This is a genomic window from Streptomyces sp. NPDC045026, from assembly GCF_056432625.1.
This window is the reverse complement of record NZ_JBWKIS010000016.1, coordinates 56,054-113,724: the sequence shown is the minus strand read 5'-3', so window position 1 is coordinate 113,724 and position 57,671 is coordinate 56,054. Positions and strand designations below refer to the sequence as shown.

General features: G+C 71.0%; 44 protein-coding genes (2 of these 44 running past the window's edge). 19 read left to right on the top strand and 25 right to left on the bottom strand.

All coding sequences use genetic code 11. The annotated features are described in order from the left end of the window. Window positions 1-1,100 carry the 3' portion of a DUF2254 domain-containing protein gene (locus AC07EJ_RS29255; protein ID WP_478885371.1) on the top strand. The gene continues 238 nt to the left of window position 1, outside the view, so only the last 1,100 of its 1,338 coding nucleotides appear in the window; its start codon lies off the left edge, out of view; its stop codon occupies window positions 1,098-1,100. A 61-nt stretch (window positions 1,101-1,161) separates the two neighbouring features. Here AC07EJ_RS29255 and AC07EJ_RS29250 read toward each other — a convergent pair whose 3' ends face one another. The 3 genes from AC07EJ_RS29250 to sucC form a co-directional block, all read right to left on the bottom strand. Continuing rightward, window positions 1,162-2,775, bottom strand: a complete 1,614-nt coding sequence (locus AC07EJ_RS29250) for an aldehyde dehydrogenase family protein (RefSeq protein ID WP_389484400.1) — start codon at window positions 2,773-2,775, stop codon at window positions 1,162-1,164. Between the two features lie 144 nt (window positions 2,776-2,919). Further along, a complete protein-coding gene (sucD, locus tag AC07EJ_RS29245) occupies window positions 2,920-3,798 on the bottom strand; it encodes a succinate--CoA ligase subunit alpha (RefSeq protein ID WP_326773328.1) in 879 nt (292 codons plus the stop codon). Between the two features lie 43 nt (window positions 3,799-3,841). Beyond that, window positions 3,842-4,972 carry an ADP-forming succinate--CoA ligase subunit beta gene (sucC, locus tag AC07EJ_RS29240; RefSeq protein ID WP_389484402.1) on the bottom strand — a complete coding sequence of 377 codons (1,131 nt, stop codon included), beginning with the start codon at window positions 4,970-4,972 and terminating at the stop codon, window positions 3,842-3,844. Window positions 4,973-5,117: 145 nt separating this feature from the next. Here sucC and AC07EJ_RS29235 point away from each other — a divergent pair, with 145 nt between their 5' ends. From AC07EJ_RS29235 to AC07EJ_RS29215, 5 genes are all read left to right on the top strand, one after another. Beyond that, window positions 5,118-6,800, top strand: a complete 1,683-nt coding sequence (locus AC07EJ_RS29235; RefSeq protein WP_478885370.1) for a thiamine pyrophosphate-binding protein — start codon at window positions 5,118-5,120, stop codon at window positions 6,798-6,800. An 11-nt stretch (window positions 6,801-6,811) separates the two neighbouring features. Further along, entirely contained in the window at window positions 6,812-8,044 is a 1,233-nt protein-coding gene (gene frc / locus AC07EJ_RS29230) for a formyl-CoA transferase (protein WP_478885369.1), read from the top strand. Between the two features lie 3 nt (window positions 8,045-8,047). Beyond that, complete coding sequence (locus tag AC07EJ_RS29225; RefSeq protein WP_478885368.1) at window positions 8,048-10,201, top strand: acetate--CoA ligase family protein; 2,154 nt, start codon at window positions 8,048-8,050, stop codon at window positions 10,199-10,201. Between the two features lie 122 nt (window positions 10,202-10,323). Then, window positions 10,324-11,718 carry an OFA family MFS transporter gene (locus AC07EJ_RS29220; RefSeq protein WP_478885367.1) on the top strand — a complete coding sequence of 465 codons (1,395 nt, stop codon included), beginning with the start codon at window positions 10,324-10,326 and terminating at the stop codon, window positions 11,716-11,718. A gap of 1 nt (window position 11,719) precedes the next feature. Further along, window positions 11,720-13,105, top strand: a complete 1,386-nt coding sequence (locus AC07EJ_RS29215) for an OFA family MFS transporter (RefSeq protein ID WP_478885366.1) — start codon at window positions 11,720-11,722, stop codon at window positions 13,103-13,105. Window positions 13,106-13,180: 75 nt separating this feature from the next. On the opposite strand, the gene AC07EJ_RS29210 is transcribed toward AC07EJ_RS29215, so the two are convergent. From AC07EJ_RS29210 to AC07EJ_RS29135, 16 genes are all read right to left on the bottom strand, one after another. Then, window positions 13,181-14,350 carry a sugar phosphate isomerase/epimerase family protein gene (locus AC07EJ_RS29210; protein ID WP_478885365.1) on the bottom strand — a complete coding sequence of 390 codons (1,170 nt, stop codon included), beginning with the start codon at window positions 14,348-14,350 and terminating at the stop codon, window positions 13,181-13,183. 52 nt (window positions 14,351-14,402) lie between these two features. Then, on the bottom strand, window positions 14,403-15,827 hold the full coding sequence (locus AC07EJ_RS29205; protein WP_389484416.1) for an alkaline phosphatase family protein: 1,425 nt from the start codon (window positions 15,825-15,827) through the stop codon (window positions 14,403-14,405). Then, the gene (gene eboE, locus AC07EJ_RS29200) at window positions 15,824-16,993 is read right to left on the bottom strand and encodes a metabolite traffic protein EboE (protein WP_389484419.1); all 1,170 of its coding nucleotides are present in this window, start codon (window positions 16,991-16,993) and stop codon (window positions 15,824-15,826) included. Before eboE ends, AC07EJ_RS29205 begins: the two co-directional genes overlap by 4 nt. Before the next feature lie 3 nt (window positions 16,994-16,996). Next, window positions 16,997-17,845 carry a TatD family hydrolase gene (locus AC07EJ_RS29195; RefSeq protein WP_389484421.1) on the bottom strand — a complete coding sequence of 283 codons (849 nt, stop codon included), beginning with the start codon at window positions 17,843-17,845 and terminating at the stop codon, window positions 16,997-16,999. Beyond that, on the bottom strand, window positions 17,845-18,492 hold the full coding sequence (locus AC07EJ_RS29190; RefSeq protein WP_389484423.1) for an EboA domain-containing protein: 648 nt from the start codon (window positions 18,490-18,492) through the stop codon (window positions 17,845-17,847). The genes AC07EJ_RS29195 and AC07EJ_RS29190 overlap by 1 nt, the downstream gene beginning before the upstream one ends. Continuing rightward, complete coding sequence (locus AC07EJ_RS29185) at window positions 18,489-19,340, bottom strand: sugar phosphate isomerase/epimerase family protein (RefSeq protein WP_393583369.1); 852 nt, start codon at window positions 19,338-19,340, stop codon at window positions 18,489-18,491. Before AC07EJ_RS29185 ends, AC07EJ_RS29190 begins: the two co-directional genes overlap by 4 nt. After that, window positions 19,337-20,242 carry an SCO3242 family prenyltransferase gene (locus AC07EJ_RS29180; RefSeq protein ID WP_389484425.1) on the bottom strand — a complete coding sequence of 302 codons (906 nt, stop codon included), beginning with the start codon at window positions 20,240-20,242 and terminating at the stop codon, window positions 19,337-19,339. Before AC07EJ_RS29180 ends, AC07EJ_RS29185 begins: the two co-directional genes overlap by 4 nt. Next, window positions 20,239-21,366 (bottom strand): inositol-3-phosphate synthase, encoded by a 1,128-nt coding sequence (locus tag AC07EJ_RS29175; RefSeq protein WP_393583372.1) that lies wholly within the window; start codon window positions 21,364-21,366, stop codon window positions 20,239-20,241. Before AC07EJ_RS29175 ends, AC07EJ_RS29180 begins: the two co-directional genes overlap by 4 nt. Window positions 21,367-21,461: 95 nt before the next feature. Further along, window positions 21,462-22,811: a ThuA domain-containing protein gene (locus AC07EJ_RS29170; protein WP_389482950.1), complete on the bottom strand. Its 1,350-nt coding sequence runs from the start codon at window positions 22,809-22,811 to the stop codon at window positions 21,462-21,464. A 15-nt stretch (window positions 22,812-22,826) separates the two neighbouring features. After that, entirely contained in the window at window positions 22,827-25,280 is a 2,454-nt protein-coding gene (locus AC07EJ_RS29165; RefSeq protein WP_393583374.1) for a PQQ-dependent sugar dehydrogenase, read from the bottom strand. Window positions 25,281-25,495: 215 nt separating this feature from the next. After that, window positions 25,496-26,500, bottom strand: a complete 1,005-nt coding sequence (locus AC07EJ_RS29160) for a sugar phosphate isomerase/epimerase family protein (protein ID WP_389482955.1) — start codon at window positions 26,498-26,500, stop codon at window positions 25,496-25,498. 13 nt (window positions 26,501-26,513) lie between these two features. Continuing rightward, entirely contained in the window at window positions 26,514-27,716 is a 1,203-nt protein-coding gene (locus AC07EJ_RS29155) for a Gfo/Idh/MocA family protein (RefSeq protein WP_389482957.1), read from the bottom strand. A 55-nt stretch (window positions 27,717-27,771) separates the two neighbouring features. Further along, entirely contained in the window at window positions 27,772-28,815 is a 1,044-nt protein-coding gene (locus AC07EJ_RS29150) for a substrate-binding domain-containing protein (RefSeq protein ID WP_389482958.1), read from the bottom strand. Between the two features lie 20 nt (window positions 28,816-28,835). Then, window positions 28,836-29,846 carry an ABC transporter permease gene (locus AC07EJ_RS29145; RefSeq protein ID WP_389482960.1) on the bottom strand — a complete coding sequence of 337 codons (1,011 nt, stop codon included), beginning with the start codon at window positions 29,844-29,846 and terminating at the stop codon, window positions 28,836-28,838. Between the two features lie 64 nt (window positions 29,847-29,910). After that, the gene (locus AC07EJ_RS29140) at window positions 29,911-31,422 is read right to left on the bottom strand and encodes a sugar ABC transporter ATP-binding protein (RefSeq protein ID WP_389482963.1); all 1,512 of its coding nucleotides are present in this window, start codon (window positions 31,420-31,422) and stop codon (window positions 29,911-29,913) included. Between the two features lie 98 nt (window positions 31,423-31,520). After that, window positions 31,521-32,702 carry an ROK family transcriptional regulator gene (locus AC07EJ_RS29135; protein ID WP_362901674.1) on the bottom strand — a complete coding sequence of 394 codons (1,182 nt, stop codon included), beginning with the start codon at window positions 32,700-32,702 and terminating at the stop codon, window positions 31,521-31,523. A 209-nt stretch (window positions 32,703-32,911) separates the two neighbouring features. On the opposite strand from AC07EJ_RS29135, the gene AC07EJ_RS29130 reads away from it, so the two are divergent. Further along, window positions 32,912-34,096 carry a low temperature requirement protein A gene (locus AC07EJ_RS29130; protein WP_389482966.1) on the top strand — a complete coding sequence of 395 codons (1,185 nt, stop codon included), beginning with the start codon at window positions 32,912-32,914 and terminating at the stop codon, window positions 34,094-34,096. A gap of 58 nt (window positions 34,097-34,154) precedes the next feature. On the opposite strand, the gene AC07EJ_RS29125 is transcribed toward AC07EJ_RS29130, so the two are convergent. The 4 genes from AC07EJ_RS29125 to AC07EJ_RS29110 all read right to left on the bottom strand — a co-directional run bounded on the left by AC07EJ_RS29125 (window position 34,155) and on the right by AC07EJ_RS29110 (window position 37,498). Then, window positions 34,155-34,832, bottom strand: coding sequence for a GntR family transcriptional regulator (locus AC07EJ_RS29125; RefSeq protein WP_389482968.1), 678 nt, complete (start codon window positions 34,830-34,832; stop codon window positions 34,155-34,157). Window positions 34,833-34,963: 131 nt separating this feature from the next. After that, window positions 34,964-35,911, bottom strand: coding sequence for a beta-ketoacyl-ACP synthase III (locus tag AC07EJ_RS29120; protein ID WP_478885364.1), 948 nt, complete (start codon window positions 35,909-35,911; stop codon window positions 34,964-34,966). 146 nt (window positions 35,912-36,057) lie between these two features. After that, the gene (locus AC07EJ_RS29115; protein WP_199841638.1) at window positions 36,058-36,195 is read right to left on the bottom strand and encodes an MFS transporter small subunit; all 138 of its coding nucleotides are present in this window, start codon (window positions 36,193-36,195) and stop codon (window positions 36,058-36,060) included. Further along, on the bottom strand, window positions 36,161-37,498 hold the full coding sequence (locus tag AC07EJ_RS29110) for an OFA family MFS transporter (RefSeq protein ID WP_393583386.1): 1,338 nt from the start codon (window positions 37,496-37,498) through the stop codon (window positions 36,161-36,163). The genes AC07EJ_RS29115 and AC07EJ_RS29110 overlap by 35 nt, the downstream gene beginning before the upstream one ends. A gap of 191 nt (window positions 37,499-37,689) precedes the next feature. Here AC07EJ_RS29110 and AC07EJ_RS29105 point away from each other — a divergent pair, with 191 nt between their 5' ends. From AC07EJ_RS29105 to AC07EJ_RS29075, 7 genes are all read left to right on the top strand, one after another. Next, the gene (locus AC07EJ_RS29105) at window positions 37,690-38,667 is read left to right on the top strand and encodes a 2-dehydropantoate 2-reductase (protein ID WP_393583388.1); all 978 of its coding nucleotides are present in this window, start codon (window positions 37,690-37,692) and stop codon (window positions 38,665-38,667) included. Next, entirely contained in the window at window positions 38,664-40,604 is a 1,941-nt protein-coding gene (locus tag AC07EJ_RS29100; RefSeq protein ID WP_393583390.1) for a molybdopterin oxidoreductase family protein, read from the top strand. Before AC07EJ_RS29105 ends, AC07EJ_RS29100 begins: the two co-directional genes overlap by 4 nt. 8 nt (window positions 40,605-40,612) lie before the next feature. Continuing rightward, a complete protein-coding gene (locus tag AC07EJ_RS29095) occupies window positions 40,613-42,499 on the top strand; it encodes an NAD(P)H-dependent oxidoreductase subunit E (protein ID WP_478885363.1) in 1,887 nt (628 codons plus the stop codon). After that, window positions 42,496-43,356: a 2Fe-2S iron-sulfur cluster-binding protein gene (locus AC07EJ_RS29090; protein WP_393583394.1), complete on the top strand. Its 861-nt coding sequence runs from the start codon at window positions 42,496-42,498 to the stop codon at window positions 43,354-43,356. The genes AC07EJ_RS29095 and AC07EJ_RS29090 overlap by 4 nt, the downstream gene beginning before the upstream one ends. A 7-nt stretch (window positions 43,357-43,363) precedes the next feature. Continuing rightward, entirely contained in the window at window positions 43,364-44,212 is an 849-nt protein-coding gene (gene fdhD, locus AC07EJ_RS29085) for a formate dehydrogenase accessory sulfurtransferase FdhD (RefSeq protein ID WP_478885362.1), read from the top strand. 247 nt (window positions 44,213-44,459) lie between these two features. Next, on the top strand, window positions 44,460-46,394 hold the full coding sequence (locus AC07EJ_RS29080) for an exo-alpha-sialidase (protein WP_478885361.1): 1,935 nt from the start codon (window positions 44,460-44,462) through the stop codon (window positions 46,392-46,394). Between the two features lie 9 nt (window positions 46,395-46,403). After that, entirely contained in the window at window positions 46,404-47,654 is a 1,251-nt protein-coding gene (locus tag AC07EJ_RS29075; RefSeq protein WP_478885360.1) for a hypothetical protein, read from the top strand. On the opposite strand, the gene AC07EJ_RS29070 is transcribed toward AC07EJ_RS29075, so the two are convergent. Beyond that, window positions 47,590-48,603: a bile acid:sodium symporter family protein gene (locus tag AC07EJ_RS29070; RefSeq protein WP_389483204.1), complete on the bottom strand. Its 1,014-nt coding sequence runs from the start codon at window positions 48,601-48,603 to the stop codon at window positions 47,590-47,592. The two genes, AC07EJ_RS29075 and AC07EJ_RS29070, sit on opposite strands and share 65 nt — an antisense overlap. 159 nt (window positions 48,604-48,762) lie before the next feature. On the opposite strand from AC07EJ_RS29070, the gene AC07EJ_RS29065 reads away from it, so the two are divergent. After that, window positions 48,763-49,632, top strand: a complete 870-nt coding sequence (locus AC07EJ_RS29065; RefSeq protein WP_389482992.1) for a LysR substrate-binding domain-containing protein — start codon at window positions 48,763-48,765, stop codon at window positions 49,630-49,632. An 8-nt stretch (window positions 49,633-49,640) separates the two neighbouring features. Here AC07EJ_RS29065 and AC07EJ_RS29060 read toward each other — a convergent pair whose 3' ends face one another. After that, window positions 49,641-50,615 carry an Lrp/AsnC family transcriptional regulator gene (locus tag AC07EJ_RS29060; protein WP_389482994.1) on the bottom strand — a complete coding sequence of 325 codons (975 nt, stop codon included), beginning with the start codon at window positions 50,613-50,615 and terminating at the stop codon, window positions 49,641-49,643. 123 nt (window positions 50,616-50,738) lie between these two features. Here AC07EJ_RS29060 and AC07EJ_RS29055 point away from each other — a divergent pair, with 123 nt between their 5' ends. From AC07EJ_RS29055 to AC07EJ_RS29040, 4 genes are all read left to right on the top strand, one after another. Beyond that, window positions 50,739-52,286: an MFS transporter gene (locus AC07EJ_RS29055; RefSeq protein ID WP_478885359.1), complete on the top strand. Its 1,548-nt coding sequence runs from the start codon at window positions 50,739-50,741 to the stop codon at window positions 52,284-52,286. A gap of 203 nt (window positions 52,287-52,489) precedes the next feature. Beyond that, window positions 52,490-54,316 carry an AMP-dependent synthetase/ligase gene (locus AC07EJ_RS29050; protein ID WP_389482999.1) on the top strand — a complete coding sequence of 609 codons (1,827 nt, stop codon included), beginning with the start codon at window positions 52,490-52,492 and terminating at the stop codon, window positions 54,314-54,316. Between the two features lie 155 nt (window positions 54,317-54,471). Then, entirely contained in the window at window positions 54,472-55,728 is a 1,257-nt protein-coding gene (locus tag AC07EJ_RS29045) for an ABC transporter substrate-binding protein (protein ID WP_389483002.1), read from the top strand. A 12-nt stretch (window positions 55,729-55,740) separates the two neighbouring features. Then, window positions 55,741-57,671: the 5' portion of an ABC transporter permease subunit gene (locus tag AC07EJ_RS29040; RefSeq protein WP_478885358.1), read on the top strand. 799 nt of this gene lie beyond the right edge of the window; only the first 1,931 of its 2,730 coding nucleotides appear in the window; its start codon is at window positions 55,741-55,743; its stop codon lies off the right edge, out of view.

Genomic DNA, 57,671 nt, shown 5'->3' with positions numbered 1-57,671 from the left:
CCGTCGTGAGCACCGTCAGCGCCGCGATGATGACCTTCATCGGTGTCGTCTTCAGCATCTCGCTCGTGGCGCTCCAGATGGCGAGCGGGCAGCTCAGCCCCCGAGTGGTGCGGATCTTCATCCGGAGCCGGATCACGAAGGCCACGTTCGCCGTCTTTCTCGCGACCTTCCTGCTGTCGCTGCTCGTGCTCACCTCGTACGACAGCGAGCCCGACCCGAAGCTCGTCAAGTCCGTGCCCGTCGTGCAGTCCGTGCTCACCGTCTTCATGGTCGGGCTCAGCCTGCTGCTGTTCGTGATGTACGTGAACTCGACGCTGCGGATGATGCGCGTGAGCTACGTGATCGAGCGGGTATCCGCGGAGGCGTTCCAGCTCGTGGCCCGGATGCCGGTGGAGGTCAGGGGTGCCGGTGCCATGTACGAGCTGGGGCCGGAGACCGCGCGCGTCGTTCATGAGGGGCGGGCCGGGGTGATGCGAGACGTCAATATCGCCCGGCTGCTCCGCGCCGTCCGGCACCGGCCCGGCGTCACCCTGCGGCTGCTCCCCCGCACCGGTGACTTCGTGGTGCCCGGCACGCCCGTCCTCGCCGTGCACGGCGGGCCCCCGCCCTCCGCGCGGGCCCTGCGCTACACCGTCCACGTCGGCGTCGAGCGCACCTTCCACCAGGATCTCGGGTTCGGGCTGCGGCAGCTCGCCGACATCGCGCTGCGCGCCCTCTCCCCCGCCGTGAACGATCCGACGACCGCCGTGCAGGCCATCGACCGCATCGTGCAGTTTCTGGCCGCGGTGGCGAACCGGCCGCTCGACTCGTTGCGGTATCCGGACCGGGACGGCGTGGTGCGACTGGTGCAGCCGCTGCCCGGGTGGGAGGAGCTCGTCGACCTGGGGTTCGCGGAGATCCGGGGGTGCGCGGTCGGCAGTCCCCAGGTGTCGCGGCGCATGGTGGCCGGGCTCGACGATCTGCTGCTGCTCGCGGCCGAGGAACGGCGCGGGCCGCTGCTGCGGCACCGGGAGCTGCTGACCGCGGCCGTGGAGCGGGCCGTGCCCGAGCCCGCCGACCGCGCCTTCGCGCTCCGGCCGGACCGGCAGGGCATCGGGTAGGGATCAGGGCAGCGGCACCGCCGTGACGGCGCCGTGCACCCGTCTCCCAGCCCCCGAAGGGCTACGGCATCAAGTGATACTCCGGGAAGTTGCCCGGCAGGCGTTCTCCCTCCGGGCCCCTCGTCACCGCCCGCACCAGCAGGTCCCCGCCCACGAACGCGCCGCGCCAGGATGCGCCGAAGCCGCCGAACAGCTCGTCCCGGTCGCCGCGTGAGCGCGGCTTGTCGCGGCCCGTTTTGAAGGCGCGGATCTGTGGGGCGAGGCGGTCGTACGTCGCGTCGTCGTCCGTGGAGAAGGTGGCGACCAGCGCGCCGTTGGAGGCGTTCATCGCGGCGAGCAGCTCCGCCTCGGTGTCGACCAGGACGATCGTGTCGACGGGGCCGAACGGTTCGGCGTGGTGGAGCGGGGAGGAGGGGGGTGGGCTCAGGAGCGTGACCGGGTGGACGTACGCGCTCGTGTCCTGGCCGGGCAGGAAGCGAGCGGGGTCCGGGGCGCCTCGGTGCAGCGGCACGGCGCCTCGGTCGATGGCTTCGGCGACCTGGTCCGCGAGCTCCTTCGCCTTGGCCGCGTTGACCAACGGGCCGAAGTCGAGCTGGGGGTAAGGGTCTTGGGGGTTCGCCACTGCCAGGGGGTGGCCGATGCGCAGGGTGCGTACGGCGGGCAGGTACGCGGCGAGGAAGTCGTCGAAGAGGCTGCGCTGGACGACGAAGCGCGGGTACGCGGTGCAGCGCTGCTTGCCGTAGTCGAAGAGCTTGGGGATCACCGCGGAGAGCTTGTCCCAGTCGGAGTAGTTCCAGACGCCCCAGGTGTTGAGGCCCTCCTGTTCGAGGATGTGCCGCTTGCCGAGGTCGGCGACGGCCGTGGCGACTGCGGCGCCGGTGTCCCGGCCGCCGACGAACGAGACGCAGCCGATCTCGGGTGCCCGCACCAGCGCTTCGGAGAGTTCGCCCCCGCTGCCGCTGACCAGGGTGATCGGGACGCCCTCGCGGGCGGCGAGTGCGCAGGCCAGGGTGAGGCAGGCGACGCCGCCGTCGGTGGGGGTCTTGGCGATGACCGCGTTGCCGGCGAGTGCCTGGATCAGGATCGCGTGCACGAGGACACTCATCGGGTAGTTCCAGCTGGCGATGTTCGAGACGGGGCCGTCGAGCGGGGCACGGCCCTCGACCATGGGCTCGATGCCGTCGACGTACCAGCGCACCCCGTCGATGGCGCGGTCGACGTCGGCCTGGGCGAGGCGCCAGGGCTTGCCGATCTCCCAGACGAGGAGGAGCGCGAGGAGTTCGCGGTGCTGGGTGAGGGCGTCGAGGGTGGCGCCGACGCGGGCGCGGCGCTCGTCGAGCGGGATGTGCCGCCAGGCGCGGTGCTGGTCGAGGGAGGCGCGCACGGCCTGGTGGGCGGTGGCGGCGTCGAGGCGGGGCGGCCCGGCGATGGGACTGCCGTCGACGGGCGTGGTGGCGGGCAGGGCGCGGCCGTCGGCCTGCCAGGTGCCGTTCCACAGGTTGAGTACGCGGTCGTCGCGGAACGCCTCGGGGGCGACGGCGAGGCAGCGCTGCCAGGCGTCGTGCCATGAGGTGCCGGCCTTGAGAGTGGTCGCCACGGGGGTGTCCGGGCCGGGGGTGGCTTCGGGGCCGGTGGCGTCGGGGCCGGGCGTGCGGTTCGTGGGGTTGCTTGCCATTTCGGGTTCTCCGCTCACGGTGCACAGTCGGGGCGGGGGTGCATGGCTCGTGCAGGGGGTGGTGCGAGGGTGATGCATGGCTGGTGCGGGGGGTGGAGTGGGGAGGTTGCCCGGTGGGCTCGCTCCCCACTCCCGCTGTACGCGTCAGTCCGCCAAGCGGTCGAGTACCAGGCGGGCCGTCTCCGTCGGGGTGGAGCCGACGCGGACCCCGGCCGCTTCCAGGGCCTCCTTCTTGGCCTGCGCCGTGCCCGAGGAGCCGGAGACGATCGCTCCCGCGTGGCCCATGGTCTTGCCCTCGGGGGCGGTGAACCCGGCGATGTAGGCGACGACGGGCTTGGTGACGTGGTCGCGTACGTAGGCCGCGGCGCGCTCCTCCGCGTCGCCGCCGATCTCCCCGATGAGGACGATCAGGTCGGTGTCCGGGTCGTCCTGGAAGGCGGCGAGGCAGTCGATGTGCGTCGTGCCGATGACCGGGTCGCCGCCGATGCCGACGCAGGTGGAGAAGCCGATGTCGCGTAGCTCGTACATGAGCTGGTAGGTGAGGGTGCCCGATTTGGAGACGAGGCCGATGCGGCCCGCCTTGGTGATGTCGGCGGGGATGATGCCGGCGTTGGACTGGCCGGGGGTGATCAGGCCGGGGCAGTTGGGGCCGATGATGCGGGTGCCCTTCGCGGCGGCGTACGCGTGGAAGGTCACGGCGTCGTGGACGGGGATGCCCTCCGTGATGACGACGGCCAGCGGAATGCCCGCGTCGGCGGCCTCCGTGACGGCCGCCTTGGCGAAGACGGGCGGCACGAAGACGACGGTAACGTCGGCGCCGGTGGCCGCGATGCCCTCGGCCACGGAGCCGAAGACGGGGACCGCACGGTCGTCGAAGTCGACACTGCGGCCCGCCTTGCGCGGGTTGACGCCGCCCACGACGTTCGTGCCCGCGGCGAGCATGCGCCGGGTGTGCTTCATGCCCTCGGCGCCGGTCATGCCCTGGACGAGGACCTTGCTCTCCTTGGTCAGGTAGATCGCCATGTCCCGCTCTCCTTGGTGAGGTGGATCGCCATGTCCCGGCTCCTTAGCCCGCGTTGGCGAGTTCGGCGGCCCGGCGCGCGGCGCCGTCCATGGTGGTGGCCTGTTCGACGAGGGGGTGGGCGCGGCCGTCGAGGATGGCGCGGCCCGCTGCGGCGCTGTTCCCGTCGAGGCGGACGACGAGCGGTTTGGTCAGCGTCACGGATTCCAGGGCCTGGACGATGCCGTCGGCTACGGCGTCGCAGGCGGTGATGCCGCCGAAGACGTTCACGAAGACGGACTTCACGGCCGGGTCGGAGAGGATGACGGAGAGGCCGTCGGCCATGATCTGCGCGGAGGCGCCGCCGCCGATGTCGAGGAAGTTCGCGGGGCGGGCACCGCAACCCGCGACGACGTCGAGCGTCGACATGACGAGCCCGGCGCCGTTGCCGATGATGCCGACCTCGCCGTCGAGCTTGACGTAGTTGAGGCCCTTGGCCGCGGCGGCCGCTTCGAGGGCGTCGTCGTGGGGGGACTCCTGGGTGCCCCAACGCTCCTGGCGGAAGCGGGCGTTGTCGTCGAGGGTGACCTTGCCGTCGAGGGCGAGGATCTGGCCGCCGCCCGTGCGCACGAGGGGGTTCACCTCGACGAGTACGGCGTCCTCGCGAGTGAGGACGTCCCAGAGGCGGACCAGTACGTCGACGGTCCGGTCGGGGAGGCCGGCGGCCTCGGCGATCTGTGCCGCCTTCGCCGTGGTGACACCCTCGGCCGGGTCGATCGGGATGCGGGCCACGGCCTCGGGCCGGGTCGCCGCGACCTCCTCGATGTCCATGCCGCCCTCGGCGGAGGCGATGGCGAGGAAGCGTCCGGCGGCCCGGTCCAGGACGTAGGAGACGTAGAACTCGCTCTCAATGTCGACTGGTTGGGCCAGCATCACCTTGCCGACGGTGTGGCCCTTGATGTCCATGCCGAGGATCTGGCGTGCCGTCAGTTCGGCGGCGGGCGGGTCGGCGGCGAGTTTGACGCCGCCCGCCTTGCCGCGGCCCCCGGTCTTCACCTGCGCCTTGACGACGACGCGGCCGCCCAGCCTGCGCGCGATCTCGCGGGCCTCCTTGGGCGAGTCCGTGACCTCGGCCTTCGGCACCAAGATGCCGTGTTCTTCGAAGAGTTCCCTTGCCTGGTGCTCGTACAGGTCCATTTCTGGCTCCCGTCTTAAAAGTGCCGCACGCCCCCTGGACACCACCCACCGGATGCGGGATAACAAGTTTCATACAGTATTCGTCGACTGTATGCAATGTACTGCGACAGCGCACGACTCCCCTACGAAGGGACAGGACTTCGCCATGCCCGACGACAGCCAGGAACTCATCTCCGGTGGTCATCTGGTCGCCAAGGCGCTCAAGGCAGAAGGTGTGGAGGTCATCTACACCCTGTGCGGCGGCCACATCATCGACATCTACGACGGCTGCGTCGACGAAGGCATTGAAGTCGTCGACGTCCGTCACGAGCAGGTCGCCGCCCACGCGGCGGACGGGTACGCGCGCATCACCGGCAAGCCCGGCTGCGCCGTCGTCACCGCGGGCCCGGGCACCACCGACGCCGTCACCGGTGTCGCGAACGCGTTCCGCGCGGAGTCACCCATGCTCCTCATCGGCGGCCAGGGCGCGCACACCCAGCACAAGATGGGCTCGCTCCAGGACCTGCCGCACGTCGACATGATGACGCCCATCACCAAGTTCGCCGCGACCGTGCCGGACACCGCGCGCGCCGCCGACATGGTGTCGATGGCGTTCCGCGAGTGCTACCACGGCGCCCCCGGCCCGTCGTTCCTGGAGATCCCGCGCGACGTCCTCGACGCCAAGGTGCCGGTGGACAAGGCCCGCGTACCCCGGGCGGGGCAGTACCGGGCCTCGACCCGCTCGGCCGGTGACCCCGAGGCGATCGAGAAGCTCGCCGACCTCCTCGTGCACGCCGAGAAGCCGGCGATCCTGCTCGGCAGCCAGGTGTGGACGACCCGCGCGACCGAGGACGCCATCGAACTCGTCCGCGCCCTCAACGTGCCCGCCTACATGAACGGCGCGGGCCGCGGCACCCTGCCGCCCGGCGACCCGCACCACTTCCAGCTCTCGCGCCGCTACGCCTTCTCCAACGCCGACCTCATCATCATCGTCGGCACGCCCTTCGACTTCCGCATGGGCTACGGCAAGCGCCTCTCCCCCAACGCGACCGTCGTGCAGATCGACCTCGACTACCGCACGGTCGGCAAGAACCGCGACATCGACCTCGGCATCGTCGGCGACGCGGGCCTCGTCCTGAAGTCGGTCACCGAGGCCGCCTCCGGACGGCTCAACGGCGGGGGCGCCAAGCGCAAGGAGTGGCTCGACGAGCTGCGGGCCGCCGAGCAGACCGCCATCGAGAAGCGGCTGCCGAGTCTGCGCTCCGACGCCTCTCCCATCCACCCGTACCGCCTGGTCAGCGAGATCAACGACTTCCTCACCGAGGACTCGATCTACATCGGGGACGGCGGCGACATCGTCACCTTCTCCGGGCAGGTCGTCCAGCCCAAGTCGCCGGGCCACTGGATGGACCCGGGTCCGCTGGGCACCCTCGGCGTCGGCATCCCCTTCGTCCTCGCCGCCAAGCAGGCGCGGCCCGACAAGGAGGTCGTCGCGCTCTTCGGCGACGGGGCGTTCTCGCTGACGGGCTGGGACTTCGAGACCCTCGTCCGCTACAACCTGCCCTTCGTCGGGATCGTCGGCAACAACTCGTCGATGAACCAGATCCGTTACGGCCAGAAGGCCAAGTACGGCGACGAGCGCGAGCGCGTCGGCAACACCCTCGGCGACGTCCACTACGACAAGTTCGCCCAGATGCTGGGGGGTTACGGCGAAGAGGTCCGCGACCCCGCCGACATCGCGCCCGCGCTCCGAAGGGCCCGCGAGTCCGGGAAGCCCTCGCTGATCAACGTGTGGGTCGACCCGGACGCGTACGCCCCCGGAACCATGAACCAGACCATGTACAAGTGAGGAGCCCTGCCATGACCACCAAGGCTCTTGAGGGCGTCCGTGTCCTCGACATGACCCACGTGCAGTCCGGGCCCTCCGCGACCCAGCTCCTCGCCTGGCTCGGCGCGGACGTGGTGAAGCTGGAGGCGCCGACCGGGGACATCACGCGCAAGCAGCTGCGTGACCTGCCGGACGTCGACTCGCTCTACTTCACGATGCTCAACTGCAACAAGCGGAGCATCACCCTCAACACGAAGACCGAGCGCGGCAAGGAGCTCCTCACCGAGCTGATCCGGCGCTCCGACGTCATGGTCGAGAACTTCGGCCCGGGCGCCGTCGACCGCATGGGCTTCACGTGGGAGCGCATCCAGGAGATCAACCCGCGCATCGTCTACGCCTCCATCAAGGGCTTCGGCGACGGCCCGTACACCAACTTCAAGGCGTACGAGGTCGTGGCGCAGGCCATGGGCGGCTCGATGGCGACGACCGGGTTCGAGGACGGTCCGCCGCTGGCCACCGGCGCGCAGATCGGCGACTCCGGCACCGGCGTCCACGCCGTCGCCGGCATCCTCGCGGCGCTGTTCCAGCGCGAGAACACCGGGCGCGGCCAGCGCGTGAACGTCGCGATGCAGCACGCGGTGCTCAACCTGTGCCGGGTGAAGCTGCGCGACCAACAGCGGCTGACACACGGCCCGTTGGCCGAGTACCCGAACGAGGATTTCGGTGACGAGGTGCCGCGTTCGGGCAACGCGTCCGGCGGCGGGCAGCCGGGCTGGGCGGTCAAGTGCGCGCCCGGCGGCCCGAACGACTACGTGTACGTCATCGTGCAGCCCGTCGGCTGGCAGCCGCTGAGCGAGCTGATCGGGCGGCCCGAGCTGGCCGGCGACCCCGAGTGGGCGACGCCGGAGGCGCGCCTGCCCAAGCTCAACAAGATGTTCCAGCTCATCGAGGAGTGGTCCTCGACCCTGCCCAAGTGGGAGGTGCTCGAGCGGCTCAACGCGCACAACATCCCGTGCGGGCCGATCCTGTCCACCAAGGAGATCATCGAGGACGAGTCGCTCGTCGCGAACGAGATGGTCGTCGAGGTTGCCCACCCGGAGCGCGGCACGTTCACCACGGTCGGCTCCCCCCTCAAGCTCTCCGACTCCCCCGTGGAAGTGGTCAGTTCACCCCTGCTCGGCGAGCACAACGCCGAGGTGTTCGTCGGGGAGCTGGGGCTCGGGGACGAGGAACTGCGCCTGCTCAAGTCGAACGGAGTGATCTGATTGATGGCCGAGGACCGTGAGCTCACGGTACGGGCGCTGCTCGAGTCCGTGCGCGCGGAGGGCCGCAGCGCTCTCACCGCCCCCGAGGGCAAGGTGATCGCCGACGCGTACGGGATCTCCGTGCCCGGCGAGGAGCTGGCGACGGACGTGGACGAGGCGGTCGCGTACGCGGCACGCTTCGGCGGACCCGTCGTGATGAAGATCGTCTCCCCCGACATCCTGCACAAGACGGACGCGGGCGGCGTGATCGTGGGGGTGGAGGGCGCGGCCGACGTGCGGGCCGCCTTCTGCAAGATCGTCGAGAACGCGCGGGCCTACGCGCCGGACGCCCGGATCGAGGGTGTCCAGGTGCAGGAGCTGCTGCCGACCGGGCCCTCCTCGCAGGAGGTCATCGTCGGGGCCGTCACCGATCCGACGTTCGGGAAGGTCGTCGCGTTCGGGCTCGGCGGGGTGCTGGTCGAGGTGCTCAAGGACGTGACGTTCCGGCTCGCGCCGGTCGGCGCGGACGAGGCCGTGTCCATGCTGGACTCGATCCGGGCGGCCGAGGTGCTGCGCGGGGTGCGCGGCGCGCAGCCGGTCGACCGGTGGGCGCTCGCCGAGCAGATCCGCCGGGTGTCCCAACTGGTCACCGACTTCCCGGAGATCGCCGAGGTCGACCTCAACCCCGTGATCGCGACGCCGGAGGGCGCGGTCGCCGCCGACATCCGGGTGATCCTCGCCGACGGTGCGCCGAAGCAGCGGCGCACGTACTCGCGCGAGGAGATCCTCCGGTCGATGCGCCGGCTGATGCAGCCGCGCTCGGTCGCGGTGATCGGCGCGTCCAACGAGCAGGGCAAGATCGGCAATTCGGTCATGCGCAACCTGATCGACGGGGGGTTCTCCGGGGAGATCCATCCGGTGAACCCCAAGGCCGATGACATCCTGGGCCGCAAGGCGTACAAGAGTGTCACGGACGTCCCGGGTGAGGTGGATGTGGCGGTCTTCGCGATCCCCGCCAAGTTCGTGGCCTCCGCCCTCGAAGAGGTGGGACGCAAGGGGATCCCGAACGCGGTCCTGATCCCGTCGGGGTTCGCGGAGACCGGTGAACAGGCCCTCCAGGACGAGATCGTGGCGATCGGCGAGCGGTACGGGGTACGCCTGCTCGGGCCCAACATCTACGGCTACTACTCGACGTGGCAGGACCTGTGCGCCACGTTCTGCACGCCGTACGACGTGAAGGGCGGGGTGGCGCTGACCTCGCAGTCCGGGGGCATCGGCATGGCGATCCTCGGCTTCGCGCGCACGACGAAGACCGGTGTCTCCGCGATCGTCGGGCTCGGCAACAAGTCGGACCTGGACGAGGACGACCTGCTCACGTGGTTCGGTGAGGACCCCAACACCCAGTGCATCGCCATGCACCTGGAGGACCTCAAGGACGGGCGGGCCTTCGTGGAGGCCGCGCGGGCGACGGTGCCGAAGAAGCCCGTCGTGGTCCTGAAGGCGGGGCGCACCAGCGCGGGCGCGAAGGCGGCCGGTTCGCACACGGGAGCCCTCGCGGGTGACGACGCCGTGTACGACGACATCCTCAGGCAGGCCGGCGTGATCAGGGCACCGGGGCTGAACGAGATGCTGGAGTACGCGCGGGCGCTTCCCGTGCTTCCGACGCCGAAGGGCGACAACGTCGTCATCATCACCGGCGCGGGCGGTTCGGGTGTGCTGCTCTCGGACGCCATCGTCGACAACGGCCTGTCCCTGATGGAGATCCCGGAGGATCTGGACGCCGCGTTCAAGGCGTTCATCCCGCCCTTCGGCGCCGCGGGCAACCCGATCGACATCACGGGCGGTGAGCCGCCGTCGACGTACGAGGCGACCATCAGGCTCGGCCTGGAGGACCCGCGGATCCACTCCCTCGTCCTCGGCTACTGGCACACGATCGTCACCCCGCCGATGGTCTTCGCGGAGCTGACGGCACGGGTGGTCGAGGAGTTCCGCGCGCGGGGCATCGAGAAGCCCGTGGTGGCGTCGCTCGCGGGCGACGTCGAGGTCGAGGAGGCCTGCCAGTACCTGTACGAGCGCGGGGTCGTGGCGTACCCGTACACGACCGAGAAGCCGGTGGCCGCACTCGGCGCGAAGTACCGGTGGGCCCGTGCGGCGGGCCTGTTGGGGGGCCGTTCATGAGGTGACCTGACTGGGGGCCGGCCGGCGGTGCGCGCAGGCCGGCCCCGGGACCCATGCGCACGCGAAAGGAATTTGGACAGGGGGCGCTGGCCAGATCTTTCGACGCAAGGGGTGCGACCGTCATGAAAACCACCGACGATCTACCAATACCCGTCCCCTACAGGGAGGTGACGGACCGCAACGGCCGCCTGTACCGCATCGGTGAGACCGATCGGGACATCATGGGGCGACCGCGCTGGACCATGGTGCTCTTCCCCTGGATGGGCATGCTCGGCATCAGCTCGTCCGAGTACGCGTTCACGTCCGCCGAGGACACCCTGCACGAGGCCCATCTGTGGAACAGCGGGCACATCTTCTGGCTGATGGGTGTCTGGGTGTTCTTCCAGGCGGCCGTCGCCTTCCCCGCGGGGCAGCTGCGCGAGAGCGGCAGGCTGCCCGCGCGTCACGCGATGTTCCTCGGCGCCTTGGGCACGATCCTCGGCTATCTCTCGCTCGCGTACGCACCGCACGTGATCGTCGCGTACCTCGGTTTCGGCATGTTCAGCGGCATCGGCGCCGGCCTCGTCTACGCGACCTGCGTGAACATGGTCGGCAAGTGGTACCCGGAGCGCAAGGGCGGCAAGACCGGCCTGGTCAACGGCGGTTTCGCCTACGGCTCGGTGCCCTTCGTCTTCCTGTTCACGTCGTACATGGACCTGAGCAACTACGAGGGTGTCCTGGTGATGGTCGGCGTGATCTGCTGCGCCGTCGTCGCGTTCGCCGGCTGGTTCCTCAAGGACCCGCCGAAGGGCTGGTGGCCCGCGCACGCGGATCCGCTGAAGGTGTCGGACGACCCGAAGGTGCGGCGGGCGCTGGAGAAGAACCCGCCGGCCGTGAAGCAGTACACCCCCAAGGAGGCCGCCCGTACACCCGTCCTGTGGATGATGTGGTTCTGTCTGCTCTGCACCGCCGGCATCAATATCTTCGGCATCGCCTTCCAGGTGCCGTTCGGAAAGGACATGGGATTCGCCGGCGGCATCGTGGCCACGGCGATGTCGCTCAAGGCGATCGTCAACGGAACCGGCCGCGGCGTGATCGGCTGGATCTCCGACCGCTTCGGCCGCCGCAACACACTCATCATCGTCTGCCTCGTCCTCGGGTCCGCCCAGTTCGGCGTCCTCGTCTCCGGGTCGATGGGCAGCATGCCGTTCTTCCTGTTCTGCTCGATGGTCTCCGGGTTCGGCGGCGGCGCGATCTTCCCGCTGTTCGCCGCCATGACGGCGGACTACTTCGGTGAGAACAACAACGCCTCCAACTACGGGATGGTCTACAGCTCGAAGCTGATCTCGGGCCTCGTGGGCTCCGGAATGGGCGCCGTCGTGGTCGGGGCGTGGGACTACGAGGGCGCCTTCGTCATCGCGGGCTCGATCGGGCTCGCCTCCGCGGTCCTCGCACTGTTCCTCAAGGCGCCGGGCCGGCCGAGGCCGCAGCGCCGCATCGTTCCCAACCCGCAACCGCTCGGTGAGGAGATGGCTTGATATGACGGCGGAGCCCATCGCCGCAGGCAACTCAGCGACGACCACTGGTAGCACGTACCGAGAGATCACCGACGAGAACGGCCGCGTCTATCGCGTAGGCGAGACGGACCGCGACATCCTCGGCCATTCCCGTAAGTTCATGGTGTACCTGCCATGGGTCGCGATGATGGCCATCAGCGTTTCCGAGTACGCGTACGGTTCGGCGGAGGACACGCTGTCCAGCGCGCACGGCTGGACGCAGTCGAACACCTTCTGGATCCTGAGCGTCTGGGTGTTCTTCCAGGCGGGCATCGCCTTCCCGGCCGGATGGATGCGGGAGAAGGGCATCCTGACCGCGAAGCGGGCCACCATGGTCGGCTCCTTCCTGTGCCTGTTCGGATTCCTCGCGCTGTCCCATTTCAGCAACGTGTGGCTGGCCATTCTGGGATTCGGCGTCATCGGAGGACTGGGCTCCGGCCTCGTCTACTCGACCTGTATCAACATGGTCGGCAAATGGTTCCCGGAGCGAAAAGGCGGCAGGACCGGTTTCGTCAACGGCGGGTTCGCGTATGGGTCGCTGCCGTTCATCTTCATCTTCAACTATGCGTTCGACACGTCGAATTACCACCGTGTGCTGGACATGATCGGCGTCTATGTGCTGGTGGTCGTGCTTGCCTGTGCGTTCTTCTTCCGGGACCCGCCGAAGAACTGGTGGCCGCACGAGGTCGACCCGCTCAAGAAGTCGGGAGCGGGCAAGGGCGCCAGGTCCCTCGCCAAGAACCCGCCCGCCGTGCGTCAGTTCACGCCCATGGAGGCCGTCAGGACCGGCATGCTGCCGCTCATGTGGTTCAGCCTCGTGCTGACGGCCGGTGTGTCGATCTTCGGCATCTCGTTCCAGGTGGACTTCGCCAAGGAGGTCGGCTTCGGGCCGCTGGTCGCCGCGTCGTCGATGGGTGTGATGGCGGTCATCAACGGCGTCGGCCGTGCGGTCGTCGGCTGGCTGTCGGACATCTGGGGCCGCAAGGTGAGCCTGGTGTTCGTCATCGTCGTCCTCGGTCTCGCCCAGTTCGGCGTCATCTGGGCGGGTGACATCCACAGCGAGTGGCTGTTCCTGTTCTTCGCGTTCCTGTCGGGCTTCGGCGGCGGCGCCTTCTACCCGATGTTCGCGGCGCTCACGCCGGACTACTTCGGTGAGAACTACAACGCCACCAACTACGGCCTCGTATACAGCGGGAAGCTGGTCAGCGGCCTGTTCGGCGGCGGTCTCGGCTCGATGGTGGTCGCCGCGTGGGGCTACAACGGGGCGTACGCGCTCGCCGGCGGCATATCGCTGGTGGCGGCGGCCGTGGCCCTGCTGCTGCGGCAGCCCGGGAGCGAGAAGGCGAAAAGGGTGGTGGCCACCACGTAGGGACCGCCCGCTGGAAGTGAACACAGGAGTGGGGCCCGGCCTGGTGGCCGGGCCCCACTCCTGTGTGCCCTGACGTCAGCGCTTCTTGCGCAGCCCGGCCAGGTTGTCGTAGCCGATCTTCGCGTACTTCAGGGACTGACCGAGGTCGGTGTCGCTGGGCGCGTTGTCCTGCTCGACCATCGGGTTGTGGTAGTTCATCGCCCCGACGCGGGTGAAGAACTTCTCGTAGTCGATGACTCCGGTGCCAAACGGCACCATGTCGTAGCCCATGCCGTTCGTCTCGTTGACCGTGCCGTCCTTGGCGTGGAACAGCGGGTAGCGCTTGTTGTTGCGGCTCACGAGCGCCGCCGGGTCGAAGACGTTCTCCCGCTGGGAGCCGTCGTGGGCGGTGTAGGTGTGGAACTTGTACTGGGCCACGTGCGCCCAGAAGATGTCCATCTCCAGCCAGACCGTCTTCGGGTCGGTCATCTTGAGGAAGTGCTCCAGCTTGCGGATGCCGGAGCTGCGGGTCGGCCGGCCCTGCGCGTCGAGGGGCCCGCCGTCGAGCAGGAAGCCGTACGCCGCGTCGTGGTTGTGCGTGTACAGCTTGATGCCCGCGCTGTGGGCGATCTTGCCGAGCGCGTTCCACTTGTCGGCGGCGGTGTCCCAGTCGGACCGGTATTCGCTGCCGGTGGGGTCGCCACCGGTGCCCATGTGGTCCATGCCGAGGATGTTGGCTATCTCCAGGTGCTTCTTGAACGTGTCGAGGTCGGGCTGGCTGAGCGGCCACGACCCCGGGATGAAGCCGTGGTTGCCCTGCGCGCGCAGGCCGTACTCGTCGAGCCAGGAGCGCAGCAGCTTGGCGCCCTCGACGGATTCGAGGTTGGCGCCGCCGGGCGCGTTGGCGTGCTGGCCGTAGCCGGCGAACTCGACCTGCTTGTAGCCGTGGCGGGCGAGCTCCTTGAAGACCTCGCGGAAGCCGGAGGGCAGGTTGGAGGCGAGCGGGTCTCTGCCCGTGGCGTCGCGCACGGTGTAGATGATGATGCCGCGCTTGGACTCCGGGACGAGGGCGTGGCCGTGGCCGTGGCCGCCACCCCTGCCACTGGTGTGCTCGGTCTGGGCGAAAGCGGGCGAGGCGCCGAAGACGGGTGCGGCGACGGCCGCGGCCCCCGCGGCCGTGCAGGTGCTCAGAAAGCGGCGGCGGCTGACGCCGAGAGCGCGGCGCAGGGCGTCGCCGGCTCCGGATTCATCGTTGAACGCGGTCACGGTCTCTCTCTTTCTCGGGTGGGTGCGGGGCGTGTGCGGATGAGCACCGGGCTCATGCGAGACCGGCCAGGCCGAGCAACAGCGATTTCACGTCGGTGGCCGCGACACGGCCGGCGACGGCGCGGGGGGTGGAACACAGGATGAGCGGACCGTCAGGACTGTCGTCGCTCAAGGGGAGGCGGCCGTGGCTGCCGCGGATGGGTGAGGGATCGAGGGGCACGACCGCCATGCGGTAGCGCATGCCGAGCTTCTTGCGGGCCAGGGCGCCGGCGGCCTTCACCTTGACGTAGGGGTCCTGGGGGTCCATGAACAGCTCGACGGGGTCGTAGCCGGGCTTGCGGTGGATCTCGACGAGCTGCGCGAAGTCGGGCGCGCGGTCGTCGTCGAGCCAGTAGTAGTACGTAAACCAGGCGTCGGGTTCGGCGATGGCGACGAGTTCCCCCGAGCGGGGGTGGTCGAGGTGGTGGGCCTTCTTGCCCTCGTCGTCGAGGAGCTGCTCGATGCCCGGCACGTCCTTCAGCGCCTCGCGGACCGTGTCGAGGTCCTCGGGGCGGCGTACGTAGATGTGGGCGATCTGGTGGTCGGCGACCGCGAACGCCCGGGACGTCATCGGGTCGAGATACTCCATGCCGTCCTGCGTGTGCACTTCGAGGAGTCCGGCGCGGCGCAGGGCGCGGTTGATGTCGACGGGCCGCTCGACGCGGGTGATGCCGTACTCGGAGAGGGCGACGACGGTGCGGCCCTCGGCCTTCGCGTCGTCGAGGAGCGGGGCGAGGGTGGCGTCGAGTTCGGCGGCGGCCTTGTGCGAGCGGGGGTCGTCGGGGCCGAAGCGCTGGAGGTCGTAGTCGAGGTGGGGGACGTAGGCCAGCGCCAGGTCGGGATGGCGGGTGGCGATGATGTGGCGGGTCGCGTCGACGATCCACCGGCTGGAGACGAGGTCGGCGCCGGGACCCCAGAAGTGGAAGAGGGGGAACGTGCCGAGTTTCTCGGTGAGTTCGTCGTGCAGGGCCGGTGGCCTGGTGTAGCAGTCGGGTTCCTTGCGGCCGTCGGCGTAGTAGACGGGCCGGGGTGTGACGGTGATGTCGGTGTCGGCGCCCATGGCGTACCACCAGCAGATGTTGGCGACCGTGTACCCGGGGTGGCTGCGGCGAGCCGCGTCCCAGAGCTTGTCACCGGCGACGAGTCCGTTGTGCTGGCGCCACAGCAGTACGTCGCCCAGCTCGCGGAAGTACCAGCCGTTGGCGACGATGCCGTGCTCGGACGGCATGGTTCCGGTGAGGAACGTCGACTGGGCGGCGCAGGTGACGGCGGGCAGGACCGTGCCGAGGTGGGCCTGGGACCCCGTCTGCCCCAGCGACTTGAGGTGGGGCATGTGGTCGAGGAGGCGCGGGGTGAGACCCACGACATCCAGGACCAGCAGCGGGTTCGGGCTCACGTCAGGCCGATCGACTGTGGTGTCGTTACCGGAAGTTGTCATGGGAGTTCCTTCAGGCCGAGGTCCGTCAGGAGGTCGCGGGCCAGGGTGAGCTCGGCGGCGATGCCGTCGGCGAGCTGGGTGCGGGCGCGGGGGCGCAGCTCGGGCGGGAGCGCCTGCCAGGTGTACGTCTCGACCTCCAGGTGCCGGGTGAGCGGATGCGCGCCGCCGACCAGCCGCGTGAGCGTGTCCTTGAGGACGGGGAGTGTGGAGGTGAGGGGGGCCGCGGGCGGGGCGTGCAGCGGTACGTGGAAGTGGGCGCGCCAGGGCGCGGTGTCGGGGAGCGCGCCGCCGGCGAGTGCCTCGCCCAGGTCGTCGGTGCCGCGCAGCCCTTCGGGGGTGAGGGTGCGGGTCTGGTGCAGGAAGCGGGGTTCGTCGAACGCGGCGAGCGCCTCGCGGACCTCGGGCCGTTCGGGGTGCTCGGCGTGCAGGGCCGCGGAGAGCTGGGACTTGACGACGGGGATGCCCGCGGCGGCGAGGGCGTCGAGTGCGGTCGCCGGGTCCTCGAAGGAGGTGGCGAGGTGGCAGGTGTCGACGCAGACGCCGATGCGGTCGCGGGCCACGGCCGTGAGCGGGGCGATGGTGTCGCCGGTCGTCTCGACGGTGCAGCCCGGTTCGGGTTCGAGGCCGATGCGGATGGAGCGGCCGGTGAGCTCCTCCAGGGCGTCGAGCCGCTCGGCGAGGGTGGTGAGCGCGGCGTACGCGGTGTCCCGGCGCGCCGGGTCGTAGCCGGTGCGCCAGGCGAGAGGCAGTGTCGAGATGGTGCCCTCGGTGATGTCGGAGGGCAGCAGCGCGGCGAGCAGGCGGGCCAGGTCGGCGGTGTGCGCGAGGCGCTCCGGGTCGGCCCAATCGGGCTTGTACACGCGGTACTTGACCTCTTCGGCACCGAAGCCCTCGTACGGAAAGCCGTTGAGGGTGACGACTTCGAGGCCGCGCCGGTCGAGTTCGGTGCGCAGGCCGCGCAGGGCGACGGGGTCGGTGGTGAGGGCGCGCGCGGCGTCCTTGGCGAGCCACAGGCCGATGCCGAGCCGGTCGCGGCCGAGGCGCTTGCGCACGGGTTCGCAGTGGTCGCGCAGCTGGGCGAGCACGCCGTCGAGGGTCTCGGCGGGGTGGACGTTGGTGCAGTACGCGAGGTGGACGGTGGACCCGTCGGGGTGGCGGAAGCGCATCGCTCACGCCCCGCCGCGCAGGATGGAGTTGCCCTCGTGGGTGGCGTCGGTCCCGGCGACCTCGAGGTCGAGCCGGCCGCTGAGGCCGTAGAACGCGACGGGGTTGCGCCACAGGACGCGGTCGACGTCGTCCTCGGTGAAGCCCGCCTTCAGCATCGCGTCGGCGACCTTGCGCGTCTTGAGGGGGTCGCTCTTGCCCCAGTCAGCGGCCGAGTTGACGAGGACCTGCTCGGGTCCGTACTCGGTGAGGATCGCGACCATCCGCTCCTCGTCCATCTTGGTGTCGGGATAGACGGAGAACCCGAGCCAGCAGCCCGCGCCCTTGGCCTCCTTCACCGTGGTCTCGTTGAGGTGGTCGATCAGGACCCGGTCGAGCGGCAGGTCCGACTCGCGTACGACGTCCAGGGTGCGGCGCAGTCCGGCGAGCTTGTCGCGGTGCGGAGTGTGCACGAGCGCGGGGAGTTCGTGGTCGGCGGCGAGCTGGAGCTGCGCGGCGAGCGCGGTGTCCTCGGCGGGCGTCATGGAGTCGTAGCCGATCTCGCCCACGGCGACGACGTTGTCCTTGACGAGGTAGCGCGGCAGCGCGTCGAGGACGGGTGCGCAGCGCGGGTCGTTCGCCTCTTTGGGGTTGAGGGCGAGCGTGCAGTGGTGGGCGATCCCGTACTGCGCGGCGCGGAACGGCTCCCAGCCGAGGAGGGCGTCGAAGTAGTCGAAGAACGAGGCGGGCGAGGTGCGGGGCTGGCCGAGCCAGAAGGACGGCTCGACGATCGCCCGGACGCCCGCGGCGTACATGGCCTCGTAGTCGTCGGTGGTGCGCGACGTCATGTGGATGTGCGGGTCGAAGATGCGCATCAGGACTCCTCGGCCTTGGGGGGAGGGGGCACGACCAGGGGGGTCAGGGCCAGTACGCGGTGCAGGTCGTCGGGGACGGGGCGGCCCGCGGCGGTGCGCTCGCGCGCGTAGTCGCCGAGCATGCGGGCGAGTTCGGCGTCGCCCCGGGAGCGTTCGGCGAGATCGGCGACGGCGGACACCGGGACTCCGGTGAACAGGCACTTCAGGACGGCGTGCCGCCAGTGGTGCGCGGTGAGGTGTTCGGCGGCGTAGGGGCCGACGGCGGCGGCGACGAGGCGGGTGTCGTTCGCGCGCAGCGCGTCCTCGACGAGGGGCAGCGCTTCGGGTCCCGTGACGAGGTGGGGCAGGGCCGCGAGGACGGCGCGGCGTTCGGCGGCGGCGCCCTGTTCGTAGAGGCGGGTGAGGGTGGCGGTGTCGGCGCGGGCCGCGTGCAGGAGGATGATGCGGGCGCTGTCGGCGTGCTCGGCGCCACAGCGGCGTCCTGCTTCGGCGAACCTCAACTCCCATGGGGCTGATGCTTGTTGACCGCCCGTGTCATGTGTCGCCGCCTCCGTCGTGGCCTTGTCGAGCCACGTGCGGGCGGCTTCACCGAGGGCGGCCTCGGTGCGGGCGCGGAGGGCCCCGATGCCGGGAGGTGTGTCGGTCATGGGGTGCCTCCTTCGGCGGCGGCGCGCAGGAACCGCAGGGATTCCTCCGCGAGTTGGGGTCCCGCGTGGGAGTGGCGGGGCAGTTCCACGACCGTCAGTCCTTGGTAGCCGGTGGCTTCGAGGGCTTCGAGCACCGGCGGGAAATCGATCTCGCCGTCGCCGAACGGGAGGTGTTCGTGGACGCCGCGCCGCATGTCCTCGATCTGTACGTGCTTCAGCCAGGGAGCTGCCTTGCGCACGCAGTCGGCGGGCGGCAGCGGCTCCAGGCACTGGCAGTGGCCGATGTCCAGGGTGAGGCCGAGCGCTTCGGGGCCGCCGAACTCCTCGCGGAGGTAGTGGAAGTCGGCGAGTGTGGCCAGGAGGTGGCCGGGCTCGGGCTCGATGGCGAGCGGGATGCCGGCGGCGCCGGCCGCGTCGAGGACGGGGGCGAGCGCATCAGCGAGCCGCTTCCACGCGGTGCCGTCGTCCGTGCCGTCCGGGGTGATGCCGCTGAAGCAGTGCACGGCGTGGGCGCCTAGGTCGGCGGCCACCTGCACGGCCCTGATGAGGAGCCGGGTGCGGGCGGCCCTCGCGTCGGGGTCGGGGTCGAGGAGCGAGGGGCCGTGCTTGCGGCGCGGGTCGAGGACGTAGCGGGCGCCGGTCTCGACGGTGACGGTCAGGCCGTGCCGGTCGAGGGCGCGGGCCACCTGCCGGGTGCGGGTGCGGAGGTCGGGGACCAGGGGGTCCAGGTGCATGTGGTCGAGGGTGAGGCCGACGCCGTCGTAGCCCAGGTCGGCGAGGACGGCGAGGGCGTCCTCCAGGCGGAGGTCGGTCAGGCCGTTGGTGCCGTATCCCCAGCGGATCGTCATGTGACGCTCACCTTCGGGGCGATGCGGGCCAGTTGGGACAGGGACGCGGTGGCCAGGGCGGTCAGGGGTGCTCCCGCGCGGGCCGCGAGGGCCGCCTGGAGGGGGATCATGGCGCGGATGCCTCCGCCCACCGCCCGCTGGGTCAGGGGCGGCGAGGGGTTGAGGGTGGCGTGGAAGTAGGGGCGGGCCGCGGTGGCCGCGTAGACGGCGGCCAGGGCGGCTGTGGTGGAGCCCGACAGGCCGGGGGCGGCTGCTACCCGCCGGCCTGCCGGGAGTCGTGGGGCGCGCCCGGTGAACCGGGTCAGCGCGAGGGTCGCGGCGAGCGCGCCCAGGGGGGCCTTGACGTCTCCGCCCTGGGTTTCGTTGCGGGACACCGCGGTGACGGCGAGGGTGTGGGCGGCCAGGGTCGTGGCCGCGGGCAGGGCCGCCCGATGCAGGCGGCCCGAGGTCGCCGCCGCTCCCAGCAGCACGTCGAGCCCTCGCGCCGCCGCCATCGCCACCGGTCCCGCCGGGGTCCTCTTCAGGCCCAGGTCGTACGCCCAGACCGTCGCCGCCAGGGCGCCGGCAAGGGCGGTGGCCGGGCGGCCTGCCCGGTACGCCAGTGCCAGGCCACCCGCCGTGAAGGCGCCCGCTGCCGCGAGGGCCGCTGCGGGGCGGATTCGCCCTGACGGCAGCGGGCGGTGCGGGCGGTCCACGGCGTCCTCGGCGCGGTCCGCCCAGTCGTTGAGGGCCATGCCCGCCTCGTAGAGGCACAGGGACGACCCGATGGCCAGGAACGTGCCGCGACCGGGGCGCAGGCCGGCCGCCGACGCCCCCGCGAGCGCGTCGCCGGGGACCGTGAACAGGGCGGGCAGGCGCAGGAGTTCGGCCCAGGCCCGCAGGTGCTGTGCGCGGCCGCTCACCGCAGGCGTCCCGCGAAGCCCACCAGCGTCGCGTACTGCTCGGCGAGCGCGGGGGACGCGTCGCCGTCGGGGTCCTTGAAGTAGAAGCCGAGTTCCGGCAGGGGTCCCTCGACGCCCTTCTCGTGGGCGCGCAGGAGGAGACGGGCCAGGTCGAGGACGAGGGGGGCGGCGAGCGCGGAGTCGCAGCCCTGCCAGATCGTCTGGAGGATCATGCGGGAGCCGAGGAACCCGTCGAAGGCGATGTGGTCCCAGGCGGTCTTCCAGTCCCCGAGCGCGGGCACGTCGTCGATGTGGACCTCGCCCTCGGGCGCGGCTCCGAGCGCGTCGGCGAGGACGCGTTCCTTGCCCGCGTTCTTCGCCGCGGCGGCGCCGGGGTCGGCGAGTGCGGCGCCGTCACCGCCGCCGAGGAGGTTGGTGCCGGACCAGGCCCGCACGGTCAGGGAGCGCTGGAGGAACATCGGCGCGAGCACGGAGCGCAGGAGGGTCTGGCCTGTCTTGCCGTCGCGGCCCGCGTGGGGCAGTCCGCTGGTGGCGGCGGGCTCGGCCAGCGCGGGGTGGTGCAGGCCGGTGGAGGGGGTGAAGTTGACGTACGGGCAGCCCGCGCGCAGAGCGGCCGCCGCGTAGAGGGAGCTGGCGGGCAGCCGGCTGCTGTCGGGGGCGGGTTCCGTGGACGCGACGTTCACGACGACGGCGCCCGCGAGGCCGCCGCGCTCGACGAAGTCGCTGATGTCGGCGGCGAAGTCGGCGATGAGTTCGTCGTCGGGGCGGGAGTCCCCCGGCTGGGGGCCTCCCGGGCGTATCTCCCGGTCGGCGGCGGCGAGTTCGGCGCCGACCGCGGCCGGCAGGCCGTGCGGCAGGACGCCTCCGGCGGCGAGGTGTTCGGCACGTTTGGGCAGCGGACAGTCGACGGTGTCGTGCCCGCCGAAGACGAGTGACGACAACGTTGGCAGACCGGCGCCGGCGAAGGGTTCGGTCTCGGTGACCATGCCGGTCGGGGGGTGCAGGCCCGCGCCGACGGCGGCGCAGCCCGCGACCGCGGTGGTGGCGACGGAGCCACGGGCCCCGATGAGCCACACACCGTATCGAGGAGAGCGGGCGGTGGGGGACGTGGGTTCGGCGGACATGGGCAGCCTCCTTGTCGTACGCGAACCTGGAGCCGGAGTTGCGGTGGTGGTGTGAGGCGGCGGGCGGGGGTCCGGCGTCCCCCGCCCGCCGCCGTCTAGGGGGTGTCCGGCTTCGCGGGCAGGTCCTTGACCCGGATGTCCCGGAAGGACACCTGGTCGTCGTCGCCGTGGTTCTGGATCCCGACGTACCCGTCGCGCAGGCTCCGGGCGGGGTCGGTGTTGGTGAAGTCGTTGACCTTCACGCCGTTGAGCCAGATCCGCAGGTGTTCGCCCTCGACCCGGATCTCGTACGTGTTCCACTCCCCCGGCGGGTTCAGCGCACGGTCGCGCTTCTTCACGTCGGCGGACTGGAAGCTGTAGACGGACCCGGTGGTGCGGTCGGGTGCGTCGGTCGCGTCGATCTGGACCTCGTAGCCGTTGTTCACGGCCGACCAGGGGTCGTCGGACTCCGGGAAGCCCACGAAGACACCGGAGTTGTCGTCCCCGGCCATCTTCCAGTCGAGCTTCAGGGAGTACGAGCCGAGCGGGCGGCCCGCGTACCAGAGCATTCCCATGCCGCCGGACGAGGTGAGCGTGCCGTCGTCCGAGAGCTCGAAGGAGCCGGGTCCGGCCTGCTTCCAGTCCTTGAGCGACTCGGCGGTCCCGTCGAACAGGGACGTGTAGCCGCTCTCGGGCCGGCAGTCGGCCTGCGCGGCGCCACTGGCCCAGCGGATCCCGCCGAGCAGGTGCTGCCGGAAGGCCGGGTCGGCGTAGGACTCCTTGGTGTGGCCGGCGCCGGTGTAGAAGGAGCGGCCGCCCCGGTAGTTCTGGCACCAGGAGATGGGGTGGTCGCCCGCCATGGTGCCGCCGGTGTACGACGACTCGTCGAGCGAGGCGAGGACGTGGGCGTGCTCGCGCGGGTTGGAGCGGTAGTTGTACCACTCGTCCGTGCGGTTCCACGTCGGGGCGAGGTGGGCGGTGGCCGGGTTGCCCCGGTCCTCGACCTTGACGGTGGCGGGCTGGATCGCCGGGTGATCCTGGAAGTAGGCGCCGGCGAGGCCGCCGTAGAACGGCCAGTCGTACTCGGTGTCGGCGGCCGAGTGGACGCCGACGTAACCGCCGCCCTTCGCGATGTAGTGCTCGAAGGCCTTCTGCTGACCGTCGCCGAGCACGTCACCGGTGGTGGACAGGAAGACGACGGCGTCGTAGCGGCGCAGGTTGGCGTCGGTGAAGGCGCCGGCGTCCTCGGTGGCGTCGACCGCGAAGCCGTTGGCCGCGCCCAGGTCCTGCACGGCGGCGATCCCCTCGGGGATCGAGTCGTGGCGGAAGCCCGCGGTCTTGGAGAAGACCAGGACCCGGCCCCCCGCCCCCGCGTCCCCCGGTGAGGAGGACGCGGGAGCGGAGACACAGCCGATGAGCAGGGCGGCCGCGGAGGCCGCGAGCGCGATACGGGTGGAGCTGCGCACAGTCCTGCTCCTTCCTCAGCTGGTGGTGAAGGTGAAGTCGTCCACGTCGAAGAGGGCGTCGGTGCCCGAACCCTTGAAGACCAGGAAGAGCGTCGTGGTCTTGGCGGGCGCCTTGCTGATGGTGCCGGTGACGTCCTTGTACGTCTCCCAGGACCCGGTGGGTTCGACCTTGGTGCTGCCGAGGAGGCGTCCGGTGGCGGAGCCGCTGCGGATCTCCAGCGTGCCGCCGCTGCCGGCGGACGCGACGCTCGCGCTGAACGACTTGACGTTGCTCAGGACGTACGGCTTGAAGGAGATCCAGTCGCCGTTGTTGATGTCGCCGACCGTCTTGCCGCCCTCCGCCGGGGTGTGGGCGGTGATGCTGACGCCCTTGGAGTCGCCGTAGTGCTCGGCCTGGCGGTGCTTCTGCTGGGTGACGCTCTGGTCGTGGGTGGTCAACGCCGGCTGGCCGTTGGCACCCTGGTCGGTGTACTCGGCGTCGAAGACCCCGAAGATGTTGGCGTTCGGGTCGTGCTCGCTGTCCGCGGAGGTCTTGATGGTGCCGGAGCAGCCGTTGGCCGAGGTGATCGGGTGGCCGTGGCTGTCGTGGCCGAGGATGTGCGTGACCTTGACCTTGGAGCAGTCGATCGTCCCGTCCTCGGGGTCGGTGACCTTCACCTTGAAGGGCACCTCGTCACCGAAGGTGAACAGCTGCCCGTCCGCGGGGAGTTCGAGGGTCACCTTGGGCGCGGTGTTGCCGACGACGAGGTGGGTGTCGGCGCTGCCGGTGCGGCCCGTCGCGTCCTTGGCGGTGACGGTCGCGGTGTAGGTGCCGTTCTTCTTGTACGTGTGGCTGGGGGCGGCGCCCGTGCCGGTGGTGCCGTCGCCGAAGTTCCAGGAGTACGTCAGCGCGTCGCTGTCGGCGTCGGTCGCGGTCGAGGAGAAGCGGGCCTTGAGCGGGGCCTGGCCCGAGGTCTTGTCGACCTTGGCGTCGACGACGGGCGAGTGGCCGTCGGTCGCGTTCTCGATGCGGTAGAGGCCGGAGTTCTCGTCACCGCCGAACCAGGACAGGCCGTAGTCCAGGACGTACAGGGCGCCGTCCGGTCCGAAGGCCATGTCCATCACCTGCGTGCCGGTCCACGGGAACGGGTTGATCTTGGAGACCTTGCCGTCGCCGTCCTGCTCGATCCGCTTGATCCACTGCCGGCCGAACTCACCGGCGAAGAAGTTGCCGTCGTAGGCCTCGGGGAACTTCACGGGCGAGGTGTTCGCCGCGTCGTAGCGGTAGACAGGGCCACCCATCGGGGACTCGGAGCCGGTGCCGAACTCGGGCACGGAGCCGCCGTCGTAGGGGATCCAGGCCGGCTGCGCGGGCGGCAGGTCGACGATGCCCGTGTTGTGCGGCGAGGTGTTCTTCGGCGCGGCACAGTCGAAGGCGGCGCCGGACGTCTTGGTGGCGAAGTCGTAGTCGATGTACGCGTCGTTGTTGCCGGTGCAGTACGGCCAGCCGAAGTTGCCGGCCTTGGTGATGCGGTTGAACTCGACCTGGCCCGCGGGGCCGCGCTTCGGGTCGGCGGTGCCGGCGTCGGGTCCGTAGTCACCGACGTAGACGATGCCGGTCGGCTTGTCGACGCTGATCCGGAACGGGTTGCGGAAGCCCATCGCGTAGATCTCGGGGCGTGTTTTAGCCGTGCCCGGGGCGAAGAGGTTGCCGTCGGGTATGGAGTACGTGGCGTCGTCGTTGACCTTGATGCGCAGGACCTTGCCGCGCAGGTCGTTGCTGTTGCCGGCCGAACGCCGGGCGTCGTAGGCCGGGTTGCGGGTGGCCTGCTCGTCGATCGGTGTGTAGCCGTCGGAGGAGAAGGGGTTGGAGTCGTCGCCCGTCGACAGGTAGAGGTTGCCGTCCTTGTCGAAGTCGATGTCTCCGCCCACGTGGCAGCAGATGCCGCGCGAGGTGGGGATCTCCAGGATCTTCTTCTCGCTGGCGTTGTCGAGCGTGCCGTCCGCGTTGAGCACGAAGCGCGAGAGCTGGTTGTGGCCGTCGAAGGGCTTGAAGTCCGCGGCCGTGCCGTCGTTCGGGGCGTCGCCCGCGGGGGTGTCGAGCGGCGGCGCGTAGTAGAGGTAGATGAAGTGGTTGTCGCTGAACTTCGGGTCCACGCCGACGCCTTGGAGGCCCTCTTCGTCGTGGGAGTAGACGTCGAGCTTGCCGGCGACCTTGGTGGTGCCGTTCTCGTCGGTCAGGCGCAGGACGCCGTCGCGCGAGGTGTGCAGGACCTTGCGGTCCGGCAGGACGGCGAGCGACATGGGCTCGCCGACCTCTTCGGCGCCCTTGGCGAGGGTGACCTGCTGGAAGTCTTCCGCGGCGGCCGCGGCGTCGGGGGCGGGCGCCGCGCCGGCGTGCGGGGCGCCGATCGCGAGTGAGGCTCCGGCGAGAAGTGAGCCGGTGAGGAGTGCGAGTGCCTTGCGGAATCTCGGGCGTTTCCTGTGCACGGAGTTCCTCCGGAAAAGGGCGTGCGTACGGACGGGGGCGTGTCGCGCATGCGCTCTGCGGGTGCGATCGGTACGCCGGGGTGCGCCGTCACCCCGGAACTGTGCATGTCCTGTACAACATTGGACCGTAGCCACGTTTGTCCGGGACGGAAAGCCCTTGCACAGCAAAGGAGTTGACTTTCTCCCCGTGCAGGACAAACGTGGCCGTCGGGCCGCTAGTCGGAGCCGCCGAAGGCCGCGTCGAAGGACGCGGTGGGCGGCTCGAAGTCGAACGCCTTGAGGTGCCTGAGCGCCTCGGGGGCGCCCTGGAGCCGGTCCATGCCGGCGTCCTCCCACTCGACCGAGACGGGCCCCTCGTAGTCGATGGAACGCAGCATCCGGAAGACGTCCTCCCAGGGCACGTCGCCGTGGCCCGCGGAGACGAAGTCCCAGCCGCGCCGCGGGTCGCCCCAGGGCAGATGGGAGCCTAGGCGGCCGTTGCGGCCGTCGAGGCGGCGCCGGGCCTCCTTGCAGTCGACGTGGTAGATCCGGTCACGGAAGTCCCACAGGAAGCCGACCGGGTCGAGGTCCTGCCACACGAAGTGGCTGGGGTCGAAGTTCAGGCCGAAGGCGGCCCGGTGGTCGACGGCGTCGAGGGCGCGCTGCGTGGTCCAGTAGTCGTACGCGATCTCGGACGGGTGGACCTCGTGGGCGAACAGGACGCCGTTCTCGTCGAAGACGTCGAGGATGGGGTTCCAGCGGTCGGCGAAGTCCTGGTAGCCACGCTCGATCATCGATTCGGGCGCGGGCGGGAACATGGCGACCAGGTGCCAGATGGACGAGCCGGTGAAGCCGATGACGGTGTCGACGCCGAAGGCCGCCGCGGCGCGCGCGGTGTCCTGCATCTCGGCCGCGGCCCGCCGCCGTACGCCCTCGGCCTCGCCGTCGCCCCAGATGCGGGCCGGCAGGATCGCGCGGTGGCGCTCGTCGATGATCGCGTCGCACACCGCCTGCCCTACGAGGTGGTTGGAGATCGCCCAGCACTTGAGGCCGTACTTGTCGAGCAGGGCGCGGCGCGAGTCGAGGTAGCCGGGGTCCGCGAGGGCCTTGTCGACCTCGAAGTGGTCGCCCCAGCAGGCGAGTTCGAGACCGTCGTAGCCGAAGTCGCGGGCCAGCCTGCACACCTCTTCGAGCGGCAGGTCGGCCCACTGTCCGGTGAACAGGGTGAACTGGCGTGGCATGAGCCGTGCCTCCTCAGACCGGGATGGGGGTGTAGACGGAGTTCTTGAGCGCGCTCTCCTCCACGGCGGCGAGCACGCGCTGCACGCGCAGGCCCTCGGCGAAGGACGGTTCGGGCTGGCGGCCGGCCGCGATGGCGTGGACCAGATCGCGGGCCTGGTGCACGAAGGTGTGCTCGTAGCCGAGGCCGTGGCCCGGCGGCCACCAGGCCTCCAGATAGGGGTGGTCGGGCTCGGTGACGAGGATGCGGCGGAAGCCCGCGCTGACCCCGGGTTCGGTGTGGTCGTGGAACGAAAGCTCGTTGAGCCGTTCCAGGTCGAAGGCCAACGAGCCCTTCTCGCCGTTGAGTTCGATGCGCAGCGCGTTCTTGCGGCCGGACGCGAAGCGGGTCGCCTCGAAGGAGCCGAGCGCCCCGGAGGCGAAGCGGGCCGTGAAGAGCGCCGCGTCGTCCACCGTCACCGGGCCGCGCCCGGCCCCGCTGCCGCCCGCCGCGAGTCCGGCCGACGCCCCCTCCAGGATCGGCCGTTCCCGTACGAACGTCTCGGTGAGCGCCGAGACCCCGACCAGGGACTCCCCCGCCAGGAACTGCGCGAGGTCGACGGCGTGCGCGCCCAGGTCACCGAGGGCGCCCGAGCCCGCGTACTCCTTCTTCAGCCGCCAGGTGAGCGGGAAGTCGGGGTCGACGAGCCAGTCCTGGAGGTAGGAGACGCGCACGTGGCGCAGGGTGCCGAGGCGGCCCTCCTCGACCATGCGGCGGGCGAGCGCGGTGGCGGGGACGCGTCGGTAGTTGAAGCCGGTCATCGCCAACTGGCCGCGCGCACGAGCCCGTTCGGCTGCCTCGACCATCGCCTCGGCCTCGTCCACCGTGTTGGCGAGCGGTTTCTCGCACAGGACGTGCTTGCCCGCCTCCAGGGCGGCGACGGCGATCTCCGCATGGCTGTCGCCCGGGGTGCAGATGTCGACGACGTCGACGTCGTCCCGGGCGATCAGCGCCCGCCAGTCCGTCTCGGCCGCGGCCCAGCCAAGCCGGTCGGCCGCGGCGCGCACTGCCTGCCCGTCCCGGCCGCAGACGGCCGCGAGGACCGGGCGCAGCGGCAGGTCGAAGACCCGGCCCACGGTGCGCCAGCCCTGGGAGTGGGCGGCGCCCATGAAGGCGTATCCGACCATGCCGACACCCAGGGGGCGCGGCCTTGTCCCGGGCTCCTCAGTCGTGCCCATGCAGTAGTCCTCCTCGTCGACGCCGGTCCCGCGAGATGCGCTGTGGGGGCATCCATCACTTGAAGCCGGTCGGCATGTACTGGGCGACGTTGTCCTTGTCGACGACCGCCGAGAAGAGCGTCACGTGGGCCGGGATCTCGAACTCGGCCATGCCGCTGACGCCCTTGCCCTGACCGAGGGCACGCGCGAGGTCGATCGCGGAGGCGGCCATGGTCGGCGGGTAGAGGACGGTCGCCTTGAGGACGCTGTTGCCGGCCTCGATGGCCTGCATGGCGGAGAGCGCTCCGGCGCCGCCCACCATCAGGAAGTCGTCGCGTCCGGCCTGCTTGATGGCGCGCAGGGCGCCGACACCCTGGTCGTCGTCGTGGTTCCACAGGGCGTCGAAGTTCTTCTGCGCCTGGAGGAGCTGCGACATCTTCGCCTGGCCCGACTCGACGGTGAACTCGGCGGCCTGGCGGGCGACCTTCTTGATGTTCGGGTAGTTCTTCAGGGCGTCGTCGAAGCCCTGGCTGCGCTGCTTGGTCAGCTCCAGGTTGTCGAGGCCCGCGAGCTCGACGACCTTGGCGTTCTTCTTGTCCTTGAGCTGCTCGCCGATGTAGTTGCCGGCGCTCAGGCCCATGCCGTAGTTGTCGCCTCCGATCCAGCAGCGGTACGCCTGCGGGGTGTTGAAGATCCGGTCGAGGTTGACGACGGGGATCCCGGCGCGCATCGCCTTCAGGCCGACCTGGGTGAGGGCCTTGCCGTCGGCCGGCAGGATCACCAGGACGTCGACCTTCTTGTTGATGAGCGTCTCGACCTGCCCGATCTGCGCGGCGGTGTCGTTCGAGCCCTCCGTCGCCTCCAGGGTGACGTCGGAATACTTCTTGGCGCGCTCGGTGGCGTTGTCGTTGATCGCGTTCAGCCAGCCGTGGTCGGCCTGCGGTCCCGCGAACCCGATGGTGACGTGCTTGCCCGGCTTGTCGTCCGCGGCGGGCTTGTCGTTCGCCGCGGGCTTCGCTTCCTTGGGCTCGTTGCTCGTGCAGGCGGTGAGCAGTCCGCCCGTGGTGACGGCGGCTGCCGCCCCGAAGAGCAGTCCTCTGCGGCTCGTGGTCTCTGGCATGTCGGTGGGCCCTTCCCGGGTCAAGAAGTGGTGGTGGAGGTGCGTCGCTGGACCAGGACCGCGGCGACGATGATCGCCCCCTTGGCGATCTCCTGGACGTCGCTCTGCAGATTGTTGAGCGCGAAGATGTTGGTGATCGTGGTGAAGATCAGTACGCCGAGCACGGAGCCGGTGATGGTGCCCCGGCCGCCGGTGAGCAGGGTGCCGCCGATGATCGCGGCGGCGATGGCGTCGAGTTCGTAGAGGTTGCCGTTCGTGTTCTGGCCCGAACCGGCCAGGACGATCAGGAGGAAGGCCGCGATGCCGCAGCACAGGCCCGACAGGAGGTAGAGGTAGAGGCGCTGGCGGCGCACGTCGATGCCGGCGAGCCGCGCGGCCTCGGCGTTGCCGCCGACGGCGACGGAGCGGCGGCCGAACGTCGTACGGTTCAGGACCAGCCAGCCGACGACCGTGACGGCGGCGAAGACGAGGACGAGCGGCGGGATGCCGAGGATGTAGGCGTCGCGCTCGCCGAGCTTGAGGACGCTTTCCACGGAGACGGTCTGCGTCTTGCCGTCGGTGATCTGGAGGGCGAGGCCGCGGCCCGACGCGAGCATCGCGAGGGTGGCGATGAAGGGGACCATCCCGCCGTACGCGATGAGCAGTCCGTTGACCAGGCCGCAGCCCACCCCCACGACGACGGCGGTGAACAGGATTCCGGCGAAGCCGTAGTCCTGCGTCGCGACGGTGGTGGCCCAGACGCTTGCGAGGGCGACGATCGCGCCGACCGACAGGTCGATGCCGCCGGAGATGATCACGAAGGTCATGCCCACGGTGACGACACCGATGACGGATGCCTGCGTGAGGATCAGCTGCACGTTGTTCGTGTCGAGGAACGAGTCGGGCTGGGTGATGCCGCCGATCAGGACGAGGACGGCCAGGACGCCCACCAGGGAGAGGGTCCGCATGTCCAGGCGGAAGCCTCTCGGGCGGGACCCGGCGGGCGCGGTCTTCGGGGTGGCGGGCCGGGCGGGGGATGTGGGCTGGGTCATGGTGCCGGGCTCCCTTCGTCTGCGGGTTTGTTGTGGCGGGCGTTCTGCGCAGTTCCCCGCGCCCCTATCGGCCCCCGGCGAGGACCAGGTCGAGCACTCTGTGTTCGTCGAGTTCCGTCGCCGGCGACTCGTGGACCACCGCGCCCTCTCTCAGCACCAGGACCCGGTCCGCGAGGCCGAGGACCTCCGGGACCTCGCTGGAGACCATGAGGACCGCGAGGCCGTCGTCGGCGAGGCGGCGGATGACGGCGTAGAGCTCGGCGCGGGCGCCGACGTCCACGCCGCGGGTCGGCTCGTCGAGGAGGAGGACGCGGCAGCCGCGCAGGAGCCAGCGGGCCAGGACGGCTTTTTGCTGGTTGCCCCCGGAGAGGGTGCGCACCGGCGCGGACGGGTTGTCGGGGCGCAGGGACAGCTCGCGGGTCGCGGCCCGCGCGGCGTCGAGTTCCTTGCCGCGGTCCAGCCAACCCCCGTACGAGAAGCGGGACATGGAGGAGACGGAGACGTTGTTGGTGACGGACTCCAGCATGAGGAGTGCCTGCGCCTTGCGCTCCTCGGGGGCGAGGCCGAGGCCGGCACGGACGGCGGCGCGGACGCTGCCGGGACGCAACACCTTGCCGTCGACGACGACTTGTCCGGTACTCGCCTTGCGGGCGCCGTAGATCGTCTCCAGGATCTCGGAGCGCCCCGAGCCGACGAGCCCCGCGAGGCCGACGATCTCGCCGGGCCGCAGTTCGAGGTCGAGCGGCGCGAACTCCCCTTGCCTGGACAGGCCCTTGACGGTGAGTACGGGTTCGGCGAGCGGGGGTCCCGAGGGGCGCTCGGGGAACACGTACTCGACGTTCCGGCCGGTCATGAGGGCGACCACGTCGCGGGTGGGCGTCTCCTTGGCGGGCAGTCCGCCGGCGACGGCCCGGCCGTCCTTGAGGACGGTGACGCGGTCACCGATCCGGCGGATCTCCTCCAGGCGGTGCGAGATGTAGACGACGGCGACGCCGTCGGCGGTGAGGGAGTCGACGATGCGGAAGAGGTTGTCGACCTCGTCCGGGTCGAGGGCGGCCGAGGGTTCGTCCATGACGATGAGGCGGACGTCGTGGGAGAGCGCACGGGCCATGGACACGATCTGCTGCTGGGCCGCCGAGAGGTCCCCGACGAGGGTGCCGGGGCTGATCTCGCCGTGCCCAAGTCGCTTGAGGAGTGCGGCGGTTGTGGTGCGGGCGTCGCGTCCGCGGACCACGAATCCGGCGGTGGTCGGCTCGTGCCCGAGGTAGACGTTCTCGGCGACGGACAGCCCCTGAACCAGGTCGAGCTCCTGGTAGATGGTGGCGATGCCGAGACGCATCGCGGCGATCGGCGACTTGAGCACCGTGCGCTCGCCGCGCCAGGTGATCGTGCCGTCGTCGGGCTGGTGGGCGCCGGCGAGGACCTTGATGAGGGTGGACTTCCCCGCGCCGTTCTGGCCGAGGAGGCAGTGCACCTCACCGGCCAGGACCTCCAGGTCCACGCCGTCGAGGGCGCGGACGCCGGGGAACGACTTGGTGATGCCGGACATGGTGAGCAGGGGTGGTTCCGGTGCCATGAGTGATCCCCTCGGCGGATGCGGGCCGGTGCCAGGGCAGGGCGGAGCTGAGCGCCGTACTGGTGTGGTGATCGCGTGCGGTGTTACGCAGGGCGGTGCTACGCCGGTGAGAACAGGTGGTCGCTGATCAGGCGGGCCGCGCCGATGACTCCGGCGGTGGGGCCGAGCTCGCCCAGGACGATGGGGAGGTTGCCGGTCGCCAGGGGCAGCGACTGGCGGTAGACCTGGGTGCGCAGGGCGGCGAGCAGCGTGTGGCCGAGGCCGGTCACGCCACCCCCGATCACCACGAGGCCCGGATTGAAGAAGCTGACGAGTGAGGCGATGACCTGCCCGGTGCGGTTGCCGCCCTCGCGGATGAGATCGAGTGCGGTGGCGTCACCGGCGGCGGCCGCGACGGCCACGTCGGCGGCGCTGAGCTTTCCGGCCGCCTCCAGCAGGGCTGCGAGTTCGTCGGAACGGCCCTCGCGGGCGGCCTCCTCGGCGTCGCGGGCGAGTGCCGCGCCGCTGAAGTAGGCCTCCAGGCAGCCCTTGTTGCCGCAGGCGCACTGGCGTCCGTCGGGCTCGACCTGGATGTGGCCGATGTCGCCGGCGCTGCCCGTCGTGCCGCGGTAGACCTCTCCGCCGACGACGATGCCGCAGCCGATGCCCGTGCCGATCTTGACGCAGAGGAAGTCGCGCGCGGAGCGGGCGACGCCCGCGTGCTGCTCCCCCATCGCCATCAGGTTCACGTCGTTGTCGACCATGACCGGGCAGCCGAGTTCCTGACTGAGGGCCTCGCGGACGGGGAAACCGTCCCAGCCCGGCATGATCGGCGGCGCGACCGGGACGCCCTCGGGGAACCTGACGGGTCCGGGGACGCCGATCCCGGCTCCGTCGAACCCCTCGGCGAGCCCGGAAGCCCTCAACTTGGCTGCCATCGCGAGCACTTGCTCGAAGACGGCGACCGGACCCTCGCGGACGTCCAGGGGCTGGTTGATGTGCCCGAGGACTTCCAGTTCGGCGTTGGTGACGGCGACGTCGACCGAGGTCGCGCCGATGTCGACGCCGAGGAAGCGCAGTTCGGGGGCGAGTCGGATGTTGTGGGAGCGGCGCCCGCCGCGCGAGGCGGCGAGTCCGTCGGCCACGACGAGGCCCGTCTCCAGGAGCCGGTCCACCTCGACGGCCAGCTTCGACCGCGAGAGGTCGATCTGATCGCCCAGCTGGGCACGGGAGTTGGGTCCGCCGTCGCGCAGCAGACGCAGCAGGCGCGCCTGGTGCGCGTTCGCGGGTCGAGCCGTCATGCGTCTCACGTGCCCCTCCCCGCCTCACCGGGCCGCCTGTCGTCCCGTCTTCGGGCTTTCGAGGGGAACGTAGCAGTGCTTGCCGGGAGTGGGAAGAAGTTGCGCAGCAATTACCCATGACTTTCTCCAGTGACAGGACAAAGAGCCGGGAGGGAAGATCCGCGTACCCTGTCGCTCGCACAACTGGCGGACGTCGCAAGGGGGTTGGAATGCCGGAGAGCACACGCGCGCCGGAGGAGCGGAGAGGGGAGCGGCCCGCCCCGGAACTGCGGGTCAGCACGCTGGAGCTCTTCTTCGACCTCGTCTTCGTCTTCACACTGACGCAGATCACCGTGCTGCTCGCGCACGACCTGTCGTTCGCCACGGCGGGGCGCGTCGTCCTCATCTTCGTCGTGCTGTTCTGGATGTACGGCGCCTACGCCTACCTCACCAACCAGGTGCCGCCGGACCGGCCCTCACGCAGGCTGCTGCTGATCGTCGGGATGGGCGCGTTCCTGGTGTGCGCGCTCGCCGTCCCGCGCGCGTTCACCGACGGCGGCGTGGTCTTCGGCCTCGGGTTCCTGCTGGTCGTCGTGGTGCACAGCGCGCTGTACACGCGCAGCCACGGACGGGACGTGATCTGGTACGCGGTGCCGAACGCGCTGGCCGCGCTCGCCGTGACGACGGCCGGGTTCTTCCACGGGCTCGCCGCCGACGCGTGGTGGGTGCTCGCGATCGTGCTGCAGATCGTGACGCCGTTCCTCGCGCAGGCCGGCCCCCGCGGCCGCGGCGGGCGCACGACGGACGACCTCAGGGGCCAGCTCGGCGGCCTGGATCCGGGGCACTTCGTGGAGCGCCACGGCCTGCTCCTGATCATCGCCTTCGGTGAGTCCGTCATCGCGATCGGCATCGGCATCGGCGACCAGCCGCTGACGGTGGGCCTGTTCGGCGGCGCGTTCCTGGCGCTCGCGGTCGCGGTCGCGCTGTGGTGGACGTACTTCGTACGGGACGAGGGGGCGGCCGAGGAGACGTTCCGGGCCGCAGAGCCCGCGCGCCGGTTCCGCCTCGCGATGAACGCGTACTACTACGCCTTTCTGCCGATGCTGCTCGGGGTCGCGTTCCTCGCGGCGGGCGTGAAGAAGTCGCTCGGCCATCTCGGTGAGCATCTGCACACCGGTCCCGCGCTCGCGCTCGCGGGCGGTGTCGCCCTGTTCCTCGCCGGCGATGTCGCGTTCAGGACCGCGCTGCGGCTCTCCCCGCGCGCGTTCCGGGCGGGGGCCGTGCCGGTGGTACTCGCCACGGCGCTGCTCGGGGTCCGGGTGGCCGCCGTGGCGGAACTCATCGCGCTGGTCGTGATTCTGGTGGTGATGCTGGCGGCGGAGGCACGGGGCCTGTCGGGGCGTTCTTCCGGGTGACGGGTCGGCTGTGGCCGGCCGCGAGCAAAGCCCGCGCCCCCTTCAGGGACGCGGGCCCCTACGACTGGTCGCGCCGGTGGTACGTCTCGCGTGTGTGCTCGGTGTGGGCGCGCATGACCGACGTCGCCCGCGCCTCGTCCCGCTGCGCGATCGCCGCGATCAGCTCGCGGTGCTCGATCCAGGACTGCTTGCCGCGCTGGCGGGCCACCGGCTGGTAGTACCAGCGCACCCGGCGGTCCACCTGTCCGGCGAGCTCGCCGAGGACGACGTTCCCCGCGAGTTCCATGACCTTGGCGTGGAAGGCTGCGTTCGTGGCCACGACGAGTTCCACGTCGCCGTCGGCGACGGCCTGCTCGCCCGTGGCGCACAGCTCTTCGAGTGCGGTGATCCCGGCCTTGCCGGCGTTCGCTGCGGCAAGGCGGGCCGCCTCGGCCTCCAGCAGCGTGCGGACCGTGAGGAGCTGGTCCGCCTCGTCCTCGGTCGGCTCGTGCACGAAGGCGCCCTGCGCCGGACGGAGATCGACCCAGCCCTCCGTGTTCAGCCGCTGGAGCGCCTCGCGCACGGGCTGCCTCGACACCCCGAGGTGCCCGGCGAGTTCGCTCTCGACCAGGTGCTGGCCCGGCTGAAGTGCACGCGTCGTGATCAGTTCGAGCAGCGCCTCGTAGACCCGCTCGCGCAGCGGTCCGGGGCGCTCGAGCTTGGGCACCGCCCCCTGCGGCAGTCCTGTGGACAACATCGCGGTCCCCCTCCTGGGCAACGGAGAAGCCAGTATGAATTGGCTTTCGTCTACAGTCTACCGAGCACAATGGCCAGTAGGGGCGGGAGTCGGTCTCGTCACACCCGTGAACGCCGCGAAATCACGCCTGCTCAGGGGCAGCGGACGACCTGGCCCGCGTAGGACAGGTTCCCGCCGAATCCGAAGAGCAGCACCGGCTGGCCGCTGCGGATCTCGCCGCGCTCGACGAGCTTGGAGAAGGCGAGCGGGATGCTCGCGGCGGACGTGTTGCCCGAGTCGACGACATCGCGTGCGACGACGGCGTTCACCGCGCCGATCTTCTCGGCGAGCGGCTCGATGATCCGCAGGTTCGCCTGGTGCAGGACGACGCCGGCCAGATCGGCGGGCGTGTACCCGGCCCGCTCGCACGCCGCGCGGGCCAGCGGCGGCAGCTGCTGCGTCGCCCAGCGGTAGACGCTCTGGCCCTCCTGCGCGAAGCGCGCCGGCTCGCCCTCGATGCGGACTGCGTTGCCCATCTCGGGCACGGAACCCCACAGGACCGGCCCGATGCCCGGCTCGGCGCCGGGCGGGCAGGCCTCGATCACGACGGCGCCCGCGCCGTCGCCGACGAGGACGCAGGTCGTGCGGTCCGTCCAGTCGGTGACCGCGGACATCTTGTCGGCGCCGATCACCAGGGCGCGCGTCGCGGCGCCCGCCCGTACGGCGTGGTCGGCGGTGGCGAGGGCGTGCGTGAAGCCCGCACACACCACGTTGACGTCCAGCGCGGCGGGCGAGGGCACGCCGAGGCGGTGCGCGACGCGCGCGGCCATGTTCGGCGAGCGGTCGACGGCGGTGGAGGTGGCGACCACGACGAGGTCGATGTCGCCGGCCGTCAGCCCCGCCGACGCGAGGGCCTTCGCCGCGGCGTGGGCGGCCAGCTCGTCGACCGGCTCGTCGGGACCCGCGATGTGACGGGTCCGGATGCCCACGCGGCTGCGGATCCACGCGTCGTCGGTGTCCACCATGGCCACCAGGTCGTCATTGGTGAGGACCCTGGAGGGCTGGTAGTGGCCAACGGCGGCGATGCGCGAACCGGTCATGGGTGGGTCCCCTCGCTGTTCGAGATACGGATCCACCAGTTTGGTGAGCGACTCACGGGTACGAGGACGTGTAAAGCGACAGGATTGGGGCGCCCTGGTTGGAGGGTGCCCCACATCTCCCTGCGGCGTCCGGGGTCCGCCACGCTCTACCCCGTGAAGAGCTGCCTCGCCTTCTGTACGAGTTCGTACAGGCCGTACGCCAGCGGCACCCCGACCCACAGCCAGGCGAACAGGGTGAGCGCGCGGCGGCTAGGCGGACTGCCGGCGCTCTGCGGCTGCGTCATCGGTGGCCTCCCTCGGGGCGGGGATGTGGTGGCGGGCGTGGACGGGACGGATCAGCTCGTTCGCGACGAAGCCGACGACGAGCAGGCCGATCATGATCGTGAAAGACAGGCCGTAGAGGTCCTGACCGTGCTTGCCGGCCTCTTCCTGGCTGTCGGCGACCCGGTTGACGATCAGCGGGCCGAGGACTCCGGCGGTGGACCACGCGGTGAGCAGCCGGCCGTGGATCGCGCCGACCTGGTAGGTGCCGAAGAGGTCCTTGAGGTACGCGGGGACGGTGGCGAAGCCACCGCCGTAGAAGGAGAGGATCACCAGCGCGCAGCCGATGAACAGGGGCTTGGAGGAGTCGCCGAAGCGGGCGATCAGGAGGTACATGACGGCGCCCACGCCCAGGTAGAGGCGGTAGACGTTCTTGCGGCCGATCAGGTCGGAGGCGGAGGACCAGCCGATGCGGCCCGCCATGTTCGCCGCCGACAGGAGCGCGACGAAGCCGGCGGCCGCGGAGACGCCGACGGGGGTGGCGCTGTCCTTGAAGAAGTCCGTGATCATCGGAGCGGCCTTCTCCAGGATGCCGATGCCCGCCGTCACGTTCATGCAGAGCACGAGCCACAGGCACCAGAACTGAGGGGTACGCACGGCACTGCGGGCCGAGACCTGCACCCCGTCGAGCGGCGCCGGCGCCCCCGCCTTGCGGGCCCCTTCCGTGCGGGGCACCCGCACGAGGAGCACCCCGAGTGACATGAACACGGCGTACGCGAGTCCGTGCACGAGGAACGCGAGGGCGATGCCCGAGGAGTCGGCGCCGAAGGACTCCAGCATCTGCGCGGACCACGGGGAGGCGATCAGCGCGCCGCCGCCGAAGCCCATGATCGCGATGCCGGTGGCCATGCCGGGCCGGTCGGGGAACCACTTGATCAGGGTCGACACCGGCGAGATGTAGCCGATGCCGAGGCCGATCCCGCCGACGAAGCCGTAGCCGAACACGATCAGCCAGAACTGTCCGGTGGCGGCGCCGAGCGCGGAGATCAGGAAGCCGGAGGAGAAACAGACGAGAGCGACGGTCATCGCCCAGCGCGGGCCGTTGCGCTCGACGAGCGTGCCGCCGAAGGCCGCGGAGAGGCCGAGCATCACGATGCCGAGCTGGAAGGGGAGGGCGCTCTGGGTTCCGCTGAGGTGCATGGCGGACTCGAGCGGGGGCTTGAAGACGCTCCAGGCGTAGGCCTGGCCGATGGAGAGGTGGACGGACAGAGCGGCGGGCGGAACGAGCCAGCGGCTCCAGCCGGTTGGCGCGACGGGGGGCCTCATGATCCCGAACGGTAGGGAGCCGTGCGGGAGTTGGGAAGAGCGCGCGCCGGAATCCGTACACGGTATGCGATGCGCCACCTCTTGTCGGCCCATCTTCCATACTGTAGACAATATTCCATCGACAGTCCGACGGTCCTCCGCACTCTCCTCCCGTGAGAGCAGGAGCCCTCGACCGAACGGAGCTCGCCATCGTGAAAGTCGCAGTCCTCGGCGCCGGTGCGATCGGCGCCTACGTCGGAGCCGCGCTGCATCGCGCCGGCGCCGACGTGCATCTCGTCGCCCGTGGACCGCACCTCGCGGCCATGAGGCAGCACGGCGTCCAAGTACGCAGCCCCCGCGGTGACTTCACCGCCCGTGCCCACGCGACCGACGACCCCTCGGGGATCGGCCCGGTCGACTATGTCTTCCTCGGCCTCAAGGCCAACTCGTACGCGGCGTGCGGGCCGCTCATCGAGCCACTGCTGCACAGCTCGACGGCCGTGATCGCGGCCCAGAACGGCATCCCCTGGTGGTACTTCCACCGGCACGGCGGCCCGCACGACGGGCAGCGCGTCGAGAGCGTGGATCCCGGCGGCGCGGTCAGTGCGGTGCTCGCGCCCCGGCGGGCCATCGGCTGTGTCGTCTACGCGGCGACGGAGCTCGAAGGGCCCGGCGTCGTACGCCACCTCGAGGGAACCAGGTTCTCCATCGGGGAGCCCGACCGCTCGGTGTCGGACCGGTGCCTCGCGTTCAGTCAGGCGATGCAGGCCGGCGGCCTCAAGTGCCCGGTCGAGCCCGAGCTGCGCAGCGACATCTGGATCAAGCTGCTCGGCAACATCTCGTTCAACCCGATCAGCGCGCTGTCCCGCGCGACCATGCGGCAGATGTGCCTGCACGGCGGCACGCGCCGGGTCATCGAGATCATGATGACCGAGACGCTCGCCGTCGCGGGGGCGCTGGGCTGCCGGCCGGACATCTCCGTCGAGCGGCGCCTCGCCGGCGCCGAGCGCGTCGGCGACCACCGCACCTCGACACTCCAGGACCTGGAGCGCGGCAAACCGCTCGAGCTCGACGTGCTGCTCGCGGCCGTCGTGGAACTGGCGGAGATCACCGGCGTCCCGGTCCCGACGCTCCGCACCGTCCACGCCATCTCGGATCTGCTCGCCGACCGCATGAGGAGCGCGGCATGAAGAAGCGGGACCGCACCCCGAAGACGTACACCCGCCTCACCCATCCCCTCGTCCGGGACTCCCGGGACGAGCCGCTGCGCCGCGCCACCTGGGACGAGGCGCTGGCCAGGGCCGCGGACGGGTTCCGCCGCGCCAAGGAGGCGCACGGCCCGGACGCGTTCGCGATGCTGTCCTGCGCCCGCGCCACGAACGAGATGAACTACGTGGCGCAGAAGTTCACGCGCGTCGTGATGGGCACCAACAACGTCGACTCGTGCAACCGCACGTGCCACGCCCCGAGCGTCGCGGGCCTGTCCGCGGCCTTCGGCTCGGGCGGCGGCACCTCCTCGTACGAGGAGGTCGAGCACACCGACCTCATCGTGATGTGGGGCTCCAACGCCCGCTTCGCGCACCCGATCTTCTTCCAGCACGTCCTGAAGGGGATCAGGAACGGGGCACGGATGTACGCGGTCGATCCGCGCCGCACCTCGACCGCCGAGTGGGCGGAGAGCTGGCTCGGCATCAACGTCGGCACGGACATCCCGCTCGCCCACGCCGTCGGCCGCGAGATCATCCACGCGGGCCTGCACAACAAGGCGTTCATCGAGCGGGCCACGACCGGCTTCGACGCGTACGCCGAACTGGTCGAGCCGTGGACCCTCTCCCTCGCCGAGAAGGTCACGGGCGTGCCCGCCGCCGCCATCCGCGACCTCGCGCACGCCTACGCCACCGCCGAGCGCGCCCAGCTGTGCTGGACCCTCGGCATCACGGAGCACCACAACGGCACGGACAACGTACGGGCGTTGATCAATCTGTCGCTGCTCACCGGACATGTCGGCCGCTACGGCTCCGGCGTCCAGCCCCTGCGCGGGCAGAACAACGTCCAGGGCGGCGGCGACATGGGCGCCATCCCCAACCGCCTGCCCGGCTTCCAGGACATCCTCGACAGCGCACACCGCATCAAGTTCGAGCGCGCGTGGGGCACGGCCATCCAGCCGCGGTACGGCATGACGCTCACCGACATGTTCGAGGCGATGGAGCACGGCGAGCTGCACGCCGTGTACTGCATCGGCGAGAACCCCGCCCAGTCCGAGGCCGACAGCGAGCAGGCGGTACGCCGACTCGCGGCCCTCGACCATCTGGTCGTGCAGGACATCTTCCTGACGAAGACAGCCGAGATGGCCGACGTGGTCCTGCCCGCGACCGCCGCCTGGGCGGAGACCGACGGCACAACGACCAACAGCGAGAGGCGAGTTCAGCGCGTGCGCGCCGCGCTCACCCCGCCCGGCGAGGCCCGCGAGGACATCGACATCATCTGCGAGCTCGCCGCGCGGCTCGGCCACGACTGGAAGTTCGCCGACTCCGAGGCCGTCTGGAACGAGCTGCGTGACCTGTCGCCGGACCACTTCGGCATGACGTACGACCGCCTGGAGGAGCACCAGGGCCTCCAGTGGCCGTGCCCGGACCTGGAGGTCCTGCCGTCGAGCTTCCTGCACGGGAGGCTGTGGGAGCAGGATCCGGCGCTGCGCGGCCGTGCGGCGCCCTTCGGGATCGTCGCGCACGACCCGCCGGTGGACCTGACGGACGAGTCGTTCCCGATCCGCCTGACGACGGGCCGGCGCCTCGATTCGTACAACACCGGTGTACAGAGCGGGAGTTTCGCCTCCCCGCTGCGGCGCGGCGAGTACGTCGAGCTGTGCCCGGAGGACGCGGAGCGGTACGGCGTCGTGGTGGGCGAGGAGGTCAGGGTGTCCTCGCGGCGCGGCGTGGTGGTGGCTCCCGTGTGGGTCGACCCGGCGCTGCGGCCCGGCCTCGCGTTCATGACCATGCACTTTCCCGACGAGGTGGACACCAACCAGCTGACGATCGAGGCGAACTGCCCGATCGCGGGGACGGCGGAGTTCAAGGCCTCGGCGATCCGTATCGAGAAGCTGCCCGTCGCGGCCGTGAGGAGCTGAGGCAGGACATGGATCTGCACTTCGGTGACAGCAAGCCCACCGACGAGGAACGCGAGGCGGTCGACGCGCTGCTCGGACCGCCGGGCTCGGCGTGGGAAGCGCCCTTCGGTGACTCGACGGTCCGTTCGGACGCGGATCTGCGCTGGGCGCGCGGCGGACGTGCGGCGCGGGAGCGGCGGGACCTGCTGTTGCCGGGGTTGCACGCGGTCAACGACCGGATCGGCTGGATCAGCGAGGGTGCCCTCGACTATCTGTGCCGGCGGCTGACGGTGCCGCCGGCGGAGGCGTACGGGGTGGCGACGTTCTACTCGATGTTCTCCGTGAAGCCGCGCCCGGCGACCGTGCTGCACGTGTGCACGGACGTGGCCTGCGCGGCGGCCGGCTCCGCCGAGCTCTGCGCGGCGGTGGAGGGGCGGCTCGGGCCCGGGAGCGGGGTTTCGGTCGAGCGGAGTCCTTGTCTGGGGCTGTGCGAGCGGGCTCCGGCTGCGCTGGTGGTGCGGGCGGGTTCGGGAGCGGGCGCGGGTTCGGGCGCGCCTCTTGAGCCCGGCGCCGAGAAGCCCTACGCGACCGCCGTCATAGCCCCCGCCACCCCCGAGTCCGCCGTCCTCGCCGCCTCCGCCCCGGAGGCCGCCGAGCCCGAACCGCCCGCCTCCCTCGCCGTCCCGCAGGCCGGGCAACCCGGGCTCACCCTGCTGCGCCGCATCGGCGTCGTGGACCCGTCCTCGCTGGACGACTACCGGTCCCACGGCGGATACGCCGCCCTGCGCCGGGCGTTCGCGCTCGGGCCCGCCGGGGTGATCCGGGAGGTGACCGACGCGGGCCTCGTCGGGCGCGGCGGAGCGGCCTTCCCCACCGGCGTGAAGTGGAAGGCCACCGCCTCGCAGCCGGACCGTCCGCACTACCTGGTGTGCAACGCCGACGAGTCCGAGCCCGGCACCTTCAAGGACCGGGTCCTGATGGAAGGGGACCCGTACTCGCTCATCGAGGCCATGACGATCGCCGGGTACGCGGTCGGCGCCCACCAGGGGTACCTGTATCTGCGCGGTGAATACCCGCGCGCGCTCAGGCTGCTGAGCAACGCCGTCGCGCAGGCACGCGCCCGCGGGCTGCTCGGCGACGACGTGCTCGGTCAGGGCTACGCCTTCGACATCGAGATCCGGCGGGGCGCGGGCGCGTACATCTGCGGCGAGGAGACCGCGCTCTTCAACTCCATCGAGGGCTACCGCGGCGAGCCGCGCTCCAAGCCGCCCTTCCCCGTGGAGAAGGGCCTGTTCGGGAAGCCGACGGCCGAGAACAACGTCGAGACCCTCGTGAACGTGCTGCCGATCCTGACCATGGGTGCCGAGGCGTACGCGGCGATCGGCACGGAGAAGTCGACCGGGCCGAAGCTGTTCTGCGTGTCCGGGAGCGTCGGGCGGCCCGGGATCTACGAGCTGCCGTTCGGCGCGACGCTCGGCGAACTGCTCGACCTGGCGGGGAAGCCGGAGAACCTGCGGGCCGTACTGCTCGGCGGCGCCGCGGGCGGCTTCGTGCGCGCCGACGAGATGGACATCCCGCTCACGTTCGAGGGGACGCGCGCGGCCGGCACGACGCTAGGCTCGGGCGTCGTCCTCGCCGTCGACGACACCGTGCCGCTGCCCCGCATCCTGCTGCGGATCGCCGAGTTCTTCCGCGACGAGTCGTGCGGGCAGTGCGTGCCGTGCCGGGTGGGCACGGTGCGGCAGGAGGAGGCGCTGCACCGGATCGCCGAGCGGACGGGTGCGGCGGCCGCGGGGGACATCGCGCTGCTCAGGGAGGTGGGGCGGGCCATGCGGGACGCCTCGATCTGCGGTCTGGGGCAGACCGCGTGGAACGCCGTGGAATCCGCCATCGACCGCCTGGGGGCGTACGAATGACCGCCATACCGCTGGGAGTGCCGCGCCGCCTCGTCGAGTTCACGCTGGACGGGCAGGAGGCGCGGGTGCCCGAGGGGTCGACGATCCTGGACGCCTGCCGGGCCGCCGGCAAGGACATCCCGACGCTGTGCCAGGGCGACACCCTCACCCCGAAGAACGCGTGCCGGGTGTGCGTCGTCGAGGTCGAGGGCGCCCGCACCCTCGCTCCGGCGTGCTCGCGCCGGGCCGAGGCGGGGATGGAGGTGCGCACGGACACGGAGCGCGCCCGGCACAGCCGCAAGGTCGTCCTCGAACTGCTCGCCTCGTCCGTGAACCTGTCGACAACGCCGCGCGCCGCCGAATGGATCAAGGAGTACGAGGCCGAGCCCGACCGGTTCGGCCCGGACGCGGCACGCGTGGACGAGGAGCCGCGCGTCGACAACGACCTGTACGTCCGGGACTACGACAAGTGCATCCTCTGCTACAAGTGCGTCGACGCGTGCGGCGACCAGTGGCAGAACACGTTCGCCATCTCGGTCGTGGGGCGCGGCTTCGACGCCAGGATCGCCGTCGAGCACGACGCGCCGCTGACGGACTCGGCGTGCGTGTACTGCGGCAACTGCATCGAGGTGTGCCCGACGGGCGCGCTGTCCTTCAAGTCGGAATTCGACATGCGGGCGGCGGGCACCTGGAACGAGACGGAGCAGACGGAGACGACGACCGTGTGCGCGTACTGCGGCGTGGGCTGCAACCTCACGCTCCATGTGCAGGACAATGAGATCGTCAAGGTCACCTCGCCGCACGACAACCCGGTGACCCACGGCAACCTCTGCATCAAGGGCCGCTTCGGCTATCAGCACGTACAGAACCGGGACTGATCGACACATGGGACGAGTCACGGAACGACGCAAGGTGCTCCGCATCCGGGACGGGCAGGTCTCCAGCAGGCCCGACACGCTCGTGGCGGAGGAGCCTTTGGAGATCCGGCTCAATGGCAAGCCCCTCGCCATCACGATGCGCACTCCGGGCGACGACTTCGCGCTCGCGGCGGGGTTCCTGGTCAGCGAGGGCGTCCTCGGCGCGGGGGACGAGCTGCAGAGCATCGTGTACTGCGCCGGTGCGACGGAGGACGGTTCCAACACGTACAACGTCGTCGACGTGCGCACCGCTCCCGGTCTGGTGCTGCCCGACATCACGCTCGAACGCAATGTGTACACGACGTCGTCCTGCGGCCTGTGCGGGAAGGCGAGCCTGGACGCCGTCCGTACGACGACCCGGTTCGCGATCGACGACACTCCCCCGGTCCGGATCGAGCCCTCGCTCCTGGCGAGCCTCCCCGACCGGCTGCGCGAGGCCCAGCGGGTCTTCGACCGGACCGGGGGTCTGCACGCCGCGGCGCTGTTCTCGGAAGCCGGAGAACTGCTCGACATCCGCGAGGACGTGGGCCGGCACAACGCGGTGGACAAGATCGTCGGACGCGCCCTCCAGAACGGCACGCTTCCGCTGTCCCGCGCGATCCTGCTCGTCTCGGGCCGCGCCTCCTTCGAGCTCGCGCAGAAGGCGGTGATGGCGGGCATACCGGTCCTCGCGGCCGTGTCCGCGCCGTCGTCACTCGCGGTCGACCTGGCCGCGGAGAGCGGCCTCACCCTGGTCGGCTTCCTGCGCGGGCCCAACATGAACGTGTACGCGGGCGAACACCGCATAGCCCTGCGGGCCACGGCCGCCCAGGGCTGACCGGTTTCCCCGCGGCACGGCGACGGGGCCCGGATCCGGCGGGGAGCGCCCCCTGCGCCGGCCGGGCCCCACGCGCCGGTGCCATCCCGGCCAGGTCTCACTGATCCCCTGATGCACGGTGCTTGTGGCGTGCCGAGCGTCCCAAGTAGCGTCTGTGACCCGGACATTGGACGTGGGATGTCTGGATGTCCAGACGCATGAGCCGTGACATCAGCCTTGACATGAGCCGTTGAAGGGTGGCAGCACCATGCCGTCAAGTCTCCGCGTACGTCTGAGATCCCTGGGCACATCCGTCGTCGCGCTGCTCGCCGTCGCCGCGGGAGCTGCGCTGCCCGCGCAGGCCGCCGAACCGGCTGACGCGACACAAGCGACACGAGCGACACAGGCAACCGCGGCCCAAGCGGCCCGAGCAGCCTCGACGCAACCGCCGTTCGAGCAGCAGGTCCTCTTCAAGGCTTCCCAGGATCCCGGGTATGCCTGCTACCGAATTCCGGCCGTCGTGAAGACGAAGCAGGGGACGCTGCTCGCCTTCGCCGAGGGGCGCACGAACGACTGTTCCGACGCGGGCGACGTAGACATCGTCGTCAAGCGGTCCGAGGACGGGGGCCGCACCTGGAGCCCGCTCCAGGTCGTCAACGAGGGCGCCGGTGACACGCACGGCAACCCCGCCCCGGTGGTCGACCTCAGGACGGGCCGCATCGTGCTCGCGGAGACGTACAACACCGGCCGCACGGACGGAAAGAACTGCGACATTCCCTGCGACCGCACCCCGCACCTCCAGTACAGCGACGACGACGGCCGCACCTGGTCGGCGCCGCGCGACCTGAGCGACGAGATCCTGCCGAAGGACTGGAACTCCTGGTACGCGACCGGGCCCGTGCACGGCCTGCAGCTCACCCAGGGGCGCCACCGCGGCCGGCTCGTCTTCACCGTCAACGCCGAGTCCTGGAACGGCAGTCGCGTCACCGCGAACCACGCCGCGCTCATGGTCAGCGACGACGGCGGCAGGCACTGGCGGGTCGGCGCGAAGGACGCGTGGCCGATCGCGGACGACGGCACCTTCCGGCAGAAGCCGTCCGAGATGACGGTGGCCGAACTGCCCGGCGGCACCCTGTACGTGTCGGGGCGCGAGCAGGACGGCACCGACCTCGGCCACCGCACGCACACATGGAGCCGGGACGGCGGCGACTCGTTCACGCGGCGCTTCACGGCGATCCCCGACCTCTACACCCCCCAGGTGCAGGGTTCGGTCCTGCGCACCGGGAACCGGCTGCTCCTCGCCTGCCCCGGCGACCCCGACCGACGCCGGACGATGACCATCCGTTCCTCCTACGACGGCGGGCGGACCTGGGACAGCTTCGACCGCTCGACCGTGGTGACGACCGACTGGTCCGGCTACTCGGACCTCGTGCAGGCGACCCACGACCAGGTGGGCCTCATGTACGAGGGCGGCGCGGTCGACGCGCGCGACGAGATCCGCTTCGCGCGCTTCACCCAGGACTGGCTGACGCCGCGCAGGGGCGCCGACCCGACGACGCAGGACCGGGCCCGCAACGCGCGGGACGCGTCAGTGCTGGGCGGCGCCTCCCCGACCGCCGGCCGCTTCGGCGGGGCGCTCTCCTTCGACGGGACGGACGACGCGGTACGGCTCCCGTACAGCGACCGACTGCCGCTCGGGACGAAGGACTTCACCGCGTCGCTGTGGTTCCGCTACTCCGCCACGACCGGTGAGCAGCCGCTGCTGTGGATGGGCGGGATCGGCACCACGCAGCCGCAGGTGTGGCTGCGCGCCGAGCCCGCGAGCAACCGCATCACGGGCCTGATCACCACGCGGGACGGCGCCGCGGCCCCGCGGTCCGCGTCGGTGCGCACCACGGGCGCCTACAACGACGGCCAGTGGCACCACGCCGTACTGCGACGGGGTGGCGGACAGCTGACGCTCACCGTCGACGGGACGTCGGTCAGCGCGCCCGACGTGCCGGGCTCCGTCAGCCGTAACTCGCCGTTCGGCGTGCACGTGGGCGAACGGATGGACAGTCGGGCGCACTTCACCGGCGCGATCGACGAAGTCCGGGTCCAGGACCGGGCGTTGAGCGACGAGGAGCTCAACGCCCCGGTCACCACTGTGACCCCGGACACCGTCCTGTGGCTGCCCATGGACCGGGTGCGCGGGGGCCACTAACGTCCCAGCGTGCCCGCGGACAAGGAGGCGGTGCGCCGCACGGGCCTGGGAGCGGGTCTCGGCCTGCTGCTCGCCCTGGTGTGCGCCGCCGCCCTGCTGACCGCCCTTCCGGACGACGACCGGGAGGGCGGTCGCCCGTGCGCGGCGCGCGGCGTCGCCTCGTGGTCCGCCGACCCCGGCCTCACGGGCGCGTTCGCCCGCTACGGCGACGACGCGTCGCGGGGCGACGACTGGACGGGCGGCGACGGCACGCACTCGGTGCGGCTCCCGGACGGGCGGGTCCTGTGGCTGTTCTCCGACACCTATCTGGGACAGGTGCACGCGCCGCCCAACCCGGCGGGCCAGCCCTACGCCTGGCGCGACATCTCTGCGCCGTTCGTGCGCAACTCGGCCGTGGTGATGGGCCGTTCGGGAGCCCTGGAGCGCACGCTCCCGGCGCCCCTGTTTCCTGACCCGGCGCCGCAGCAGTGGCGCTGGCCGGTCGCGGCCCGCGTCGAGCCCCGCTCCCCCGGCTCCGCCGAGCGGGTCGTCCGCGCCCTGCTGTGGACCCGTACGACGGGGACGGGCCCCTGGATCTACGGCATGCCCGCCGCCACCGAGGTCGCCACGCTCTCCCTGCCCGGCCTGCGCGTCGAGAGCGTCACCACGGTCCTCGACCAGCGCGGCGTGCCGGACCCGGCGCGGCGCGTCCTGTTCGGCACGACGGCCGTCGACCGGGGCGGATGGACGTACGTGTTCGGCGGTGACGACGGGCAGGGGGCCACGCGCCACGCCTATGTCGCCCGCGTGCCGCGCGGCCGGCTCGGCGAGCCGGGGGCGTGGCGGTACTGGGACGGCTCGCGCTGGACGCGCACCGCCCGGCCGCGTGCGGTCCTCGGCGACGGTGAACGCCGGGGAGTCGGCAGCGCGTTCACCGTGGTGCGCGACGGCGGTACGTACGTCCTGTTCACGATGGCCGCCGGGACCGCGGGCCTGACCCGCGTCACCTCTTACTGGGCGTGTGCGCCGACCGGGCCCTGGCACGGTCCCGCGAAGGGTTTCGAGGCGCCGCTGCCGCGGGACGGGGCGCTCGGGCAGGGCACGGCCGCGTACAACCCGCAGGCGCACCCCGCGCTCGGCGGCGGTGACGGGCGCCTGCTGCTCAGCTACGACGTCAACTGGCTGGACGCGGCGCCCGCGACCGCGCAGGCGCAGGTCAGCCGGAACGTGTCGCTGTACCGGCCGCGGTTCGTGGCGCTGCGGCTCGCTCGTCCGCGCTGACCTGCTCCAGGGGGTCGCGTGCCCGGCGCTTGGCGATCACCGCGCACACCATGAGCTGCATCTGGTGGAACAGCATCAGCGGCAGCACGGCGAGGGACGCGTGCGCCCCGAACAGGACGCTCGCCATGGGCAGTCCGGCCGCCAGGGACTTCTTCGATCCGGCGAACTGGATCGCGATGCTGTCCGCGCGCGCGAAGCCGAGCGCCTTGCCGCCGTACCAGGTGACCGCCAGCATCACGGCGAGCAGCACCGCCTCGACGGCGAGGAGCCCGCCCAGGCGCACGGCGCTGACCTGGTGCCAGATGCCCTGGACCATGCCCTCGCTGAACGCGGTGTAGACGACGAGCAGGATCGAGCCGCGGTCGACGTAGCTCAGGACCTTCTTGTGCCGCGTGATGAAGGAGCCGACCCAGCGGCGCAGGAACTGCCCGGCGAGGAACGGCACGAGCAGCTGGAGCACGATCTTGACGAGGGAGTCCGCGGAGAATCCGCCGCCGCTGTTGCCGAGCAGCCCGGCCGCGAGCAGCGGCGTGATGACGATGCCGGCGAGCGAGGAGAAGGAGCCCGCGCAGATCGCCGCGGGCACGTTGCCGCGGGCCATGGAGGTGAAGGCGATCGACGACTGGATCGTCGAGGGGACGAGGGTGAGGAAGAGGAGTCCGTCGTAGAGGGACGGAGTGAGGACCACGGGGACGAGGCCACGGGCCGCGAGGCCGAGGAGCGGGAAGACGACGAACGTGGCGGCGAGGACGGTCACGTGGAGCCGCCAGTGCCTGAGCCCGTCGAGGGCCTCGCGGGTCGACAGGCGCGCCCCGTAGAGGAAGAAGAGGAACGCGACGGCGGTGGTCGAGGCGCCGGACGCGACGTCGGCCGCGCCGCCGCGCGCGGGCAGGAGCGCCGCGAGGCCCACCGTCCCTATGAGCGCCAGGATGTAGGGGTCGACCGGCATCCAGGACGGCCAAGTCAGGCGTTTCACGGGTTGCATGTTCCTTGCTGTCGGTTCAGGTCGTGCCCTCTCCATCGTCCTCTTGATCACCGCAATCGGGAATCCTGCACACCGCACTGACTGTCATCACGTCTCGCGATGGGCGCGGGTAGGGTCGGGGACATGTACGACCCCTCGCAGCTGCGGACGTTCCTCGCGGTGGCCCAGACGCTCAGCTTCACGCAGGCCGCCCGCCGCCTCGGCCTGCGCCAGTCCACGGTGAGCCAGCATGTGCGGCGCCTGGAGGACGCCACGGGGCGGACGCTGTTCACGCGGGACACCCACTCCGTGGAGCTCACGGAGGACGGCGAGGCGATGCTCGGCTTCGCGCGCCGGATCCTGGAGGTGCACGAGCAGGCGTCGGCGTTCTTCGCGGGCACGCGGCTGCGCGGACGGCTGCGCTTCGGGGCGTCGGAGGACTTCGTCCTGACCCGGCTGACCGAGATCCTGGAGGCGTTCCGGCACGACCACCCCGAGGTGGACCTGGAGCTGACGGTCGAGCTGTCCGGCACGCTGCACGAGCAGCTCGACGCGGGCAAGCTCGACCTGGTCCTCGCCAAGCGGCGGCCGGAGGACCCGCGCGGCGAGTCCGTGTGGCACGACCGGCTGGTGTGGATCGGCACGGAGCGGCTGCGCCTGGACCCGGACCGTCCGGTGCCGCTCATCGTGTACCCGCCGCCGGGCATCTCGCGCGCCCTGGCCCTCGAAGCCCTGGAGCGGCACGGCCGCGCCTGGCGCGTGGCCTGCACCAGCGGCAGCCTCAACGGCCTGATCGCGGCGGCCAGGGCGGGCCTCGGCGTGATGGCGCACTCGCGCGGCCTGATCCCGCCCGGCCTGGTCCGCGTACCGGAGCGGGCGGGGCTGCCGGAGCTGGGCGAGGTGGACTTCGTGCTGCTGCACGGGCCGCGGCACGGCAGCGGGCAGGGCGACGCGGCGCAGGCGCTGGCCCAGGCGATCCTCGACGGCGGCGACCGGCTGCACCGCAACCGCTAGCAGGGGCGCTAGCGAATGGGCGGCTGGTACGTGAGCTGCTTGACCCGTCGCATGAACGGCGACGTCTCCACGTGCTGGACGCCTTCGAGCCGGCCGAGCTTGCCGCTGATGTACGCGTACAGGTCAGCGGTGTCCCGGGTCACGGCGGTGACGACCAGGTTCGAGGGGCCGGCGGTCGCGGCGGCGTAGGCGATCTCCCGGTGCTCGGCGAGTGCACGGCCCACGGTGTCGAGAGAGGCGGGGGCCGCGGTGATCCAGAGGACGGCGGCGTTGGTGTAGCCGAGGCGTGCGCTGTCGTACTCGATGTCGATGTAGAGGGACCCCGAGGCGATGAGCTGGTCGAGGCGCCGTTTCACGGCCGACTCCGAACGGCCCGTGGCGCGCTGGAGTTCGGGGTACCCGGCGCGGCCGTCGCGTTTGAGTACGGCGGTCAGGGGCGCGTCGTCGGGGGTGATGGGGACGGGGTCCCCGGTGGGCTGCGGAGGCGGGCCGAGCGCCGCGACCTGGTCCGCGGTGAGCGGCCCGTGCTTGACGAGCCAGCCGGCCGGCCCGCCGAAGAAGCGGTGCAGCATCTGCAGGGCGCGGATCTCGACGATGTGCGGGGTGCGCGGCAGCTTGCCGAGCAGCAGGTCGTCGTGGTCGCCCTGGGTGCGCGGGACGATCATGCAGACGACTTCCGTGCCGCCCGAGGTGAGGCCGATCCAGGTGGTGTCGGGCCGGCGGGCCAGGGCGGTGGCGATGGCCTCGGCACCTTCGGGGGCGCAGCGCAGGCGCAGCATCCAGTGGTCGCGGCCGAGCCGCAGGCTGTCCTGGAGTCCGACGACCCGCAGGCCGCCCTCGGCGACGAGCTTGCGGTAGCGGCGGGCAACGGTCTGGTCGGAGACGCCGAGGACGGCCGCGATCCGGCTGAAGGGGGCGCGGCCGTCGACCTCGAGGGCCTGGAGCAGTTTCAGGTCCAGATCGTCGAAGGGAGGGGATTCCATCGGTCTGTGCGCTCCTGATGTCGGATTCCTTCGATCCCAGGCCGCTGATCGCCGGGATCCGCCGTGCGCGGCCCATCGTACGAGCCTGACATCGGTAAGGCATCGGGCGAGGAGCTGTTGAGGATGCGTACATGGGGACCGCTGACCGCGGTCTGTCTGGGAACGTTCATGCTGCTGCTGGACGTGACGATCGTCGTCGTGGCGCTGCCCGACATGGCGCGCAGCCTGCACGCGTCGCTGAGCGATCTGCAGTGGGTGATGGACGGCTACGCGCTGGCTCTCGCCGCGCTGCTGCTCGGCATGGGGGCTGCCGCCGACATACTCGGGCGGCGCCGGGTGCATGTGGCGGGCGTGGCGCTGTTCGCGGTGGCGTCGCTGGGCTGCGGTCTCGCGAGCGGGCCGGGGATGCTCGTGGCGGCACGGATGGTGCAGGGGGTGGGCGCCGCGGCGATGTTCGCGACGACGCTTCCGCTGCTCGGCTCCGTCTACCAGGGCAAGCGGCGCTCGGCGGCACTCGGGGTGTGGGGAGCGGTGAGCGGCGGCGCGGCCGCGATCGGCCCCGTGCTCGGCGGGGTGATGACGGAGGGTCCCGGCTGGCGGTGGATCTTCTGGATCAATCTGCCGGTGAGCGTGGTGTCGGTGTGGCTGACGCTGCGGGTGGTGCCCGAGTCGCGGGGGCCGCGGGGGCGGCGGGTCGACTGGGCGGGCACTGCGGCGTTCGCGTGCTTCGCGGGGGCGGCGACGTACGGGGTCGTACGGGCCGGATCGCAGGGGTGGACGTCGGCCGGGACCACGGCCGCGTTCCTGGTGGCGGCGCTCGCGCTGGTCGCGTTCGTCGTGGTCGAGCGGCGCAGCGCACATCCGCTGCTCGACTTGGCCCTGCTGCGCAAGCCGGCGTTCGTCGGGGTGATGGCGGGGGCGCTCGCGTTCAACGGCGCCGCGTTCGGCGTCGTCCCCTACACCTCGATCTGGCTGCAGACCCTGCTCGGCATGAGCCCCGTCCACGGCGGCCTGGTCTTCCTGACGATGTCGGGCGCCTCGGTCGTGGTGGCGGTCATCGGCGGGCGGCTGCTGCACGGGGTGCCGGCCCGGTTCACCATCGGCGGCGGCCTCATCCTGATCGCGGCCGGGCTGTTCTGTCAGGCGGTCCTCGACCCGGGCTCGACGTGGACGGCACTCGTGCCCGGCCTCGTACTGGTCGGCGTCGGGACCGGGTTCGTCTCGCCCGGGATCGCGGGCGCCGCGCTCGCAGCGGTGGAGCCGGAGCGCGCGGGCATGGCGGGCGGCGCGGTGAACACGTTCCGGCAGCTCGGCTACGCGCTCGCGGTGGCGGTCCTCGGCACCGTTCTGACGTCGACGATGCAGCACTCCCTGTCGCACGGCGCCGCGCACACGCTCGCCGGCGGCGGGGCGCGGGCCCTGGACGGGGTGGTCCCGGAACACACGCTGCGGGTGGCCTTCGCGTCGGGACTGAACACGGCGTCCGTGGTCGCGGGCTGTGCGGCGCTCGTCGCCGGGTTGCTGGTCCTTGCGCTGGTGAGGGCGCCGCGGGCGTCCCACCGTCCGCCGGGGGCGACCGCCGTCGCGGCCACCGATGCCGGTCGTGGACCGTCCGTGGAGAAATCGGAAGCGACCAGTCCGCCCAAAAAGCCCGCAGCGGACCCCCGGTAACCGCTCCGTACAGATTCCGTGGAGATTACGCCACCGAAACTTACTGAACCGTAAGAATTCTGTCCCGCGCTTCCCCTTGTGGCCGTATTTCACCGGCTGACCAGTGCATATTCCGCGCGCTCCGGCCCATATGGACCCCTCCCGCCGGGGCGCGCGGTGGGGTACCGTCACCGGCGCTGTGCGGAGCGCCACAAGGAGCAACATTGCGCGAGTTCACCAATCCTCCTCTGGCGTCGGCGCCGCCGGTGGGCGGCCTGGCCGACGCCGTGTTCGACCATGCCCTCGAAGATCCGCTGCGCGTCGCACTCGGCCGCAAGGACGACGAGGGCCGCTGGTTCGACGTGACTGCCGCCGAGTTCCGTGACGAAGTCCTCGGGCTCGCCAAGGGGCTGCTGGCCCAGGGCGTCCGCTTCGGCGACCGCGTCGCGATCATGTCGAGGACCCGCTACGAGTGGACCCTCTTCGACTTCGCGCTGTGGACGATCGGCGCCCAGGTCGTGCCGATCTACCCCACCGCCTCCGCCGAGCAGGTCTTCTGGACCCTGCACGACGCCCAGGTGTCGGCCGCGATGGTGGAGCACGAGGACCACGCGATGACGATCGCCACCGTCATCGACCGTCTGCCCACGCTCAGCCGGATGTGGCAGCTGGACTCCGATCCCGTGCCCCGACTCATCGAGTCCGGCGCCCACATCGACGACGAGGTGGTGCACCGCCACCGGCGCGCCGTCACCCCCGACTCCGTCGCCACGATCATCTACACCTCGGGCACCACGGGCCGCCCCAAGGGCTGCGTCATCAGCCACTCGAACTTCATGTTCGAGTCGGACACGATGGTCAGCCGCTGGGAGCCGGTGTTCCACTCCAAGCGCGGCGACGAGGCCTCGACCCTGCTGTTCCTGCCGCTCGCGCACGTCTTCGGGCGCATGGTGCAGATCGCCACGATCCGCGGCGGTGTGAAGCTCGGCCACCAGCCGCAGCTCAATGCGGCGGCGCTGCTGCCCGACCTGCAGTCGTTCCGCCCGACGTTCATCCTCGCCGTGCCGTACATCTTCGAGAAGGTCTTCAACGCGGCCCGCCGCAAGGCCGAGAAGGACGGCAAGTCGGGGCCGTTCGACAAGGCCGTCGAGTGCGCCGTCAAGTACGCGGACGCACAGGAGGCCAAGGCGTTCGGCACCGGCCCCGGACCGTCCGCGTCGCTGCGCATGCAACACTCGATCTTCGACAAGCTCGTCTACTCCAAGGTCCGCGAGGCGATGGGCGGCCGCGTGCGGCACGCGATGTCGGGCGGCTCGGGGATGGACCGCCGCCTCGGCCTGTTCTTCGCGGGCGCCGGCGTCACGATCTACGAGGGCTACGGGCTCACCGAGTCCACGGCCGCGGCGACCGCGAACCCGCCGGAGCAGACCCGCTACGGCACGGTCGGCCAGGCCATCCCCGGCACGACGGTCCACATCGCCGACGACGGCGAGGTCTGGCTGTACGGCGGCAACGTGTTCCAGGGGTACCTCAACGACCCGAAGGCCACCGACGCCACCCTGCACGACGGCTGGCTGGCCACCGGCGACCTCGGCGCGCTCGACGAGGACGGCTACCTGACGATCACCGGCCGCAAGAAGGAGATCCTGGTGACCTCCGGCGGCAAGAGCGTCTCGCCGCAGCAGCTGGAGGAGCGCGTGCGCGACCACCCGCTGGTCGCGCAGTGCATCGTCGTCGGCAACGACCGCCCGTACATCGCGGCGCTCGTCACGCTGGAGGCCGAGGCCGTCGAGCACTGGCTGAACATGCGGGGCAAGCCGCCACTGAAGCCCGCCCAGCTGGTCCACGACCCGGACCTGGAGACCGAGGTGCGCAGGGCCGTCGTGGCGGCCAACACCCTGGTCTCGCAGGCCGAGTCGATCCGTACGTTCCGGATACTGGCCTACCAGTTCACGGAGGAGCACGGGCTGCTCACGCCGTCCCTGAAGCTGAAGCGGAAGGCGATCGAGACGGCGTACTCGGAGGAGGTCGAGGCGCTGTACCGGGGCTGATGCCGCGCCGGTACGTTCCCGACGGTAACCCCGCCACCAGGCCCTGACCCGGCCGCGAATCGTTTCTGACGGTTCATCAATTACCGATGCGTCAGTTATTGACGGTTCATCAGGTCGCACACAGAATCACCCTCACCCGACGGAGGGGGCCCATCGTGTCGCGAACTGTCCGCGCCATCACCGCCACTGTGGCGGCACTGCTGCTCGCCACCGCCTGCAACTCCGCGGCCACCGGCAACTCCCCCGACAGCAAGGGGAGTTCGGCACGCGGAGTAAGTGACGACGCCATCAAGGTCGGCGGCATCGTCTCCATGACGACCGCCAGCGGCTACAGCAAGAAGGACACCGACCTCGGCGCGAAGGCCCGCTTCGCGCGCGCCAACGCGGAGGGCGGGATCAACGGCAGGAAGATCGACTACCTGGGTGCGGAGGACGACGGCCAGGACCCGGCCAAGAACCTCGCCGCGGCCCGCAAACTCGTCCAGCAGGACAAGGTGTTCGCGATCTCCCCGATGAGCTCGGTCACCTTCTCCGGCGCCGACTTCCTCCAGAAGCAGAAGGTGCCCACGTTCGGCTGGGGCACACTCCCGTCCTTCTGCGGACCCACCTACATCTACGGCTTCGGCGGCTGCATGGTCCCGATGCCCGGCGGCACCATCTCGCAGACCTGGCCCGAGGGCCTCAAGCAGGTCACGCACGGCGCGAAGGGCAAGACGGTCGCCATCCTCGCCAACGACAACGACGCGGGCACCTTCGCCATCCGCACCTACAAGCAGAGCTTCGCGTCCGCCGGATACAAGGTCACCTACGCCAAGTCGTCCGTCCCCGCGACCTCGGTGCCGAGCGACTGGTCGGCTTACACGAAGGAGATCCTGCGCAGTGACGGCGGCAAGGCGCCCGACATCGTCGTCTCCGTCATGCAGACCCCGTACAACATCGGCCTGTTCACCGCCGTCAAGCGCGGCGGGTACCACGGCGTCCTCACCGACCCGACCGACTACGACCCGGGGCTGCTCGCCAAGAGCGCGACGAAGGAGGCGCTCGACGGGGTGCACATCCTGCTGACCTTCGAGCCGTTCGAGTCGCACACGGCGGCGATGAAGCAGTTCAAGGCCGACATCAAGAAGGCATCGGGCGGGAAGGAAGTGCCGCTCAACATGCACATGATGACCGGCTACATGTCCGCCGACCTGTTCCTCTCCATCGCGCAGAAGGCCGGCCGGGACCTCACCGTCGCCTCCTTCCAGAAGGCCGCGGACGGGTTCTCCGACACCGGCACCATGGTCGGCGACCGCGCCCTGCCCAAGGGGCAGCGGGAGTCCTTCGGCTGCGGTGCCCTCGTCCAGCTCAAGAACGGCGCGTACCGCGTCTCGTCACCCTTCAAGTGCTACGAGCCCATCCCGTTCAAGTAGGGGGCGCCCCGCATGTCCGACCTGCTGGCCTTCGTGCTGAGCGGGCTCGTGTCGGGTGCGCTGTACGCGCTCCTCGCCACCGGCCTCGTCCTGTCCTACTCGGCCTCCGGCCTCTTCAACTTCGCACACGGCGCCACCGCTTACCTGTGCGCGCTCACCTTCTACGAACTCCACTCCGGCCTCGGCTGGCCCGCCGTACCCACCGCGCTCCTCCTCGTCTGCGTCGCATCTCCCCTGCTGGGATGGGCACTTGACCGGCTGATGTTCCGCAAGCTGGCGCGCGTCGGCGAGACCGCACAGATCGTCGCGACCATCGGCCTGCTCGTCGCGCTGCCCGCGCTCGGCCTGTGGGTGGTGGAGCTGCTCGACGACGCGGGGGTGTCCGTGAAGCCCGCCGAGAACCAGTTCGGGCTGCCGGGCGTCGGCCCGAGCCCCGCGAGGAACTGGCAGCTGATGGACGGCGTCGGCATCGACTCCGACCAGTTGATCACGTGGGTGGCGACCGCCGTCGTCGCGCTCGGCCTGTGGATCCTGATGCGCCACACCACCCTCGGGCTGCGCCTGCGGGCCGCGGTCGACAACCGCTCACTCGTCGAACTGCGCGGCATGAGCGCCGACCGGCTCTCCACCGTGGCGTGGATGCTGTCGTCCGGCCTCGCGGGCCTCGCCGGTGTCCTCGCGACGCCGCTGCTCGGCCTGTCCGCGCACGACTTCACGCTGTTCCTGTTCGTGTCGGCGACCGCAGCGGTCCTCGGGCGCTTCGCGTCCGTACCCATCGCCTTCGCGGGCGGCCTCGGGCTCGGCGTCCTGCAGAATCTCGTCGCCGGGTACGCATCCTTCGCCGAGCGCATCACGGGCTTCCGCACCGCGGTCCCGTTCCTGATCCTCTTCGCCGGGCTGCTGCTGCTCACCCGGCGACAGCGCACGGCGGGCACGGCCGCCGCCGACGCCCCGCCCGTCGACTACCTCGCGGGCCACTCCTGGGCGCGCACATGGGGGCCGTGGGCGGCGGCCGCCGTACTGCTCGCGGCCTCCTTCTACACGGTCACGACCCCGTTCTGGAGCGGCATCCTCGCCCAGGGCCTCGCGCTCTCCCTCGTCTTCGTCTCCTTCACCGTCGTGACGGGGCTCGGCGCGATGGTGTCCCTCGCGCAGGCCACCTTCGTCACCGGCGCGGCGCTCGTGGCCGGGCTCCTGATGAGCCACGGCTGGCCGTTCGTCGCGGCGGCGCTCGTCGGCACCTGCGTCGCGGCCGTCCTCGGGGCGCTCGTCGCGCTGCCCGCGCTGCGCCTCGGCGGCCGCACCCTCGCCCTCGCCACGCTCGCCCTCGCCTTCCTCGCCGACCAAGTCCTCTTCCAGATCGGCTGGCTGAGGAACGGCGACACCGGCTGGGAGATCCCGCGCCCCGTCTTCGGACCCGTCGACCTGAGCGACGACCGGGCGATGGGGGTCGCGATGGTCGTCCTGTGCGCCGCCGCCGTGGCCGCCCTCGGCGCGCTGCGGAACTCTCCCTCGGGCCGCGCGATGCTCGCCGTACGTTCGGCGCCCGCCGCCGCGATGGCCTCCGGCGTCTCCGTCATCCGCACCAAACTCCTCCTCTTCACCCTCTCGGCCGGCCTCGCGGGCTTCGGGGGCGTGATGTACGCGTCGTACAACACCCGTATCACCGCTACCGACTTCACCGCGATGACGGGCCTGATCTGGCTCGCCGTCGTCGTCGCGGCAGGGGTACGGCGCCCGCAGTTCGCGGTCGTCGCGGGCCTCGTCTACGCGATCGTGCCGCACCTCGTCGCGGACTACGTCACGGACTCCGTCCACCTGCCGGTCGTCCTGTTCGGCCTGGCGGGCCTCGCACTCGCCAACGATCCGGACGGGTACTGCGCGGCGATCTCCGTACGACGGCACAGGCGCAGGAGTACGAGGCCGGGGGCGGGAGTCCCTGT

What these genes read in the sequence shown, in the direction of transcription:
- AC07EJ_RS29250 (WP_389484400.1), bottom strand. Translation starts at nt 2,775, where the DNA reads ATGGCAAGCAACCCCACGAACCGCACGCCCGGCCCCGACGCCACCGGC.
- sucD (WP_326773328.1), bottom strand. Translation starts at nt 3,798, where the DNA reads ATGGCGATCTACCTGACCAAGGAGAGCAAGGTCCTCGTCCAGGGCATG.
- sucC (WP_389484402.1), bottom strand. Translation starts at nt 4,972, where the DNA reads ATGGACCTGTACGAGCACCAGGCAAGGGAACTCTTCGAAGAACACGGC.
- AC07EJ_RS29235 (WP_478885370.1), top strand. Translation starts at nt 5,118, where the DNA reads ATGCCCGACGACAGCCAGGAACTCATCTCCGGTGGTCATCTGGTCGCC.
- frc (WP_478885369.1), top strand. Translation starts at nt 6,812, where the DNA reads ATGACCACCAAGGCTCTTGAGGGCGTCCGTGTCCTCGACATGACCCAC.
- AC07EJ_RS29225 (WP_478885368.1), top strand. Translation starts at nt 8,048, where the DNA reads ATGGCCGAGGACCGTGAGCTCACGGTACGGGCGCTGCTCGAGTCCGTG.
- AC07EJ_RS29220 (WP_478885367.1), top strand. Translation starts at nt 10,324, where the DNA reads ATGAAAACCACCGACGATCTACCAATACCCGTCCCCTACAGGGAGGTG.
- AC07EJ_RS29215 (WP_478885366.1), top strand. Translation starts at nt 11,720, where the DNA reads ATGACGGCGGAGCCCATCGCCGCAGGCAACTCAGCGACGACCACTGGT.
- AC07EJ_RS29205 (WP_389484416.1), bottom strand. Translation starts at nt 15,827, where the DNA reads ATGACAACTTCCGGTAACGACACCACAGTCGATCGGCCTGACGTGAGC.
- eboE (WP_389484419.1), bottom strand. Translation starts at nt 16,993, where the DNA reads ATGCGCTTCCGCCACCCCGACGGGTCCACCGTCCACCTCGCGTACTGC.
- AC07EJ_RS29195 (WP_389484421.1), bottom strand. Translation starts at nt 17,845, where the DNA reads ATGCGCATCTTCGACCCGCACATCCACATGACGTCGCGCACCACCGAC.
- AC07EJ_RS29190 (WP_389484423.1), bottom strand. Translation starts at nt 18,492, where the DNA reads ATGACCGACACACCTCCCGGCATCGGGGCCCTCCGCGCCCGCACCGAG.
- AC07EJ_RS29185 (WP_393583369.1), bottom strand. Translation starts at nt 19,340, where the DNA reads ATGACGATCCGCTGGGGATACGGCACCAACGGCCTGACCGACCTCCGC.
- AC07EJ_RS29175 (WP_393583372.1), bottom strand. Translation starts at nt 21,366, where the DNA reads ATGTCCGCCGAACCCACGTCCCCCACCGCCCGCTCTCCTCGATACGGT.
- AC07EJ_RS29160 (WP_389482955.1), bottom strand. Translation starts at nt 26,500, where the DNA reads ATGCCACGCCAGTTCACCCTGTTCACCGGACAGTGGGCCGACCTGCCG.
- AC07EJ_RS29155 (WP_389482957.1), bottom strand. Translation starts at nt 27,716, where the DNA reads ATGGGCACGACTGAGGAGCCCGGGACAAGGCCGCGCCCCCTGGGTGTC.
- AC07EJ_RS29150 (WP_389482958.1), bottom strand. Translation starts at nt 28,815, where the DNA reads ATGCCAGAGACCACGAGCCGCAGAGGACTGCTCTTCGGGGCGGCAGCC.
- AC07EJ_RS29145 (WP_389482960.1), bottom strand. Translation starts at nt 29,846, where the DNA reads ATGACCCAGCCCACATCCCCCGCCCGGCCCGCCACCCCGAAGACCGCG.
- AC07EJ_RS29140 (WP_389482963.1), bottom strand. Translation starts at nt 31,422, where the DNA reads ATGGCACCGGAACCACCCCTGCTCACCATGTCCGGCATCACCAAGTCG.
- AC07EJ_RS29135 (WP_362901674.1), bottom strand. Translation starts at nt 32,702, where the DNA reads ATGACGGCTCGACCCGCGAACGCGCACCAGGCGCGCCTGCTGCGTCTG.
- AC07EJ_RS29130 (WP_389482966.1), top strand. Translation starts at nt 32,912, where the DNA reads ATGCCGGAGAGCACACGCGCGCCGGAGGAGCGGAGAGGGGAGCGGCCC.
- AC07EJ_RS29125 (WP_389482968.1), bottom strand. Translation starts at nt 34,832, where the DNA reads ATGTTGTCCACAGGACTGCCGCAGGGGGCGGTGCCCAAGCTCGAGCGC.
- AC07EJ_RS29120 (WP_478885364.1), bottom strand. Translation starts at nt 35,911, where the DNA reads ATGACCGGTTCGCGCATCGCCGCCGTTGGCCACTACCAGCCCTCCAGG.
- AC07EJ_RS29115 (WP_199841638.1), bottom strand. Translation starts at nt 36,195, where the DNA reads ATGACGCAGCCGCAGAGCGCCGGCAGTCCGCCTAGCCGCCGCGCGCTC.
- AC07EJ_RS29110 (WP_393583386.1), bottom strand. Translation starts at nt 37,498, where the DNA reads ATGAGGCCCCCCGTCGCGCCAACCGGCTGGAGCCGCTGGCTCGTTCCG.
- AC07EJ_RS29100 (WP_393583390.1), top strand. Translation starts at nt 38,664, where the DNA reads ATGAAGAAGCGGGACCGCACCCCGAAGACGTACACCCGCCTCACCCAT.
- AC07EJ_RS29095 (WP_478885363.1), top strand. Translation starts at nt 40,613, where the DNA reads ATGGATCTGCACTTCGGTGACAGCAAGCCCACCGACGAGGAACGCGAG.
- AC07EJ_RS29090 (WP_393583394.1), top strand. Translation starts at nt 42,496, where the DNA reads ATGACCGCCATACCGCTGGGAGTGCCGCGCCGCCTCGTCGAGTTCACG.
- fdhD (WP_478885362.1), top strand. Translation starts at nt 43,364, where the DNA reads ATGGGACGAGTCACGGAACGACGCAAGGTGCTCCGCATCCGGGACGGG.
- AC07EJ_RS29080 (WP_478885361.1), top strand. Translation starts at nt 44,460, where the DNA reads ATGCCGTCAAGTCTCCGCGTACGTCTGAGATCCCTGGGCACATCCGTC.
- AC07EJ_RS29070 (WP_389483204.1), bottom strand. Translation starts at nt 48,603, where the DNA reads ATGCCGGTCGACCCCTACATCCTGGCGCTCATAGGGACGGTGGGCCTC.
- AC07EJ_RS29065 (WP_389482992.1), top strand. Translation starts at nt 48,763, where the DNA reads ATGTACGACCCCTCGCAGCTGCGGACGTTCCTCGCGGTGGCCCAGACG.
- AC07EJ_RS29060 (WP_389482994.1), bottom strand. Translation starts at nt 50,615, where the DNA reads ATGGAATCCCCTCCCTTCGACGATCTGGACCTGAAACTGCTCCAGGCC.
- AC07EJ_RS29055 (WP_478885359.1), top strand. Translation starts at nt 50,739, where the DNA reads ATGCGTACATGGGGACCGCTGACCGCGGTCTGTCTGGGAACGTTCATG.